The organism is Actinoplanes sp. NPDC048967, assembly GCF_040649415.1.
GTDB lineage: Bacteria > Actinomycetota > Actinomycetes > Mycobacteriales > Micromonosporaceae > Actinoplanes.
On sequence record NZ_JBEZFL010000006.1, the window covers coordinates 333,419 to 390,354 of the forward strand.

The window sequence follows — 56,936 nt, forward strand, 5'->3', positions numbered from 1 at the left end:
CGATGCTTGGTCCAGCATACCCTGGGGGGTATCTGTTCCTCGGTTGACAAAGCCCGCCGACCGCGCGCTATGGTGAAACCCAGGTACCCCCCGGGGTATACATTCGGAGGATCATCCATGCGTCCAGAGGTCGACCTGTCCACTTTCGCCGCCGCACATCGCGACGGCGTCGTTCTCATCGACGTCCGCGGACCCGTCGAGTACGCCCACGGCCACGTGCCGGGCGCCCTGTCCATCCCACTGGGAAACCTCGTCACCCGAGCCCGTGAGCTGCCCCGCGGCGGCGTACCGGTCCACGTGATCTGCGCAAGCGGAAATCGCAGCCTCGCCGCGGCCGAGTACCTGCTGCGCCTCGGTGTCGACGCCCGGTCGGTGGCCGGCGGCACCGCGGCCTGGCTACGCGCCGGCCATCCGGTCGTCTGCGGCACTCACGCCCGCGCCTGAACCCCACCTGCCCTCAAAGGAGTCCCCGTCATGCCGTCCGTCCTGCCCATCGACACCCCGTCACTCGGCGATCGCAGCTACCTGGTGCACGACGGCCGGGTCGCCTTCGTCGTCGACCCGCAGCGCGACATCGACCGTGTCCTCGGCCTCGCCGCCGCCCACGACGTGCGCATCACCCACGTCTTCGAGACGCACGTCCACAACGACTACGTCACCGGCGGATACGCCCTCGCGCGGCGCACCGGAGCCGCGTATCACCTCAACGCCGACGATCCCGTCACCTTCGACCGCGTGCCCACGTCCGACGGCGACGTCATCACCGTCGGCGACACCATGACCGTCAAGGTCATCGCCACCCCCGGCCACACCCACACCCACCTGTCGTACGCCCTCTCCGAGGCCGGCCGGCCGGTCGCCGTCTTCTCCGGCGGCTCCCTGCTTTACGGCTCCGTCGGCCGGCCCGACCTGCTCGGCCCCGCACACACCCAAGACCTGGTGCACCACCAGTACGCCTCCGCGCACAAACTGGCCTCCGTGCTGCCCGGCGACGCCGGGGTCTACCCCACCCACGGCTTCGGCAGCTTCTGCTCCGCCACCCAGAGCGCGGCGACCGCGTCGACCATCGCCCAGGAAAAGCTGGTCAACCCCGCCCTGACCCGCGACGAACAGACCTTCGTCGACGAGCTCCTCGCCGGCCTCGACGCCTGGCCGGCCTACTACGCCCACATGGCCCCGGCCAACAGCGCCGGCCCCACCGCGCCCGACCTCCGCGCACCTGAGCAGGCCGACGCCGAGCAGATCCGCAAACGCCTCGCCGACGGCGAATGGGTCGTCGACCTGCGCAACCGGGTGGCGTTCGCCGCCGGGCACGTCGCCGGCACCCTCAACTTCGGCCTCGACGGCAGCTTCGCCACCTACCTCGGCTGGCTCATCCCCTGGGGCACCCCGATCACCCTGCTCGCCGACACCGCCGACCAGATCGCCGAGGCCCAGCGGGAACTCGTCCGCATCGGCATCGACCGGCCCGCCGCCCAGGCCACCGGCGATCCGACCGGCTGGAGCGGCGACGGTGACCTCGCCACGTATCCCCGAGCCACCTTCGCGGACCTCGCGCGGGTCCGCCACCACCGTCCCGTCGTCATCCTCGACACCCGCCGCAACCTCGAGGCCGCCGAGGCCCGCATCGACGGTGCCGTCCACCTTCCCCTGCACGATCTGCCCCGCCGCCTCGACGAGATCCCGGACGGCGAGGTGTGGGTGCACTGCGCCGCCGGCTATCGCGCCTCCATCGCCGCGTCCCTGCTCGCCCGCGCCGGCCGCCAGGTCGTCGCGGTCGACGACGACTTCGGCCACGCCCGCGGCGCCGGACTGCCCGTCGTCTCCTGACCCCGATCGCGCCGGCCCGACTGACGAGACAACCAACGAGGAGCCATGAGCACTGCCGAACCGAACCGACCCGCCGTCATCGACGCGGCCCAGCTGCGCCGGCTGCTCGACTCCGGCCGCGCGCCCCGGATCCTGGATGTGCGCACGCCCGGCGAGTTCGAGACGAGCCACATCCCCGGCGCTTACAACGTCCCGTTGGACCTGCTCCGCGAACACCGGACCGAGCTGCTCGCCCACCTCGACGACGACGTCGTGCTGGTCTGCCGCTCGGGTGCCCGCGCCGCTCAGGCCGAGCAGACCCTCGCCCGGACCGGCCTGCCCAACCTGAAGGTTCTCGACGGCGGCATCCTCGCCTGGCAGGCCGCTGATTCCCCGGTCGAGCGGGGCAGGCCCCGCTGGGATCTCGAACGCCAGGTGCGCCTCGTCGCCGGATCCATCGTGTTCGCCGCCGTGCTGGTGTCGGTGGCCCTGCCGGGCGCGCAATGGGTCGCCGCGGCGATCGGTGCCGGCCTCGCCGTCGCCGCGCTGACGAACACCTGCGCGATGGGCACGGTGCTGTCCAGACTCCCCTACAACCGTGGTGCCGCCTGCGACCTGGACACCATCGTCGGGCAGCTGCGCGGCACCGCGCCCACCGGAGGCCGGCCATGAGTGCGCTGGTCCTGACCGTCGCGCTGGCCACGGTCATCGGGGTGAGCCTCGGGCTGCTCGGCGGCGGCGGATCCATCCTCGCGGTTCCGCTGCTGATCTACGTCGCCGGTATGCCGACGAAGGAAGCCATCGCCACCTCGCTGCTCGTCGTGGGGGCCACGAGTGCCGTGGCCGTCGTACCACACCTGCGCGCCGGGCGAGTGCGATGGCGTACCGGCCTCATCTTCGGGATCGCCGGCATGGCCGGCGCCTACAGCGGCGGCCGCCTGGCCGCATACGTCCCGGGCGGTGTCCTGCTCACCGCATTCGCCCTGATGATGCTTGCGACCGCCGCCGCCATGATCCGCGGTCGGCGCCGCGTCAGCACCGAGCCGGTGCCCCACGAGCTGCCAGTGCTCCGCGTGGTCCTGGACGGCGTCGCCGTCGGCCTGGTCACCGGCCTGGTCGGGGCCGGCGGTGGATTCCTGGTCGTGCCGGCCCTCGCCCTGCTCGGCGGGCTGCCCATGCCCGTCGCGGTGGGCACGTCGCTGGTCGTCATCGCGATGAAGTCCTTCGCCGGGTTTGCCGGCTACCTCTCCGAAGTCCCCATCAACTGGGGCCTGGCCGGAGCCGTCACGCTCGCCGCGGTCGCGGGGAGCCTTTTCGGTGCCAGGCTTGCCGGTCGCGTTCCGGCGGACATCCTGCGCAAGGGGTTCGGCTGGTTCGTCGTCGTCATGGGAGTTTTCGTCCTCGCCCAGCAGCTCCCGGCCGATTTGCGCGAAGGTCCCTGGCTGTGGAGCGCCTCCGCGGTGCTCGTCGCAGTCGCGACCGCCATCGCCGCACGCCGCCACCGGTCGCACCGGCTCCGCTCGGGCGCTGGTGAGACGGCCACGGCCTCGGGCACCGCTCAGCGCCGGGCGTGACCGGAACTTCCGTGAAGAAGCGGTCACCGGACACCACCGGGCCAGTTGCTGCGCGTCGCCGCGGTGCTCCGGTGACGACCTCAGCACGGTGATGGACGTCATGCGCTGGTCACGGACGGGCCGTCCAGGACGGCCGGAGTGCCGGCAGCCGTTGAATCAGCACGACCGATCCCTGACCCGCGCCACGGCGAAGGCCGGGCGTGGCCCGGCCTTCACGGCGCTCAGCTGACCTTGAGGCTCGTGACCGACGACCGCCCGTAGGAACGGATCACGATCTCGTACGCCCACACCCGGGCGCCCCACTCCGGGAAGTGCCAGCCCTGCGGCGGCCGGGTGATCCCCTGCACCGCACTCGACAACCGGCCCGTGGTGGTGATCGTGAGACGCCGTCCGGACGGGTGCGCGAACACCATCGTCGTGCTGTTGGGGGTGGCCGACACCATCGTCCATTCGGGGTCGAGGTGGAAGTACTGCCGCCACAGACTCTTGGACGGGAACGTGTCGGAGACCTTCATCGTCACGGTGTCGCGGTTGACGTTCACGCCGCGGGTGTGGCTGATCCCGAACATCGTGTCCTGCACCGTCCAGTTGTGCGCGGGCCCCTGGACGACGTTCGCGGTCACCTTGCCGCCGGCACTGGTCACCGTGCCGCCGTCGGGCAGTGCCACGTTGTGACTGTTCGGCGACACCTGATACGCGTGGTAGTTGTTGGTCGCGTCATAGGTGAACCGGCCTGGACCGACCAGCACCCGCACGCCCGCGGCGCTGAAGGTAACGCCACCGGCGCGGTCGTGCTGGCCGTGCGCCCGCCGGGCCGGTCCGGACCGGACGGTGTAGTAGATCGCGTTCGGATCGCTCCACGACCACCGGCCGATGTCCCAGCCGGTCTGATCGTCGCGAAGCACCCGCGGCGTGGTCAGGGTCGCCGCGGACCCGCCGATCTCGTCGGAGTCACCCACCTGCACGATGACGCCGTCGGGCTCGGTCAACCACTGGTTGGCGATGCGGGCCTTCGCCACTATCCGGTCGACCGAGGCGGCCGCCGTCTCGGATCCGGGCGTGTCGCGGAGCACCGCCACCGCGCTGGCCCAGAGGCTGGTGTTGACCCCGTGGTACATCGAGGACTGTTCATAGGAGAGGCCCTGGGTGGAGAAGGCCTGCGGCGCCTCGCTCGTCATCCGTCTGATGGCGGTGGACTTCCAGGACGGCACGCCGAGCTGCTCGCCGGCCCGGACGAGTTGCAGGTTCGCCATCAGCCCGTGGTTGTGCACCGGAAAGTTGGGCGGGCCGTAGTACCGGCCGGACAGCAGGACCTGAGCGTCGGCGGTCATACCGGGCCGCAGCTGCTCCGACGCCTGCAGCGCGTACAGACAGTTCTCGGTCTCCAGGCGGCGCAGCGCCGTACCCTCGTCCCAGCCGTAGTTGTTGTTGCCCGGGTCCGGGTTCTGGCGGTGGAAAGCGACCGCCTGGGCGACCAGGGCGGCGAAGGACTGCATCTGGCCGTCCATGACCGCTCGCCGGGCCAGCGGTTTCATCCACATCAGGCCCTCGTACTGCAGGCGCCACGTCACGTCCGTCACCGGAGGGTTCCGCCAGGAGGACGCGGGTATCGCGCCGACGGTGAAGGGCGACGCCGGAGGCATGCTGACCACGATCGGCTGTCCGTCGGGCACCGGGTCCGGAGACGCGGGGCCGCAGCGGGCAGTCGCGGTCGGATCCTCGGCTCTGCGCCCTGCGGGCCAGGGACCGTAGATCTGTTGCAAGGCGTCGATGTCGTCGACGGCGGCCGGATCCAGAGTGATCACGTGCGTGTCCGTCGGCTCGGCCCCGGCCGGGACCGCTCCGATCAGCAGTGCGGTGAGCGCGAGGACAGCGCCTGCCGCAGCGGATCTGTGCATCTCCTCGTCACCATCCCCTCAGGACTGCATTCGGCCGCGTCATGAAATGATCAGCCCAATACAGCGGAATAAGGTTTATGGCCTGCATTCAACAGCACCGCCGAATGTGGCGACACGGCCCAAGGGACGGACTGGGCGGGACATTCGGCCCGGGCCGACAATTACGATCTTCTACGGCCCTCGGGGAATTGATCGCCGCGGCCCCGGCGACCTTGTGCCGGGGCCGCGAAATTGATCACGGTACGGCGGGATGCGCATCTCAACGGCCGCGCGGTGGCGGTTCGACCCGCGAAAACACGAATTGCGAATGAGTTCGTCGCATCTCCGCGGACCGGCCTCCATGTGCTCGGCGAAGCACCGGCCACCGACGGGGTGCCGGTCTCGACAAATTCGATCTCGTTCTTGGCTGTCAGGAATTGGCTCCATGATTCCTGGAGTGCGGCCCCGGAAAGATCGTGGCCGACTCACCGCCCCGCGTCGAAGAAGCGGTCGGTGCCGGTGTCGTACGAGGCGAGAAGGAGTCACCGGGTCCGTCCTGCGGGGGCCTCCGCCGCCGAGCTCGCCCGGCGCGGACCGGGTAGGTGAACCGGCTCAACCGGCGTCGCAAGTGGTGCGAGCGATCGCGCAGCCGAGGCGTCGCGCGGCCACCGGAGAGCTTGGCGAAGAACACCTTCTTGGCGCCCTCGACGAGAGCCAGGTAGCCGACCACCATGGCCACGAGCGTGACGAAGAAGCTCAGCGGCAGCGCTGCGAAGCCCAGCGGCTCGGCCAGCGGTGAGAACGGCAGGACGGCACCGGTCAGCACCACGCCGCCGGCGGCGACCATCAACGGCAGGCTGGGCCGGCTGCGCAGGAAGGGGATCCGCCGGGTACGGATGGCGAAGACGACCAGGATCTGAGTGGCGAGCGACTCCACGAACCAGCCGGTCCGGAACAAGGCGGGCCCCGCGTGGAAGACGGCGAGCATCACCCAGAAGGTGAGCAGGTCGAACAGGGAGCTGAGCGGACCGAAGAACAGCATGAAACGGCGGATGAACGCGATGTCCCAGTGCGCCGGCGCGGCGAGCTGCTCGACGTCGACCCGGTCGGTGGGAATGGCGAGCTGGCTGGAGTCGTAGAGCAGGTTGTTGAGCAGGATCTGGCCGGGCAGCATCGGCAGGAAACTCAGCACCCCGGACGCGGCGGCGGCACTGAACATGTTGCCGAAATTGCTGGACGTCCCCATCAGCACGTACTTGATGGTGTTGGCGAAGATCCGTCGGCCTTCGGCCACACCGTCGGCCAGCACGCCGAGGTCCTTCTCCAGCAACACGACATCGGCGGCGTCCTTGGCGACGTCGGCGGCGGTGTCCACGGACAGTCCGACGTCCGCGGCGTGCAGCGCGAGGGCGTCGTTCACGCCGTCGCCGAGGAAGCCGACGACGTGGGACCGGCGCAACAGCCGTACGACCCTTGCCTTCTGCTCGGGCGACACCCGCGCGAAGATCGTCGCCGCGGAGGCGGCGGCGGTGAGCCGGCCGTCATCGAGCCCGTCGATGTCGGTGCCGGTCAGCGTGCCGGCGGAGGCCAGGCCGAGCTCGGCGCAGACCTTCTCGGCGACGCGCGCGTTGTCCCCGGTGGCGATCTTCACGGTGACGCCGAGCCCGGCCAGCCGGCGCAATGAGCCGGCGGCGCCGGCTTTCGGCGGGTCGAGGAAGATCAGGAAGCCCTCGAGGCGCAGGTCCCGCTCGTCCGCGGCGGTGAGGGCGACGGCCTGCGGCGCCGGCCGGCCGGCGACCGCGACGACCCGGCTGCCCGCCGCGAACTGCTCCTCCAGAACCACCCGCGCGGCTTCCGGTACATCCACGCAACGGGCGAGGATCGACTCGGGAGCGCCCTTGGCGACGATCAGCCGCGTGCCGTCCGGTGCGTCGACGAGGACCGAGGTCATTCGGCGCTCGTGGTCGAACGGCACCAGCGCCAGCGGGCGGTAGTCGTCGACGGTGATCCGCGGAGCCCGCCACAACGCCGTGTCCAGAGCGTTGCCTCCGGTGCGCTCCTCGGTGGCCAGCATTCCGTACCGGAGGACGCGCGACGACTCCCGGCCGTCGGGGCCGACAGCGGCTCGCAAGCTGACGCTGCCGTCCGTCAGGGTGCCGGTCTTGTCGGTGACCAGGACGTCCAGGTCGCCCAGATCCTCGATGCACACCAGCCGCTTCACCAGCACCTTGCGGCGGGCCAGTTGCCGCGATCCGGCGGCCAGGCTGGTGCTGACCACGGCGGGCAGCAGTTGCGGGGTGATACCGACGGCGATGGCCAGTGCGAACAGGGCCGCGTCGAGCATCGGCCGGTCAAGCAGCACGTTGGTCACGAAGATCGCCACGGTCAGGATTACGGCGACCTGGAGCAGCAGGACCGAGAAGCGCCGCAGCCCGACCCGGAACGCCGTCTCCGGAGGCCGCTCGCCCAGGCCCACCGCGATCCGCCCGACCTGGGTGTCAGCCGCGGTGCTCACCACGACGCCGACACCGGAACCGCTGTGCACAACAGTGCCCATGAAGGCGCAGGACGCCGCCTCCGCGAGAGCAGTGCCGGCGGGAACTGCGGCGACGGCCTTGTCGACCGGCAGCGACTCGCCGGTGAGGACAGCCTCGTCGCAGGTCAGGTCGGTCGCGTCGAGCAGCCGTACGTCGGCGGGCACGACGGCACCGAGCCGCAGGTGGACGATGTCACCCGGGACGAGGTCGAACACGTCGGTGTCGCTGAGGACGCCGTCGCGGAGCACCGCGACGGAATGCCGGATCTGCGCATGCAGGTTCAGTGCGGCCCGTTCGGCCCGGTACTCGTTGACGAAACCCAGCGCGACGCTGGCCGTGAGGATCAGGGCGATGACGACGGCGTCGGTGTGGTCGCCGAGGACGAACGCGGTCGTCGCAGTCCCCACCAGCAGCAGGAGCAGGGCGCTGCGGAACTGCCGGACCAGGACGCGCCAGGCGCGGACCCGATGAGCGGCGACGGCATTCGGCCCCAGCGCGGCGAGGCGGGCCCGCGCCCGGGCCGGGGACAGTCCGGTGGCGGCCGAGTCGAGTGCCTCCAGGACGGCGGCGGGCGTCAGCGTCGCGGCCTCGGCGACGGTCAGGACTTCTCGGCGCCGGCCCGGAACAGCAGCAGTACCGGCGGACTCGGAGATGCGGGTGGTCATCGGCTGCCATCGCATGTCATCCGGCTGCGTACGTGCGGCACGGCGAACTCCTGACCTGCGACGGATGATCACGTCCGCATCCCATCCTGGCGCGATCGACGCCGTCCGGGCAGGGCCGAAGGTCACTGCCGGGCCCCCGCGTCGGTCCCGCCGGATCGGGCCGTCGAGCCCGTACAGCGGCAACCAGAGGCACAGGTCACCGCAACCCGGGCAGCGCAGCGCCCTCGAGCTCGTGGTCCGGCCGTTCCCCGGTGTCGCGGGCCCGGCGCCGGGCCCGGACACCGGCGGTCGCCCAGCCGGCCAGCACCCCGCCGGCCACCGGGGCGATCAGATAGGCGGCGAGCAGCCGGAACTCCCCGGAGAACACGGCCGGACCGAGCTGCCGGGCCGGGTTGGCGGAGCCACCGGTGAGCGTCCCGAGCACCGCCCCCTGCAATCCGAACAGGCCGCCCACGATCCACACCAGCGGCCAGGCGGGCCGCCGGGCTGCCACCACGCACATCACCGCCACGATGACCGCCAGGGTCGCCGCCTCGGCGAGCGTGACCGACAGACCGCCCCAGCCCGGTCCGGGCTGCACGACCGCCCACCGGACGGGCCGCTCGGCCACCGCGGGTCCCCAGCAGAGCCTGGTCACCGCGGCGGCGGCGATCGAACCGGCGGTCTGGGCCGCCAGGTAGGGCAGGACCCGCCGGGCCGGCACGGAGCCGGACGCGAACAGGCCCACCGTGATCGCCGGGTTCATGTGGGCACCGCTGAAGCGTCCCGGCGGCGAGGCCGCGAAGCCGACGATGACCAGGCCGACCAGCACCGACACGACGATCACCCGGATCCGCAGTTCGGTGCCGGTGGCCCGCGCCCCCATCGTGCCGATGCCCCAGCGCACGAGGGTGAAGACCGTCGCCATGAAGGCCGTCGTCAGACCGAGTTCGACCAGGGCGGCACGGCCGTCCACCCTCGTCGGCCGCATCGTCGCCCGTGCTGTCACGTCCACGAGGACGAGGATCGTCGCGAGATCACCCTGCCGGCAGGGACCATGGTCCCGTTCAGCCCGGCCGGCCGGCCCCGGGCCGCAGCGGGTGCGATCAAGGAGGCACCGGTGTAGACCGGGAGGGTCCGGCGACGAGGAGGTCGAGATGACAGCGATCGTGCCCGCCCTGCCCGTGCTGCTGGTGGCCGCGCTGGGGCTCGCGCCGGGCGTCCCCGCGACCGGGTCGGCCCCAGGGGCACCCGGCGTCGATCAGCAGTATCTTCCGGCCGACAAGTCGGGGCTGCTCACCTCGCGGACGCGGGTGAGCAAGGTCTGGGCGACCGTGCAGCGCGAGGGCGGCCTGGGCGAGATCTTCTACCCGACCATCGGCGGGCCGAGCGCCCGCTCGCTGACCTTCGTGGTGACCGCCCGCGGCGGCATCGCCAAGGCCGCAGTCCGCACCGAGCAGCTCGACGGCCTGCGCTTCCGGCAGACGTACGACGGCTCCGGGTGGCGCCTCACCGCCGACTACACGACCGACCCCGCGCGGTCGGCTGTCCTGGTCGACCTGTCGTTCGCCGCGCCGCGTGGTCATCAGCTGTTCGCGGTCTACGACCCGGCGCTGGGCAACACCCGGGCGGGTGACTCGGGGCGTACCTCCGGCGGGGCGCTGCTCGCCACGGACGGTGCGGTGTCGAGCGCGCTGGTCGGCTCCTTCACCGCCACGTCCAGCGGCTTCGCCGGGGTCAGCGACGGGCTCACCGACCTGCGCGACGGGCGGATGGACTGGCGCTACTCGTCGGCCGCGGCCGGCAACCTGGTGCAGACGGCCGCGCTGCGCGGCCGGCACAGCACTCTCGCGCTCGGCTTCGCCGGCTCCGCCGCCGCGGCGCTGACCACTGCCCGGCGTTCTCTGCGGGACGGCTTCGGCAGCGTCGCACGCTCTTACGCGTACGGCTGGAAGCGTTATCTGGCCGGCTTGAGCGCCCCGCCGCGGGTGTTGCGCGGCCCCGCGCAGCGGCAGCTCTACCGCACCTCCGCGATGGTCCTCGCGGCCTCCGAGGACAAGACCCACCCGGGGGCGTACGTCGCGGCGCCGGCCTCACCGTGGGCGTTCGGCACGGATGACCCGTCCGGGCCCTACCACCTGGTGTGGTCACGCGACCTCTACCAGATCGCCACGGGACTCATCGCCGCCGGTGACCGCGCCGGCGCCGGGCGCGCCCTGGACTTCCTCTTCGATGTGCAGCAGAAGGAGGACGGCTCGTTCCCGCAGAACTCCCAGGTGGACGGCACTCCGGTGTGGGGCGGCCTGCAACTCGACGAGGTGGCGCTCCCGATCGTGCTGGCCTACCAGCTGGGTCGCGGGGACACCTGGCCGGGCGTCAAGCGGGCGGCCGACTTCCTGGCCGGGTATCCCGGCGCGCCGTTCACGCCGCAGGAACGCTGGGAGAACCAGTCGGGCTACTCGCCCAACACCATCGCCACGGCCGTCGCCGGCCTGGTGTGTGCCGCCGCGCTCGCGCGTTCCCACGGTGACCCGGCGGCGAGCCGGCGGTATCTCGCGACGGCCGACTCGTGGCGGGACCGGGTCAAGGCGTGGACGGTGACGAGCACCGGCCCGTACTCGGCCCGGCCGTACTTCCTGCGGCTGACCAAGGACGGCAACCCGGACGCCGGCACCACGTACAGCATCGGCGACAGCGGACCGGTCGATGTGGACCAGCGGCGGGTGGTCGATCCCGGTTTCCTCGACCTGGTCCGTCTCGGCATCCTGTCGCCGTCCGACCCCGACGTGGTGAACACCCTGGCCGTGGTGGACGCGCAGCTCGGTGTGGCCACCCCGCGGGGCTTCTTCTGGCACCGGGCCTCGTTCGACGGTTTCGGTGAGCAACTCGACGGCAGCCAGTGGGAGTACGACGAGCCGCCGGGCTCACTGGTCTCCCGCGGCCGGGCCTGGCCCCTGCTCAGCGGCGAACGCGGCGAGTACGAGATCGCCGCGGGTGACCTGCGGGCGGCGGCCTCCCGGCTCGCCGCGATGACCCGTACCACCGGACCCGGCGGCATGCTCCCCGAGCAGGTGTGGGACCACACTCCGCCGGCGGGACAGGGTCGCTTCGAGCCGGGCACGCCCACGTTCTCGGCGACGCCATTGGCGTGGACCCACGCGCAGTACCTGAGGCTGGCGCGCGACCTGGCCGAGGGCCGGGTCGTCGAACAGCCTGCCGTGGTCGCCGACCGCTACCTCGGGCACAATCGACCGGCCCGATGACCGCGGTCGCGAAGCCGCGAACGCCGCCCCACCCGCGGTGACGGCGAGCCTGTCGCCTACCGTTCACCCGGGGGTGGGTGCCGCATGACGCGTACCGGTGGGGCCGGGGCCCTGATCCTTCTGAGGCACGGGCAGAGCGTGAGCAACGCGGCCGACGTCTTCACCGGCTGGTCCGACGCCCCCTTGAGCGAGCTGGGCGTGGCGCAGGCCCGCGGGGCCGCGGCGACCCTGCGGGAGCTGGGCGTACGGCCGACGGGGGTGCACACGTCTCTGCTGCGGCGCTCGATCGCCACCGCGGAGATCGTCATGGACGGGCTGGGCCGCGGCTGGGCACCGGTGCATCGGTCCTGGCGGCTCAACGAACGCCACTACGGCGCGCTCACCGGCCGGGACAAGCGCGCGGTCGCCGCCGAGGTCGACGGCTCCGTCTTCCGTGCCTGGCGGCGGTCGTTCGGGGTCGCGCCGCCCGCCATGAGCGAGGAGGCCGCCGTCGTCATGTACGCCGACGAACGGTATGCGGACCTGCCGGCCGGCGCACGACCGCGGACCGAGAGCCTCGCCGATTGTCAGGCCCGCGTGCTGCCGTACTGGTCCGACGTGTTGTTCCCGCGGGTGCTCGCGGGTGAGACACCGTTGGTGGTGGGGCATGGCAACAGTCTGCGTGCGTTCGTGATGTACCTCGAGGGACTCGGGCCCGCCGAGGTGGAGCGTCTCGACATTCCGACCGGTGTGCCGATGCGGTACCGGCTCGACCGGTCGGGCATCCCTGTCGTGACGAACCATGGACGGTACCTCGATCCGGTCGGTGCCGGCGAGCAGGTGCGGATCGGCCCGGCAGCTGCCGGTCTCTGAACCTGCCGGGACGTCCGTCGTCGCATGCCGGCCGGCTACCGGAGCAGGTCGCGCCGGTGCACGGGACTGCGTCCCGGGGGCTGGACAGGATCACCGGCCACCGCGCTGACGGCGGGAATGGACCTGGTCACCTGAAGGCGTAGCCCTTCGTGACGGCGGATCGTCCGCCACGGAAACGCCGCGCCGGCCCAGCCCAGCGTGGCGGCCCGCTCCCGGGTCAGGTCGAGCGTCGCCTGGCGCCAGCGCAGGGCCTCGGCCGCCGCGCCCCTGGACCATGGCGAGACGGACCGCCTGCTGCACCTCCGCGTCGCCATCGACCTCGACGTCGGCGCCGCCCCAGAACGTGTCCAGGTACGCCCGCTGCGCGGCGAGCAGACCTGCCCAGCCCAGGAACCGGGCCCCTCGATCGACGCGGCGGCCTGATCCCGGAGCGCGGGCAGTGACCGCCGGCTCGACCAGCCGTAGGCGACGAATTTGACCAGGCGCGACCGCTGCCCCGGCTCGAGCCGGCAGACCACCGTGGTGCGGGCCAGGTCAGGTTCCGCCTCGGCGCCACCTCGTACTCGATCGCCGCTATGGACCGCTGGGTCATGGACACCAGGCACGTCGACCGCACCTGTACCGCGCGACCGGCCGTCGACTCCCACTCCACCTCGCGGCGCAGCACTCCGTCGCGCAGATCGAGCGCTCGCTCGTGCCGGCGCAGCCGGCCGTCCCGCAGGTCGAACGGCTCATCGTCGACCAGCAGGCGGATCACCTTGCCGTTGGTGACGTTGACCGCTGTCCGGATCACCAAGAGCGTCCGCGCGCCCGGAACACACCTTGCGCCCCGCCCTGCACCCGCCCGGTGGAAACGGCACCGGCCGGCGCCCGACGGGTTGATCCGCATCACGACGAAAGGGCAGTGGGGCCGGTGAGTTCGAGCCGGTAGGAGGCATCGGCCAGCCGGACCCACAGCTCTGCTCGGGCGCCGCCGGCTCGCCAGGCCATGCGCAACTCCCCGGCTGGGGCGGATGTCAGCGAAAAGGTGCCGAGGAAGGCCGGATGGGCGTTGCGGATGCGGATGAGCCGGCACAATTCCGTCACGACGGGCCGGCGGAGCGCCTCGACCACCTCGGCCTCGGAGTACGCCGGCCGGTTGATCTCACGCGGATCGCCGGCTCGAGCTGCCGGGATAACGTTGCGGCCGGCGAGCAGGCCGGCGTAGTACACCTGCGGAATCCCGGGCACGAACAGGTGCACCAGACGCGCCAGCAGATACCGCTGGTCGTCGCGGCCGAGAGCGTCGTAGGCGGTGCAGCTGACCTGATAGAAGCGCCCGCCGGGAACGACACCGGCGACGCTCGTACCGCCGCTGTTGCGGTCGATTGTCCGCACGAGTCCCTCCAGCTCAGCGGCCGACAGCGCGGTGTCCGCGGCATCCGCGCCGGGACCGGCGTCGATCAGGCCGATGCCGTCGTGCGTGTCGAGCACCGTGACACAGTTGCCGGGCCGGCGGGCCAGCCAGTCGTGCAAACGACGCCCGTCGCCGGTGAACAGGGCGTGCAGAATCAACGGGGCCAGCACGAAGTCGTAGACACGGTCGACCCTGGTGGCGACGTCGATCGCGACGTGGCCGGGAGCGTGCACCTCGGCGAGGACCTCGAGCCCGAGCAGCCGTGCCTCGCCGGCGATGTCGTCGATGAACTCCATCGTCTCAGGTGTCAGGAAGCAGGAGGTGCCGGCTGTCTTGACCGCGTAACCGACCGCGTCGAGGCGCACCATCGCCACGCCGTTGTCCGCCAGACGGTGCAGCACCTGACTGAGATACCGGCGCGCCGCGGGATGCCGGACGTCCAGGTCGACCTGCCGCGACGTGAACGTGGTCCACACCAGGCGGTGGTGGCCACCGAGGAGCGCCTGCGTGAACGGCAGGCCGGGTCGCGGGCGCACGTTGCCTACCAGGTCCTGCTCGGTGGCACCGTCGGGACGACGTCCACGCTCCGGCCGAGTCTCCGCAGATCGGTCCAGCTGCCCAGGCGGGGGTCCACCGTGAGGTGGTCGACCGGGTCGAAGCCGGCGTCGGCGCCGTCGATGGGCAGGAAGAACGGCAGCACGTGCACCCCGCCGAACAGGCCGGCGAGCGGGCCGTCCAGCAGGCGGTCCAAGGCCGGCAGCGAGCCACCCAGCCGGTCCGCGTACGCGATCAGCTGCACCAGGTCGCGAACCCGGCCGGCGGTGGACGGATCGCCCATGGCGGCTCCTCTCGTCGTCCTGACCTCAGCCGGGCGGGTCGCGTCGCAGGTGCCACACCACACTGGCCTGATCGCCGGGCGGTAACCCGAGGTCCAGTCCGGCATGCATCAGGACGGCGCCGTCGAGGACCACGCCGCGCTCTCCATCGCGGTACCGCGCCGAGGGGTCGAGCCCGCGCAGGCACACGATCGGCACATCGATCTCCCGTGGCCGGGTGAACAGCCGCCAGGCCAGCACGACCGTCTCGGCGGCGTCCGCGCTCACGTACTGCACCACGGTCATGCGATCAAGCGCCGCGGGTCTCAGCCGGTACAGGTCTCCGTGCTGGACGAGATGGCGGATCCGCCGGTACGTCGCCGTCAGGCGAGCGGCCTCGCGCCGATCGGGTTCCGGCCAGGCCCGCAGGTCGCCGCTGAGCCCGAGGGCACCGGCCATGGCGACATGGAATCGGAAGGTCAGTGCGGAGGCCCGCCCGGTCACCGGGCTGGGGCTGTCGCCGGCGCAGGCCCCCATGGTGATCGCCGGGTAGATCTGGCTGTACCCCTCCTGAATGGCCATCCGGTCGGCCGGGTCGGTGTTGTCGGACGGCCACGACTGGTCGGCGCGACGCAGCATGCCCAGGTCGACGCGGCCACCGCCGCTGGCACAGGTCTCGATGCGCACCCTCGGGTGGTCGGCGCGCAGCCGGTCGATGATGCGGTAGAGGTTGCGGGTGTGGTCGGTGAGCGTCCGGCCGGGATCGGCGGATTCCGGCCAGCCGGCCTCGGTGAAGGCGCGGTTCGAGTCCCATTTCAGGAAGTCGATCGCGTTGTCGGTGAGCAGCTTGTCGAGCCAGGTGTACGCCCACTCGGCCACCTCCGGCCGGGCGAAGTTCAGCACCAGCTGGTGGCGGATCTCGGTGCGGTGGCGGTGGGGCATGTGCAGCGTCCAGTCGGGATGATCGTGGTACAGCCGGCTGTCGGGGTTCACCATCTCCGGCTCGACCCACAACCCGAACCGCATGCCGAGCCGGTGGACCTCGGCGATGAGCGGGCCCAGCCCGTCAGGGAAACGGTCAGGGTGAGGCCACCAGTCCCCCAGCCCGGCCCGGTCGTCGGTCCGCGTGCTGAACCAGCCGTCGTCCAGCACGTACAACTCGGCACCGAGCTCGGCGGCCACCCGGGCCATCCTCCGCTGCCCCGCCTCGTCGACGTCGAAGCCACAGCCCTCCCACGAGTTGTAGAACACCGGCCGGACCTCGTCGGCGGCCGGCAGCACGTGCGCGCGGACGTAGGCGTGCCATTGCCGGCTGGTGGCGCCGAACCCGCCGGCGCTGTACAGGCCGGCACACATCGGGCTCTGCCAGGTCTCGCCCGGCTGCAGCCGCCAGGCCGGTTCGCCGGGTCCGGAACCGGCACTGATGGTCACGTGGCCGGCCAGCGTCCGGCGCGTCGTGATCCGCCAGTTGCCGCTCCAGGCGAGCGCCACCGACCACACCTGGCCGTGCTCCTCACTCGCATCCGCCCGGTCGACGATCAGCCACGGGTTGACCTCCTGCCGGGTGACGCCGCGGCGGCTGGTCAGCGTGAACTCGCCCGTGTCCAGGTTCATCCGCTGCAACTGGAACTCGACCTTGGTCTCGCCGCCGACGTAGCTGAGGCGATGGACCGGATGGGCGGGAACGGTCCAGCTGGCGGCGTCCACCGCGGATACCGAGACGGGCGCGCCGGCCCCGGTGTGGCGCAGCACGGTCCAGCGTTCGATGACGTCGCTGTCGGGACGTACGCGGTAGTGCAGCTCGACGTGCAGCGGATAGTGGCGGTCGGCCAGCGTGACCCGCAGGTGGCCGCCGTCGATGTGATGTCCGCCGGGCACCCATTCGACGGCGCGGGTGCCGTCGCCGAACGCCACCTGCAGGGAGGGCGGACCGAAGCGTTCCCCGCCCTCGCCGGGCAGTTCCTCGCCGAGGATGTCGTCGTGGTCGCGTGGCGGCAACGGCAGACCGGCCACCTGGTCGAGGGTCAGTGCCGGACCCCACCAGACGTGCCAGACGCTGCCGGCCGTCAGCCGGAGCCCGTACGCCGTCGTGCGGCCGTACAGCACCCACGTCCCCGTGCCGGCGTCATGCCGGACGGTACCCGGTCCGTGGTCGGCCATGGTCGTGATCGTATGCCCGGCGGATCCACGGCGGTACTCGTCGGCGGCCGCGTTGCCCGAGCAGGTCGGGACCTTCGGCCCTCGCCCGTTCCCGGTCCCGGGTGAGGTCATGGGGAGGTCGCGAATCGTCGAAGTGGGGCAGGACCCGAGATGAGCTTCTGGGCGAAGGCCAGGTGCAGGACAGGGCTGCACCCGGGGGAATGGTCCTCGCCCGGGCGCCGATGCGAAATCGTGAGAGTCTGCCCATCCTGTGGCAGGCGGGAAGAGAAACCGCGCCACTCCTGGGGGCAGTTCGCCTACCTCACGGCCGACGAGTGTGACCAGACCCGCCGATGCCGGCGATGTGGTGCGACGGAGAGCCGACTCGTGCACGCCTGGGGACCCTGGTTCTACGTCAACAACGAGATGAACTCGCCGCAGGTCCACACGTGCCGGCGGTGCCATGAGAAGGAAAGGACCGCCTACACGATGCGGTGAAACCGGCGACCGCATCACCGGCGATCGGCCGCGGGTCCCGTCGTGGCCGGGCGAGGAGTCGAACCTCGCATGTAGGCGCGGGGAATTCCCTCGGTCCGCCCCACCCTGTTCGGGTAGTTGCCGCATGTCTACCGGCCTTGATCCGGGCGTTCCCGCCCTTCCCTCTCATGGTGCACCGGCAGCACACGCCGGCAGCAGGGCCGAGCGGCCGCAGATGGAGAGCGCAACGGCCCGCTGGAACAGGACCGTCGTCCCACTGAGAGCGTCAGGAACGCAAGACGCTTCACCGTACGGCCCGGGACGGCTCGAGGAACTCATGTCGCACGGATACGTCGTGGTCGGCCTCGACCAGCCCGGCGTCGTGAAGGCCGGCCTGCACCAACCGACGATGTTCCTCACCCGCGACGCGGAACGATGCGTGCCGCCTACGCGAAACTGTCCGGCGGCCTGTTGCGGTCCGCCCCCGGAGTAGCCCTGTCCCGAAGATGACGGAATCGACTTCCCGGCCCGTGCCGTGCTCCTACAGTGATGCAGGGACCATCGGTGATCACTTGATCCCGCGGGCGGCAGCCAAGGAGAAGTCAGATGTCTTCCACACCGAGCCCTGCCGCCGGCCGGCACTTCATCGCCGATCTGGGTGTCAACGTCAAGATCCTCGCGACGATCGCGGTCGCGGTCGTCGTCGCCGTCACGGTCGGGATCGTCGGCCTGGTCGCGTTGAGCGCCGCCAGTGCGTCCGCGCATCTGCTGTACACCAGCAACGTGGCCGGGATCAAGGCGATGGGGCAGCTGGAAGCCACCGTACGACAGGCTCGATCGGATGTCGCCAACGTCGCGTTGTCCCAGGACGACGCGACCGCCGAGAAGTACGTCGCCGCGTTCGCCGCCGACAAGCCGGTCTTCGACACCGCGTCTGCCGAGTACAGCAGGAGTGGTCCTGCCGACCGAGCCGTCTTCGCCGATCTGCAGTCGAGATGGCAGGCGTACGTCCAGCTGGTGGAGACCACCTTGATCCCGCTGGGCAGAGCCAACGATCTGCCCGGGTATCAGAAAGTCCGCGACGGGGAGGTCGTACCGGTCATGGCGGCCATCAGCCAGGACGTCGACGTGCTGGTGGACAAGGAGGACACGGCCGCCGCCGAGGCAGCCGCGGGAGCCGACTCGGCCTATCGATCCAGCCGCATGCATTCGATTCTGCTGCTGGTCATCGGGGCATTGCTGGCACTCGGACTCGGGCTGCTGACCGCCCGTGGGATCGTGCGTTCCCTGTACCGGGTCAAAGACGTCTGCGACGCTCTGGCCGCGGGAGATCTCACGCGCACGAGCGGTCTGATGTCACGCGACGAACCCGGCCGGATGGGCCAGGCCCTCGATGCCGCCGTGGTCAACCTGCGGACGACGGTCGCGACCATCGACGGCTCGGCGTCCTCGCTGGCCAGCGCCTCGGAGCAGATGTCCAGCACCGCGACGCAGATCGCCGCCTCCGCCGAGGAGACATCCGCACAGGCGCAGACAGTGTCTGCCGCCGCCGAACAGATCTCCCGCAGCGTGGACACCGTCTCGGCCGGCAGTGAGGAGATGGGCGCGTCCATCCGGGAGATCTCACAGAACGCCACGGAAGCCGCCCAGGTCGCGTCCCAAGCGGTCTCCGTCACCGCGGCGACCTCGGCCACGATGACCAAACTCGGTGAGTCGTCCGCCGAGATCGGCAACGTCGTCAAGGTGATCACCGCCATCGCCGAACAGACCAACCTGCTCGCTCTCAACGCCACCATCGAAGCGGCCCGCGCCGGCGAGATGGGCAAGGGCTTCGCCGTCGTCGCCTCGGAGGTCAAGGATCTGGCTCAGGAGACGGCCCGGGCCACCGAGGACATCTCCCACCGCGTGGAGGCCATCCAGGCCGACACCACCGGCGCGGTGACCGCCATCGAGGAGATCACCCGGGTCATCGCCCGGATCAGTGACTTCCAGACCACCATCGCCTCGGCGGTCGAGGAGCAGACGGCCACCACCGCCGAGATGAACCGTAGCGTCACCGAAGCGGCCACCGGTACCTCCGACATCGCCCTCAACATCACCGGTGTGGCCGAGGCGGCCCGCCTCACCAGCGAGGGCGTCACCCAGTCGCAGCAGGCCACCTCGGAGCTCGCCCGCCTCTCCAGCGACCTCAAGGCCCTGGTCACGAACTTCCGCTACTGAGAACCCGCGGACTCATCGGTACAGGTACGCGCGGTCGCCGCGATCGGACAGCAGCGCGCCGCGCACGTCGAGATCCTCCCGCCGGGCCACAGGGTGGGCCGGCTCAGCCGGGGACCGGCCATCAGGGCCGAACGACCTGCTCGGCGGGCGCCGTACGGCGGTTCCATCGGTGTCCTTCGGCGGTAGAACCGCACGTCTCGGCACCGAAGACTGGGGGATGTCCGACGCGTTCCCCCGGGAGGTGACGATGAGTCCGACGATCATCGATCGCCCCTCGATCGTCCGTTCGCTGAACCGGGTCGGGGCCCGCCGGGCGTTGCAGCGGGTCGGCGCCCTCGACGAGCCCACGAGTCCGCTGTCCACGGACACCCCGGAGGTCGCGCAACTGCTGACCGACGCGGGTCTCGCGGCACGGCTCACCGAGCTCGCCCGATCTCTCGGCCGTGATCCGCGGGAGGTGCGCGTCGAGGCGGCCGGGTATCTGCGCGAGATGGGGGCCACGTACACGGGACGGGCCCCGAAGGACTGGGCGGCGTTCAGCCGGTGGCTGTCCCGGGCCCATGACCTGATCGTCGATCCCGAGCAGACGCGGCAGCTGCGCGCCCTCGATCGCAAGTATTCGCTGCTGTTCCCGTTCTCCCACCGCTCGTACCTCGACGGTGTCACGGTGCCCGCCGCGGTGTCGGGGAACGGCATCACGCCGGCCTTCGTGCTGACCGGCGCCAATCTCGACGTCTTCCCGTTCAACCATCTGCTGCGCCGGTCGGGGTTCGTGTACCTGCGGCGCTCGACGACCGAGATCCCGGTGTACCGGCTGGTGCTGCGGGCGTACGTCGCGCAGATGATCCGGAACCGGCGCAACCTGTGCTGGTCCATCGAGGGTGGCCGGACGCGGACCGGGAAGCTCCGCCCGCCGGCGTACGGCGTGCTGCGCTACATGATCGACGCGCTCGACACGGCGGATACCGCGCAGGCGCTGATCGTCCCGGTCTCAGTGGTGTACGAGCAACTGCACGAGGTCGCGATGATGACTGCCGAAGCGCGCGGCAGCAGCAAGCGCCCGGAGGACCTGCGCTGGTTGTGGAACTTCGGCCGGTCCCAACGGGAACGGTTCGGCCGGGTGTACCTGCAGTTCGGGGAGCCGTTCGCGCTGCGGGAGCGGATCGCCGAGCTGCGGTCCGACGACCGGAGCGGCTCGCGCGCGGTCGAGCGGATAGCCCTGGAGACCTGTCACCGCATCAATCGCGCCACACCGGTGACGACGACCGCTGTCGTGTGCCTCGCACTGCTGGCGGCCGACCGGGCCTTGACCCTGGACGAGGTGCTGGCCACCGTGGCGCCGCTCGCACGTTACCTCGGGCAACGCCGCCGGCCGGTGGCCGGCGCGGCCGACCTGGCCGACCGGGCAACCATCCGCCACACCCTTGACGATCTGGTCCGCTCCGGCGTGCTGAGCTGCTACGACGGTGGCACCGAGACGATCTGGCGGATCGGCCCGGGTCAGCATCTGGTCGCCGCGTTCTACCGGAACACGGCTGTGCACATGCTGGTGGACCGGGCGATCGGCGAGCTGGGCCTCGTGGCGGCGATGGAGGGCGGCCAGAACGGGCTGCGGACCGCCAACCGCGAGACTCTGCGGCTGCGTGACCTGCTCAAGTTCGACTTCTTCTTCCCACGCCGCCGCGAGTTCGCCGGCGAGATGGCGGCCGAGCTCGCGATCGTCGATCCCGGGCAGGCCGAAGGGTTACGTGAATTCACCCCGGCCGACGCCCGGCGTTGGCTGGCCGGCTCCGAACTGCTGGTCGCTCATCTGGTGCTGCGGCCCTTCCTCGACGCCTATCACGTCGTGGCCGACCGGCTGGTCGCATGGGAGTACGACGACGAACCGTTCGACGAGTCCCGCTTCCTCGACGAGTGCCTGCGGCTGGGCCGGCAGTGGGCGCTGCAGAGACGCCTGGCCAGCGAGGAATCGGTGTCGCTGGAGCTGTTCAAGCCCGCGTTGCGGCTGGCCGAGCACCGCGATCTGGTCGGGTCCGCCGGACCGCGCCTGGCCGGGCGCCGCGCCGAGTTCCTGCGGGAGGTGCGGGAGACACTCCGGAAGGTGGCCGCCATCGCGGACCTGGCCTACCGGGAGCGGCCATGAACGCCACGGTCGACGAGGTCGTCGAGGCGATCAGGAACGGACCCCCGGGGCCGCGGATCGGCGCGTTCTTCGACTTCGACGGAACGCTCGTACAGGGCTACACCGCGAACGCCTTCTTCCGGGAGCGGCTGCGCGAGGGCCGGATCGGCGCCCTGGAGCTGGCGCGCTTCATGATCGCCGCGGTCGACGGCACCGTGCTGGGCGGCGATCCGCACACCGCCGCCGCCCTGAGCTTCGCCACTCTGCGCGGCCGGACCGTCGATTCGATGGTCGAGGTCGGCGAACGGTTGTTCGTCCAGCGGATCGCCGGCACGATCCGGCCGGAGGCCCGCGACGTGGTCCAGGCCCACCTGCGGCAGGGACACACCGTCGTGGTGGCGTCCTCCGCCACCCGGATGCAGATCGAGCCGGTGGCCCGGGATCTCGGCATCGAGCACATCGTCTGCACAGAGCTGGCGGACGACGCCGGCGTCCTCACCGGCCAGAGCAGCACCGGCCTGCTGTGGGGCGGCCGAAAGGCCGCGGCGGTACGGGCGTTCGCCCGAGCTCGCGGCATCGATCTGAGGCGGAGCCACGGCTACGCCAACGGCTCGGAGGACATCGCCTTCCTGGCTACCGTCGGCCGGCCGTGTGCCCTGAACCCGCATCCCATCCTGCGCGATGCCGCCGAGGAGTACGGGTGGCCGGTGCTGACGCTGCGGGAACCGAGGTCGGCGGGGCTGTGCGCGTACCTCGGCACCGCCGGTGCGATGGTCGGCACGAATCTGGGGCTGGCCGCCGGGGTGGCCTACGGATGGCTCACCGGTGACCGCCGGCTCGGGATCAACACCGGCATCGCCTTGTCCGCGCGGGCCGGGCTCGCCCTCGCCGGGGTGCGACTCGACGTGGTCGGTGCGGAGAACCTCTGGAAGGCCCGGCCCGCCGTGTTCGTCGCCAACCACCAGAGCGCCCTCGACGTCCTGGTGCTCGGTGCGCTGCTGCGCCGCGACTTCACCGCCGTGGCCAAGAAGGAGGCCCGCCTCGACCCCCGGATGATGGTCATCGGTGCGGTGCTCGACCCGGCCTGGATCGACCGCGGCGACCTCACCAAGGCCAAGCAGACCCTGGACGGGGTCGTGCGCAAGCTGCAAGCCGGCGTCTCGATCCTCATCCTGCCCGAAGGCACCCGGATGCCGACGCCGCGGCTGGGCCGGTTCAAGAAGGGCGCATTCCACATCGCGCGGCAGGCCGGCGTGCCGATCGTGCCGATCGTGCTGCGCAACACCGGCGAGCTGGCCTGGCGCCGCTCGATGGTCGTCAACCCCGGCACGGTCGACGTGGCGGTGCTGGAACCCGTCGACACCGGCGACTGGACCGCCGGCGACGTGGACCAGCGGGTCGCCGAGGTGCGGCAGATCATCGCGAACACCCTGGCCGACTGGCCGCGACCGGTGAGCGCGCCATGAGCACCCGCCGAGCTCCGGCGCAGCCGGCAGGCGACCCGGGCCGGGCCGGCGCCGGGAATGCCGGCGACCGGATGAGCGAACTCGAGACCTTGATGTGGCGCGGCGAGCAGCACCCTCGACGGTCGTCGACCACGGCGGTGCTGATGATGCTGGACGCGGTGCCCGGCTGGGACCGGTTGTCCGCCACTCACGAGCGGCTCACCCGGCTGGTGCCGCGGACCAGGATGCGCGTGCTGGAGCCCGCCGTGCCGGTCGGGCCGCCGGCCTGGGTGCCCGATCCCACCTTCGCCCTGGACTACCACCTGCGCCGGGTGAGCCTTCCGGCGCCGGGAGGGATGGCTGAACTCCTGAGGTTCGCGCAGAGCGCCGCGATGGCACCCTTCGACCGCACGCGCCCGTTGTGGGAGGCCACTCTGATCGAAGGACTTCCGGGCGGCAGGGCCGCGTACCTGCTGAAGCTGCACCGTTCGATCACGGACGGCTCGGGCGGCCTGTCGCTGATGTCGCGGGTCCAGCGCCGGCGCGCGGGAGACAGCAGGCCGTCCGCATGGTGGCTGGCGGCCGACGAGTTCACCGACCAGCTGCTGGCCGTTCCGTGCGCGGCCGGGAAGATGATGACGGCCGGAGCCCAGGCGTTGTCCCACCCCGCGGCCGCTGCGGCGAGCGCAGTGCGGTTCGCCGGCTCGTTGCGGCGCATCGCGGCGCCGTCGTTGCTACCGGGCTCGCCGCTGTTGCGCGGCCGGACCGGCACATCGTGGCGGTTCCGCGTCATGGACTGCCCCCGCGCCGATCTGGAAGCTGCGGCGGAGACCGCCGGTGGTTCGGCCGACGACGCCTCCATCGCCGCGCTGCTCGGTGGGATGCGCCGCTACCACGAGCGGCACGGCATCGAGCTGGCCGAGATGACGATGACGATGCCGGTCAGCCGGCGGAAGCCGGACGTCCGGACGGCCGGCCACGAGGGGTCCGGAGTGACCTTCCGCGCGCCGGCCGGGACGGCAGATCCCGCGGAACGGATCGCCGCGATCCGCGGCATCACGCTGTCGCTGCGGGCGGAACCGGCCCTGAACGCCCGGTCGGCGCTGGTGCCGCTGCTGAATCGGGTTCCGGCCGCGGTCCGTGCCGCGACCGGTCGGCTGTCGATACCCGCCGACATGTCAGCGGCCCCCTTCCCGGGACTGCCGTCCGGCATCCACCTCGCGGGCACGACGGTGGAACGGATCTACCCGTTCGAGCCGTTGCCCGGGACCGCCGTCATGGCGGCGATGGTGCCGTACCTCGGCACCTGTCACGTGGGGATGACCATCGACGGGTCCGTCGTGCCTGACCCGGAGGTGCTGGTGGAGTGCATGCGCGAGGGCCTCGACGAGGTGCTGAGGCTGGCACGGTCCGGCTCGACGTCCGACGCCCGTCCGCTCGTTGGAGAGGAACAGACATGACCGTCCTTGTCGCATACGGAAGCACCGGCGGGTCCACCGCCGAGATCGCCGGCTGGATCGCCGAGGAGTTCCGCGCCGCGGGCCTCGACGTACGACTGCTGCCGGCCGACGAGGTGGACGACGTCGCCGGCTACGACGCCCTTGTCCTCGGCGCCGCGATGTACGCGGCCGGCTGGCACCCCGACGCCCGCAGGTTCGCCAAACGCTTCGCCGGCCCGTTCGCCGACCGGCCGGTCTGGTTGTTCAGCAGCGGCCCGCTCGACCACACCGCCGACGACACCGACCTGCCACCCGACCACCAGGCCGAGGCCGCGATGCACCTGCTCCAGGCGCGCGAGCATGTGACCTTCGGCGGGCGGCTGACCGCCGAGGCGCACGGCTGGCTCGGCTTCGTGGCCCGCCGGATGAAGCACGAGGGCCATACCGGGGACTTCCGCGACCCGCAGCGGATCCGGGCCTGGGCGCGCGGTGTCGCCGCCGAGATCACTTCGCCGCGCCGACAGGCGTGAGGTGCGGATCGCGGGTGAGGACCACCGGCCGGCGCTCCTCATGATCGCCGGCCGGCAGGCAGGGTCGGGTCACTCAGCGGTCACCGCGATCCGGCGGCCCTCCGGCTGCGGCGCGGTCAACGGCACCGTGATCTCCAGAATCCCCTTGCGGTAGCCGGCCTTGATCGCCGACTCGTCGGCGTTGACCGGCAGGCGCACCGAGCGCTGCAGCGCACCGTAGCGGAACTCCGTGCGCTTGAGATCCTTCTCCTCCTCACGGCGCTCGGCCTTGACCGTCAGCACCCCGTGCAGCGCCATGATCTGCACGTCCTTGTCCGGGTCCAGCCCGGGCAGCTCGGCGCGCAGCACGTACTCCTGGTCGGTGATCTTGTCCTCGAACCTGATCGCCGACAGCGGACGCGGGAAGTCGACCTCGAGCCAGTCGGTCATGTCACCGAACAGTCGTGGCAACAATCCACTCATCAGCTTCTCCTTCCGAATGTCGTTCCCCTCCCTATCCGACCTCGTCCGCGCCTGCGCGGTCAGAGCCGAAAGGCCGGTGTCGAGGCGGAATCGGCCGGGGCCGAACCGGCCCCGCGGCGGTGACCTTCGGTCCGGGCCGTTTCCCCGGCGTCAGTGATCGGGTCGGTGCCCCGGACCACGGCCGTGGGGCAGTCGGCGTGGAAGATGAGGTGCCGGCTGACCGAGCCGAGCACGAGCCGGGCGAGTCCACCGCGTCCGCGGTCGCCGACGACGACCAGCTGGGCGGTGTGCGACCAGTCGGTGAGCAGCGATCCGGCATTGCCGCGGACGACCTGGCGCCGGAGCAGGACGTCGGGATACCGGTCGCCGGCCCCGGCCAGCGTCTCCGCCAGCACGCGCTGCTCCTGCGCGGCACCGGACCACTGCTCGCGCTTCGCCGCCACGTCGCGGTCCAGTTCCGTGCTGTCGGTTCCGGCCCACGCGTGCAGGGCCACCAGCGGCGTACCGCGCAGCGACGCTTCCTCGAGGGCGAAGTCGAGTGCCCGCATCGACTGCGCGGAGCCGTCGACGCCCACGACCACCGCGCCGGTGGGGCGCGGCTCACCGCGCACGACGAGCAGCGGACAGGGCGCCTGCGAGGTCAGCTCCATCGCCACGGAACCGAGGAGCAGGCCGCTCATTCCGCGTTCGCCGATCACCATCAGGTCGGCGCGCCGGCTCTCCTCCCTCAGGACGGTCGCGGGCCGGCCGGTCACCAACGAGGTGCGCACCGCGACCTCGGGTGCGACCCGGCCGGCGATACCGGCCGCCTCGCTCAGATACCCTCTGGCCTGCTGCCGCAGCCCCGGCGCCGTCTCGGTGAGCCCGGGCGGCAGCGGCACGGGAAGTTTCGGCCAGCTCAGCGCGTGGACGATCCGCAGCGGACGGTGCCGGAGCGCCGCCTCGGCGACGGCCACCTCGACCGCGACCATGCTGCGCGCCGATCCGTCCACGCCGACCACCACGGCGGCCCCGGCGACACTCGCCATGACGTCACCTCCCGCTTCCCGGGTCCGATCCCGCCCCGTCGGATCGACGGGCAGTGGAGTCACCATCCGCCCGCGTGCATGCTCGCCGGCAGGGCCGATAGCCCTGTGCCGCGCGTCTGGTCGACCGCCCACCCGCGCCGAGCAGAAGGCAGACCGGGCCGTTGGACCCTGTCGGCCGCGCGCGGGACGCGGATAAAGTCGCTCACCGATGGCCGTTCGATGGGCGGGAGACCCCGATGTCGGTCGAGCACGAGGCGAGAACACCGCTGCTGCCGCCACGCTGGTTCATCCGGCTGGCCTGGTCGGTGCACCGCGGCCTGTACCGGATCGGTGGCCGCCGCGCCGGACTGTGGCGGCCACGCGCCGGCGGCTGGGGCGCGCTGCGGCTGACCACCATCGGCCGCCGGTCCCAGATCGACGAACACCTGGACGCCTGTGCAACACGACGCCCGCGCGAGACCGCGGTGGTGGTCCTGGCGCCGCGGGAGAGCGCCTCCCCGGCGGCGGGATAACGGCGTGTACGGCGGGTCGGGACGGTCGCGGTGAAGGAATTCGCCGACTTCCTCGGTGGTCAGCCGCCGTTCGACGCCCTCGACGCGGAGGACCTGGCTCGCCTGGTGGCACGGGTGGAGGTCGAGTACTTCGCCGCCGGTGCCGTGGTGGTCGCCGAGGACGAGGAGCGGCTCGAGCACCTGTGGGTCGTCCGGACCGGTGCTCTTGAAGTCCTGGATCGTGGACGGGTCGTCGATCTGCTCGGCCCGGGTGACACGTTCGGGCATCTCTGGCTGTTGTCGGACCTGCCGCCCAGGCTGCTGGTACGCGCCCAGGAAGAGAGCCTCTGCCTGCGCATCCCCGATCCCCGGACCTTCCTGGCCCACCCGGAACGGTTGCGTTTCGCCACGATGGACCCTGTGTTCCGGCGTCGACGCCTCACCGCCGGCGCGATGGTCCGGGGCGAGCGGCGGCTCGCGAGCCTGATGCGGCCGGTCGTCTGGTGTGACGAGACGGACCGGGTCCGTGACGTCGCGGACCGGATCGGTGTGGCCGGAACGTCCTGCGCGCTGGTACGGACCGACGCCGGGGTGGGCATCGTCACCGACCACGACTTCCGGCGCCGAGTGGCGACAGGTCGGATCGGCGCCGACGCGCCCGTCGGGGAACTGGCGACGGTGCCCGCTCTCACCGTCGACGAGCACGCCACCCAGGCGACCGGGCTGCTGTGCATGGTGGAGCACGGGGTTCACCACCTGGTGGTGACCGATCAGTCCGGGCGCCCGGCCGGCGTGGTCCGGGTGGTGGATCTCGCCCAGGCCGAGGTCCGTGACCCGCTGCTGATCCGCGCGGCGATCGAGGACGCCACCTCGCTCGACCAGCTGGCCGAGGCAGCCCGGCTGCTCCCGACCACGATCGTCGAGTTGTCCGACAACGGGGTGGCCGCCGGGCACATCGGCGCGGTGCACACCGCCGTCGTCGACGCCGTCGTCCGGCGGGTGCTGGAGCTGCACCCCAGCCCGGCGCTGGCCGCCGTGCGGCACTCCTGGGTGCTGCTCGGTTCGCTGGGCCGCGGCGAACCGCTGCCGCTGTCGGACGTCGACACCGCCCTGGTCTGGGTCGATCCACCCGAGTCGGCTCCGGACCCGGCGCAGGGTATCCGGGCGGCCGCCCGGGAAGTGCTCCGCGACCTGCAACACTGCGGGTTCACGTTGTGCGCGAACGGCGCGAACGCCCACAATCCGGTGTTCAGCCGCTCCCGGTCCGGCTGGGTGGCGGCCGCCCGTGGCTGGCAACACGACCCCACGCAGGCAAACGCCCTGCTGCTGTCGGCGATGGTCGCCGACAGCCGGCCGGTGACCGACCTGCCGCTCGGGCGCGCCCTGACCGAGCAGATCCGTTCCCACACCCGCACCACCCAGTTCCTGCGGGCGCTGCTCGACGAGGCGCTGGGCTGGCGGCCGCCGACCGGGTTCGTCCGGGACTTCGTCGTCGCGCACAGCGGCGACCATCGCGGCCAGCTGGAGCTCAAGAGCGGCGGGTTGGTGCCGGTGGTGGCGCTGGCGCGCTGGATCGCCGTCGTCAGTGGCGACGCCCGGGGGACGACACCCGACCGGTTACGCCGGGGTGCCCGGGCCGGTCTGCTCAGTGCGGACGAGGCCGACACGTTGGCCGGTGGGTTCGACGACGTCTACTCGCTGTTGCTGCGGCACGAGGTGAACGCCGTCCGCAGCGGTGAGACGCCGACGACGTACCTGGCCCCGGCGGATCTCGACTCCCTGACCCGCCGGCACCTGCGCGAGACGTTCAAGGCGATCGCCCTCGTGCAGGCCCGGGTGGACCGCGACTGGATGAGGCGGCTCGAGCGATGACTCCGTCGTGATGAGACTCCGCCGGCGGGCGCCGCTGCCCGTACCGCACCCGGACACCCCGTGGCGGGAGGCGGAGTTCTGCGTCATGGATCTCGAGACCACCGGCCTGGACCTGCGCCACGACGAGATCGTCGCCTACGGGGCAGCGATCGTGGCCCGAGCCCGGATCCCGTGCGGCCGCACCGCCTACAGTCTGGTGCGGCCGACGCGGGCGGTGTCGGTTCCGGCCATGACCGTGCATGGTCTGCGCGCCGCCGACCTGGCCGGTGCGCCCACCCTCGACGAGGTCGTGGACGACCTCGCCGGCCTGCTGACCGGCCGGATCCTGGTGGCGCACGCGGCGTGGGTCGAACGCGCGTTCCTCAACCGGGCGCTGGCGCTGCGGCGACGCACCCTGCCGCGAGCCGTGGTGGACACCGCTGCTCTGCTGCGGGCCTGCCGCCTGGCCGACCGCGATCCGGTCGCCGAACCGAACCTGGAGAACGCCGCCCACGAGCTGGGTCTGCCCGTCCACACCCCGCACCAGGCCCTGGGCGACGCGTTCACCACCGCGCAGCTGTTTCTGGCGCTGGCCACCCGCCTGGACCGGGTGCCCACCGGCAGCAACCCGCGTCCGCTGACAGTGCGGCAGCTGTGCGCGATCTCCCGGCATCATCGCCTGCACTGACCGGTTCCGATGGTCCGTCACGCGGGGGCACGCCGGCCCGGCCGGACACGGGTCGTCCAGCTCTGCCGGCGTTAGCTGGAAATGGCTAACCTGCTAACTGAAGGATCGAGTCGCAGAAAGAAGGCGAAAGTCATGACAGCCGCGACCACGAAGGCCGTTCACCCGGCCGGACCTGCCAAGAAGACGACGATGCAGCCCGGGACGAGCCGCGATCGCACCCGCCGTCTCGGCCGCGAGACCGGCAACCTGGCGATCAACGCCTATGAGCGCGGGGTGGCCGACGTCGTGGCGTTCGAGAAGGACGCCGCGCGGATCGCTCCGTACCCGTGGATGAGGGCCGCGCTCACCCTGAGCGCCGGCCTGATCGAAGATGTCGGCGCCGCGTACGTCAAGACAGCACGCTCGGCTCTGCGGTGACGGCAAGCGCATCGGCCCGGGTCAATCCCCGGGCCGATCGTCGTGCCCGCCCGTTGCCACGAAGGCCTGGTAGACCTCGGTCAGCGCCTGCCGCTGCCGGGCACTGAGCCGGGGATCGGCGGCGATCGCGGACAGCACCCCCGGGATCGCGTCGCCCGGCCCGGCCTCGCCACGCAGCGCGTCCGCCGTGGTCCGCAGGGCGCCGGCGATGCCCCGGAGCACCCGTTCCGAGGGTGCTCGCAGGTCCCGCTCGATCTGTGACAGGTACGGCCCCGAGATGCCCACCATCGACGCCAGCCGGCGCATCGGCAGTTCGGCCTGCTCCCGCCGGCGCCGGATGATCTCGCCGAGGCTCGGCGGAACGCCCACGTTCCCGCTCATCGGTCCATTGTCCGTCGTCCGGCCTCGGGCACCTCGCCGGTCAGCACGATCTCGGCAGCCACCTCGCGAACCTTACGGCGCTGCCGGTACGCGCACCGGCGCAACACGTCGAAAGCCTCCGACGAGCTCACCCGGAGCCGCACCATGACGATGCCCAGGGCGATACCGATCGACCGGCTCGACTGCAGGGCCTCCTCCAGCTCGGCGCAGCGTCTTCGGCAGGCAGCCGCCGCGAGAGCCAGGGCGGAGTGGGCGGCGAGCGGTTCGGCCCGGGCCGCCGCAGCAGCGCCCAGCGCGTACGGCATGCTCGCGTACAGGTTGAGTGCGCCGAGCACGTGGTCCCCGGCACTGAGCCGGACCGCCATCATGCTGCGGACGCCTGCCTGACGAGCGGCACGCCGGCTGAACTCCGGCCACTCCCCCGCCAGCAGCAGGTCACCCACCCGGCAGAGCGTGGTGACACGGATGGCGTCGACACCGGGCCCGGAGCCGACCTCCTGCTGGATCTCGCCGGCCCGGGCAGCGGCCGGTCCTGTCGCCGCGACCGTGACGATGCCACCGTGGCGGTCCAGCAGGGACAGCGCCGCCTGTTCACAACCGGGCACCAGGACCGGCGCCGCCGCGGCGATCCGCTCACGCAGTTCGGCGCCGTCCGGCAGGACGAGGGAGACGGCGAGCCGCGCGAAGTTCTGAGCGAGTTCCTCATCCGTGTTCACGTTGCGCGCCTTCCCCGTACCGCCCCGCACACTGAGGATCAGGCTCGGCCCGGCACGGCGGCAGAGGCGGACGGCCCGTCAGTCGGGGACGGGTGGGAAGAGCGGACGCAGCAAACCCGGGGGTCGGAACGGCTGCCAGTCCTCCGGCGCCTGAGCCAGGCGGTCGGCGATCGCCCACAGCACGGCGGGATGCTGTCCCAGTCCGAAGTGGCTGCTGACGGTGGCGATGTTCTCGTGCCGCTCCCGCGGCGGATGCAGCGAGGCCCGGTAGGACACGATGCCGTCCCAGCGCGACAGGATGGACGTCGCCGGTACCGGCAGCGGAGTCTGGGCCAGTTCCGACGGCGGCAGCTGGTGCTCGGGTACGTGGCGGTGCACATGCCGGTTGTAGTACGCCATCGCGTGGGTCTGGGCGGGGTGCGACATGCGGATCGGACTGCCCAGCGTGATCACCTGACGGACCCGGCCGGGATGCACGCGCGCCGCGGCGTGGGCGTAGATGCCGCCCAGGCTCCAGCCGACGACACTGACGCGCTCACCGTGCCGGTCCGCGAGCTCGGCGACGAGGCGCGGCACGTGCTCGATCACCTCGGGAGTGGGACCGCGGTTACGACCGAGGCTCCACCCGTGCACCCGGTAACCGAGCCGGCGCAGCGTGCGGCGCAGCACGATCGTGGAGGCGTCCCCCGCACCGAGACCGGGCAGGACCAGCACGGGGTGCCCGTCTCCGCGTGGCGCCGCCCGCAGGACCGTGCGACCCATGGCACTCAGTCCCGCGCCGCCGAGGGCGCGTCCGACGTCCGTGCACAACAACAGCCAGTGCGGCGGGTGTTCGTGGGGCTCCGGCGCCCGCCCCGGGTGAGCGGAACCCGGCGTCCACGGCCCCGCGCCGGGCCCGGAAGCACCACCACCCTGTGACTCCGGGCCGGGAAGGGAACGGTCGGGCACCTGTGATGACACCATGTTGGCGCCTCCCGCGGCGCGCCGGCGTGCGCAGTCGGCTCTGGCGTACCGGATGGCCCGAGATTAGCTCACGATCACCGCACCGGCGAGAACCGGTGACCGGACCGTTCGGACATCTCACGACAGCGACGCACGAGCTGTCGCACCCGCGCGTCGGCGCGGAGACCTGGGCCGCTTCGGCCGGCAGGCGTCCCGCAGAACCGCCACCTCCGCGGAGAGCAGTCCGGCGAACACGTCGGCCTCCGGCACCGACGCGAAGTCGGTGGTGACGCCGAAGGCGGCCTGACCTCGGTAGGTGAAGACCGCGACGCCGATGCGGATCCGCTCGGCGATCGGGACATAGGGCAGGATCTCGCGGATCGGCCGCCCGAGGATGTACAGCTGCCGGTCCGGGCCGGGCACGTTGGTGGTCACCGTGGTGATGGCGTGCTGGGGCAGCCGCAGGGCGGTGCGGATGATCAGGGAGACGGGCGTGAACGGTTCGTGGTCGGCCAGCGCCACCAGGGCCGCCGCCGCCTCCACCTCGCCGCTGGCGCGCAGCTCGGCGACCCGTTCGTGCACCGCCTGGAGCCGCTGCACCGGATCCTCGAGCTCCACCGGCAGGAGCACCAGCATGGATGCCAGCCGATTGTCGAGCACGCTTTCCTGGTCGAACCCGCGCACGTTCACCGGCACGAGCGTGCGGATGGCACCGGGCGCGGGCTCCTCGCCGCGGTCCAGCATGAGCCGCCGGAACGCCCCGGCCACGGCGGCCAGGTAGACGTCGTTGATCGTGACCGACCAGGCGTTGGCCACGGCGGCGATGTCGGCCAAGGGGGTACGGGCCACGGCGTACCGGCGGGCCCGGCCGAGTCTGCCGGCCAGCGACGTCGGTACCGTCGGGGTCAGACCGGCGGCCAGCGTGACCAGGCCGCGGGTCGCCTCCCGCAGCCGATGGACCGCAGTGGCCGGCGAACGCACTGCCCACGCCATCAGGCGGGCCTGGTCGAACGGGACCCGGGCCAGCTGGCCCAGCGCGTCGAGGGACAGGTCGAGTGGTCCGGCGCCCGCAACAGGCTGCCGGTCCTCCTCCACCGGCCGGTGCGGGCGGGGTTCGGGATCACAGATGAGGCGGTAGAGCTGATTGCCCGCCATCCCGTCGAGCAGGCAGTGGTGCACCTTGGACAGCAGGGCCCAGCGTCCCGCCGGCAGCCCCTCGATGAGCCAGTCCTCCCACAGCGGCCGTTCCCGGTCCAGGCGGTGGGTCATCACCCGCCCGACCAGCCGTTGCAGCGCCGCGTCGTCACCGGGCTCGGCCAGGGCGGTCCGGCGCAGATGAAAGTCCAGGTCGAAGTCCGGATCGTCCACCCAGACCGGCCGTCCCAGGTTGAACGGGACCCGGCGTACCTTCTGCCGGTAGCGCGGGACCAGCGGGAGGCGGGCACGGATCGCCGCGGTGAAGTCGGCCTGGCTCGGGGCCGGACCGTCCAGCACGGCTATCGACGCGATCGCCAGCGAGGCGTTCGGATCCTCGTCCTCGGCGTCCAGGAAGGACGCGTCCAACGGACTCAGGTACTCCACGACATCCTCCTCGGTCAGCACCGGTCGGCCACCATCACCGTGCGCTGCGCGACGCCTGGGGAGCCAGGGCCGGACGGCCCGCACACGGGACGTCCGGCCCTCGCTGCCCGGCCGGGACGCGCCCAGGCTCAAGGGCATGACCGAGGGCTTCGCGCGGCACGGCGCGGTGCGGATCGCTTACGACGTCGAAGGTCCGCCCGGCGGCGAGCCGCTGTTGCTGATCATGGGCCTGGGCCTGCAGCTGCTGTTCTGGCCGGATTCGCTGCGGGCCCTGCTCACCGGCGCGGGCTTCCGGGTCGCCCGATACGACAACCGCGACGTCGGGCTGTCCACCCATCTCGTCGGGCTGGGTTCACCGACCCTGCTGTCGCTCGCCCGGCGCCGCCCGCCCGGCTACGACCTGGCCGACATGGCCGGCGATGCGCTGGCCGTCCTGGACGCGTTGGGCTGGCGCAGCGCCCACGTGGCGGGGGTGTCGCTGGGTGGCATGATCGCGCAGACCATGGCCGGTCTGCGGCCCGGCCGGGTCCGGTCGCTGACGTCCATCTCCGCCACGCCGTCGCCTCGCATCGGGCGTCCGGGTCCGCGCGCCGTCGCGGCGCTGCTGCGCCGGCCGGCGCCCGGTCGGGAAGCCGCGGCCCAGCAGGTCGTCGACATCTTCCGGGTGATCGGCTCACCCGGCCATCCGCACGACGAAGAGTGGCTGCGCGAGGTCGCCCGGCGTTGTCACGACCGAGCACACGATCCGGCCGGCATCCGCCGGCAACTCGCCGCGATCCTGTCCGCCGAGGATCGGCGGCCGAAACTGCGGACGCTGCGGCTGCCGGCGCTGGTGATCCACGGGGAGGCCGACCCGCTGGTGCGGCTGCCGGGCGGTCTCGCGACTGCTCGCGCGCTGCGCGGCGCGAAACTCGTCGTCTACTCCGGCATGGGACACGACCTGCCCGCGGCGTTGCAGCCGGACATCGCCGCGGAGATCACCGCCGTGGCGGATCGAGGCGCCAACGACGCGGAGTGTCCGTCGGGCATCCGGGCGTGAGCAGCTTGGCATCGTGGCTGGAGCTCGCGGACAGGCTGGGTTCCATCGTGGGCGCGGCCGCGGCGGTACTCTCTCTGCTTCTCGCCCGCCGTTCGAGGAGCGGTGCGCCTCCGTACGGCCCCGGGTGGCGAGCCGCCCTGGCCGCGATCGTCATTCTTGGGTTGCTGGCGCTCGGCGCCCGCTTCCGGCCCGGCCTTCCCGGCCCTGCGAACGCCATGGCGACGTGGGCGCTGCCGGTGCTCGGCATCGCCGCGGTGATCATCGTGCTGCGGCCGCGCCCGATCACCCGGCCCGTGGAGCCGGACCGGTCGCCTTGGCTCGACGAGCTGCTGAGGGCCCAGCAGGCAGACGTGACCCACCGCTACCGGTTCTTCGGCCTGCACGTCCCGGCGCTGTCCGAGATCTACGTCCGCCGCCGGGTCTCGGTCGTGGGCGCCCGCAGCGATGATCGGCAGGTGCTCACCGGCGTCGATGAACTGCTGGAACTGCCGGCCCACACGCTGATCCTCGGCGGTGCCGGATCGGGCAAGTCGGCCATGGTCGCCACGATGGTCGCCGAAGCCGCCCGGCGGGCCTCGGCCGGGCGTACGCCGCAGGTGGCCATCGCCTGCCCGGCGTCCGACCTCAGCGACCACGACCTGCCGGAAGCCCTCGCGCTCGCGGCGTCGCGGGACCTCGGCGTGCCGGCCGACGCGGCCCTGTTCCGGCGGCCACCCCACCCGGCCGCCACCTGGCGAGTGATCGTCGACGGTGTGGACGAGGTGATCGGGACCGGGGCCCGGTCGCGACTGCTGTGGCGCCTGCGCCGGCTCCTGGACCAGCAGGCCTCGCCCTGGCGGATCATCGTCACGTCCCGCCCCCTGCCCGCCGTGGAACTCGCGGAGCTGCGCCGGCCCGGCGTCGAGGAGTTCGAGCTGCGCCCGTTCGACCGCGCCGATCTCGGCGAATTCGCCGGGCGCTGGTTCACCGCCCGGCTGCCCGGCGACCCGCGGGCCGCGGCCGGCAAGGCCGCGTTCTTCCTGGCCCGCCTCTCGGGAGCGAGACTGGGTCCGGTCGCCCGGGTACCGCTGCTGGCCACGATCGCCGCCATGGTGTTCGAACAGACCGGCAGCCAGGCCCTGCCCACCAGCCGCACAATGCTGTACGAGCGCTTCATCGACCACCTGATGGACGGACGCCGCGACCTGTCCTCGGTGCGTGACGCCTTCCTTCCGGCGCTGCGGGCGCGGGGTCGGCCCGGCATCGACGTCGCGCGATGGTTCGACGACGACTTCTACGCGATCATCGCCGGGTTGCTCGACGCCGTGGGCACGGCCCGGTTCACCGACCCGACAGCAGATCTCGTAGCGGCCGGGCTGGACTGGCTGGACCGCAACGCGCCGCATCCGCTGACCGCGGTTCTGCCGGGAGCCCGGCAGACGGTCGACGACATCCTGCGGGCGACCGCTCTGCTGGTCCCCCGGCAGGGCCGGCTGGCTTTCGCTCACCAGAGCTTCGCCGAGTTCCTCGCCGCCCGCGCTACCGCCGCCACCTTCGACGCCGGCGCGTGGTACGCCCTCGCCGCCGATCCCGGTGCGCGCAGCCGAGCTGCCTTCGCCGCCGCCCGGCAGCCGGAGTCCGATCACCTGGTGCGGACCCTGGTGGAGGACTTCGGCGATGTCGTCGCGGCCGGGGACATGGTGGCCGACGGGGTACCGGTCACTGACAGCACCCGGCGGCAGGTCCTGACCGCGCTGTTCGACCAGCTCGTCCGGGATGCTCCTGCGGCCGCCGAATGCCTGCGGGTCCTGCGGGAGCTGAGCGCGGACCTGGACGTGCTGACCCGGATGGCCGCGCTGGTCGACGACGCCGGGATCGAACCGTGGGTGCGCGCGGTCCTGGCCGACGCGATCGCCGACGTCGACCAGGCCGCCGGCGTCCGGGCGTCACGCCAGGTCATGCGGACGGCGCCGCGGGACGTCCGCAACTGGGTGGCCGCCGCGCTCGACGCCCGCGGGCTTGCGGCCGAGCCCGTCCGGGAGGCGATGGACGCGCCGGACGCCTGGGCGGAGCGCCCGCTGGGCCGCATCGGCCGGCTCGTGCTCTCCCGGCGGGCGGGCGATCCTGCGGTGAGTGATCGGCAGCGGCTGGAGGCCGCGACCGTGCTCGGTGACGACGGCGACACACGTCCGCTGCGAGCGCTGCTCGACGAGCCGCAGGCCGACCCCGTGGTCCGATTCCGCGCCGCGGTGCTCATCGCCGAACGCGGTGACACCGGTCCCCTGCGGGGACTGGCCCGCGGCGACGGCCTGCTCAACGGCGTTCGCTCGGTCACCTGGCTGCGCTTCCTCGCGGCTCGCGAGCTCGCCTGCCGGGACCCGCTGGGAATGGGCGACCTCCTCCGCACGCTGGTCGCCGAATCCGGTTCGGTGCCGCTCACGTACGGATCGGCCGCCCTGCTCGCCCGGGCGGGCGACCCCACGATCCTGGAGCGGATGACGTCCGGGCCGGTCGCCGCGTCATCCTGGCCGCAGTCCCCCGCCGTCCCGGGCGCCCTCAGCATCGCCGCCGCCGACGCGCTGGTCCGCCGCGGCGAACCGGGCAGCCTCCACCGGGCGCTCGCCGGGCGGCCTGTGCCCGACGTGCGGGCGGTGCTGCTGGCCGGGTTGGTCGGGCTCGGCGACCGCCGGGCGGGCGCAGAGCTACGCGACCTGCTGCGACCGCACCGGCGCTCCTGGCCACGGCGGGTCCATCCCTGGCCACGGCGGACGGAGATGCACCGGCTGCTCGCCCAGCACGGCGACGGAGAGTCTTTGCGGTGGCTGCGGCGCCACGTACACCCACTCATGCCGCCGCTGCGGCGCCTGGCCGTCGCCGTCGCCCTGCGCCGCGTCGACGAGCCGGCCGGAACCGAGGCGCTGCGCCGGATCGCCGTCAGCCGGTGGCAGCCGGCCCGCCTTCGCGTCCTGGCCGCCGAACGCCGCTGCTCCGGGCCGGGAATGGCCCGGCAGGCTCTCGCCGTCCTGCCCGGCTCGCCGCGGACCGAGTTCGCCGCCGCGATCCGGCTGGCCCGGGTCCACCGGGACGAGGAGCTCGTACGCCGGATGCTCGACGATCCGGTGACCTCCACCCGTCGTCGTGAGTATCTCGTCCTCCTGCTCACCGACGGCCTCAACGAGTCGTGGCAGGACAAAGAGGCGGAGCTGCTCGACCACGGCGAATGGCACAGATTCGGCGATCCCGGCTCTCTGGCCCCGGGCTCGCCGTTCTCGGCCCCGCCCCGGCATCCGCCCGCCCGTTTCGCCCGGTTCCAGCGCCTCGCCGCCGACCCGGCCACCCCGGCCCGCCTGCGCGTCACCGCCGCCGCGGCGCTGCTGCCCGCCGCCGCCGGCATCGACGCGCTGGCCGGCCTGGCCCGCGACCCCGGCATACGCGGGCAGCACCGCCGCAGAGCGCTGATCGCCGTGGCCGAATGGGACCCCGGCGCCGCACGGCTCCTGCTTGCCGAGGCGGTACGCGACCGTTGGTTGCCTCGGGCACGGACCTGGCAGCTGCAGCTGGCTTTCTTCGGCCTTCCTCGAGGGCAGTGGACCGGTGCGACGGACTGGCCCGAGTTCGGCACCATCCGCCGCCGGACGGAAGCCGTCCTCGACGGAGCCCGGTTCACCGTGCCGCTCCGGCTGGCCCGCCTGTTGCTCAGCCGGCCACGTCTGGACCCGGTGCGCCCCGCCGGACTGCCGGAATCCTGAACGCGGGGCCGGGGGCGCCCTCCGCGCCGGCCCCGCGTACGGCGGCTCAGCCGGCGCTGTACTCGACGGCGACGTCCAGCACCCAGGTGACCCCGAAACGGTCCGTGAGCATGCCGTAGAGCGGGCTCCAGCCGGCCGGGCCCAGGTCCTGGACGACGGTCGCGCCGTCGGACAGAGCTTTCCAGTACGTGGTGAGCTCGGCCTCGTCCGTGCCGCGGACCGAGACGAAGACCGGCTTGTCGCCCGGGCTGTAGGTCTGGTGGCCGGGTACGTCGTAGGCCATGACGTGGAAGCCGTTCGGGGCCTGGACCTGCCCCCACATGATCTGGTCGGCCTCGGCCGGGTCGGTGACGTTGTGGGCGTCGGCGTAGGTCAGCAGGACCGTCTGGCCGCCGAACACCGACTGGTAGAAGGTCAGCGCCTTCCGGGCGTCGCCGCGGAAGTTCAGGTGGGTCGTGGTGGTGACGCTCATGATGACTCCTGTCTCGGTTGGTCGACTCGAGAATCGCAGCCGTAGGTGACAGGATGTGTCCTCTTCTTCGGGCAGAATCGCCGTCATGCCGAAGACCTCCGCCCGACTGCTGGCCCTGCTGTCCTTGCTGCAGACCCGCCGGGACTGGCCGGGCACGTTGCTGGCCGACCGGCTGGAGATCAGCCTGCGGACGGTGCGCCGGGACGTCGACCGGCTCCGGGAGCTCGGCTATCCGATCGCCGCGGCCAAGGGGCCCGACGGCGGCTACCGGTTGCGCGCCGGCACCGAACTGCCGCCACTGCTGTTCGACGACGACCAGGCCGTCGCCCTCACCGTCGCCCTGCAGCTCGCCGCGACCACCGAGGGCAGCGGTCTGGCCGAGGCGGCCGCGCGCGCACTGACCACGATCCGGCAGGTCCTGCCGGCCCGGCTGCGGCACCGGGTCAGCGCTCTGCGGGTCACGGCCGTCGAGCGGCCTTCCGCTCGCCCCGCCGCGCCGGTCGACGGCGACGTGCTCCTGGCGATCAGCGCCGCCGTCCACGCCCGGGAGGTCCTGCGCTTCGACTACGGCGCCGAGCAGGCCGACGCGCCTCCGCGCCGGGCCGAGCCGCACCACCTCGTCACCTGGGACGGGCGCTGGTATCTCGTCGCCTGGGACCTCGACCGTACGGACTGGCGTACCTTCCGCGCCGACCGGATGGCTGTGCGCACCCCCAACGGTCCCCGGTTCACCCCCCGCGAGCTGCCCGGCGGGGACGTCGCCGGCTTTGTCATCAGCAAGTTCCGTGGTTCCAGGGACAGCTCAGGCGACTGGCCCTGCCAGGGCACAGTGCTCCTCGACCGGCCGGCTGCCGACGTTGCGCTCTACAGCCGCGACGGCGTCGTCGAGGAGGCCGGTCCCGGCCGCTGCCGGCTCACCCTCGGTGCATGGTCCTGGCCGGCCCTGGCCGCCGCCATCGCCAGGTTCGACGCGGACATCGAGGTCGTCGGTCCCGATGAGCTGGCCGACGCCTTCGGTCTTCTCGCCCGCCGGCTGGCCCGGACCGCGGCCGGGGCGAGCGCTCGGGGACGCTGACCCGCTGATCGAGTGGGATCGGTCAGCTGCTCCCCGCGGGAAGACGGATGGTGAAGGCGGCGCCGCTCCCCGGTGCACCCCAGGCCTCGATCGTGCCCCCGTGCCCGGTGACGACTTCCCGGGCCAGCGCGAGCCCCAGCCCGAAGCGGCGGTGATCGCCCTGGCCGCCCCGGGCGAAACGGGCGAACAGCCGTTCGGTGTCGGCCGGGTCGAAGCCGGTGCCGTCGTCGCGGACGACGACGGTGACCACGGCGGCGTCCCGGCCGAGTTCGACGCGGACGTGTCCACCGCCCGGGGTGTGGCTCAGCGCGTTGTCGACCAGGGCGGTGAGCACGCGCCGCAGGGCGACCTCATGACCGGGCACGACCGACGGCCCGTCGGCGTCGGGCAGCAACGTCAGCTCCACGTGCTGTGCCGCCGCCCGCGGGGCCTGATCGGCGACGACGGCCGCGGCGACGACACCCAGATCGACGGGTACGCGAGCGTCGTCGCGCCGGCTGAGCTGAGTGGAGAGCAACAGGTCCTCGACGACCTCACCCAGGTGCCGGGTACCGGTGACCAGTTCGTCGACGTCCGCGCTGACTTGGGTACGGTCCACACCGGCGCGCACGTCCATCTGCAACAGCTGGGCCCGGGTGTGCAGCTGCGTCAGCGGGGTGCGCAGCTCGTGGCTGGCGTCGGCGACGAACTGCCGTTGCCGGGTCAGCGCGTCGGCCAGCGGGGCGGTGGCGCGACGGGCGAGCAGCGCCGCCGACAGCACCGCCACGAGCAGGCCGACCACCTCCCCGGCGAGCAGGGCACCGAGCAGCCGCTCACGTTCCTCGTGCTGCTCGTGCCGGCTCAGCACGACCTGCACCGTCCGCGTTCCCCGTTGCCTGGTCAGCGCCAGGTATCCGCCCTCCCGTCCACTGATCGTGGTCGACTCGCCGGCGCCGCCGGCGTGGACCCGGCCGAGCGCGCCGCGGTCGGGCAAGCCGGCGGGAGCGTCCTCGGTGGCCCTGATCCGGCCGCCGGCGTCCTGAACGAAGATCCACACGTCCGGCGGCGGGTCGTCCACGTCCTCCGCGGTCGCCGCGGTCTGCCGGAGCAGTGCCGCGGCGGCGGCGTCCTGGCTGTGGGTGACGACGACCAGGGCGAGCAGCCCGGCGATGAGCAGGCTCACGGTGATCGCGGCCGCCGTCTGCACGGCGATGACACGACGGGCCCGCAACAACAGGGCCTGATCCGGACCGGGCCGTGCCCGCCTTCCCCGCATCAGGCGCGTCCGAGCCGGTAGCCCACGCCCCGGACGGTGGCCACCGCCGTGGCTCCGAGTTTGCGCCGCAGATAGTGCACGTAGGTGTCGACCAGGGCGACACCGGAGGCGTCGGGAAAGACCCGCGCGACGATCTCCTCGCGGGTGAACGCACGCGCCGGATGGCGGGCCAGCAGGCGTAGCAGGTCGCTCTCGCGGCCCGACAACGCCACGACCGCACCGTCGGAGCGGGTCACTGTCCGGGTGATCAGGTCGAACGCGGCTCCACCGACCGTCAGCCGTTCCGCCGTCGCGACGCGCGTACGCAGCAGCACACGGACGCGGGCCAGCAGCTCCTCGACCTCGAACGGCTTGACCACGTAGTCCTCGGCACCACTGTCCAGGCCGGTCACCCGGTCGGACACCGTGCCGAGCGCGGTCAGCACCAGGGCCGGAACGGTGACCCCGGACCGGCGGAGCCGGCCCAGCAGGTCGAGGCCGTCGATCGCCGGCAGGCCGCGATCGAGGATCATCACGTCGTACCGGTGGGTCAGTGCCAGGTGCAGGCCGGCCTGACCGTCCGGGGCCAGATCGGGCTCGTAGCCGGCGCTCCGGAACAACCGCAGCAGCAGCGGACCCAGCTCGCGGTCGTCCTCGACCACCAGCACCCTCGCCGGGGGCAGAACCGTGTCCGTCATGGTGTCACTCTCGCAGGCCGGCACGCTCACCAGCGTCTCCGGCGAAAATGGGAGGATTCGAAGATTCACTCCCTAGCCTTCCGCAGAGAGCCCGGGCCACGCCACCGGTCCGGGCCGGCCTTTTCCGCCTCTCCGGAAGGACTTCCATGGGCACCATCAACGGGCTGCCGGCGCACATCCTGCTCGTGCACGCCGTCGTGGTCCTGCTCCCCCTGGCCGCGGTGCTGCTCGTCCTCACCGCCGTCCGGCCCGCGTTCCGCCGGCGCTTCGCCGGCCCGAACGCCCTGCTGTCCGTGTTCGTCGTGATCCTCGTGCCCATCACGACCAGCGCCGGCGAATGGCTGGAACAGCGCGTCACCGAGACAGCTCTGCTGCACACCCACACCGAGCTCGGCGACACCGCCATCTGGGCCGCCGTCCCGGTCGCGGTCCTGGCGCTGGTGATCTGGTGGCGGCACCGTGAGGCACCGGCCGCGCCGTCGGCGGGCGGCTCGGAGCGTACCGTCGCGACCGCACGGCGCACCTACCTGGCGCCGCTGTCGATGACGGTGACCAGGATCATCGCCGTGCTGGCGGTCGGCTTCGCCGTCGCCGCCGTCTACGACGTCTACCGCATCGGGGACTCCGGCGCGAAAGCCACCTGGACGGGGACCGTGAGTTCGGCCGCCACGCCGCAGGGGTCCGACGGCGACTGAGGGCACGGGCCGATCGGCTCTTCCCGGCCCGTCCGGGGCGGTGCACGCTGGCGAGCAGGCAGACCCGACACCGAGGAGGTGGGACGTGACCCATCCGGGCGAACCGCACACCACGGCGATCGCCGGACGGCTGAACTGGCTTCGGGCCGGGGTCCTGGGGGCCAACGACGGCATCGTCTCGACCGCCGGTCTGGTGGTCGGCGTGGCCGGTGCGACCCTGGCCGGTGGCCCGATCGCCACCGCCGGAGTCGCCGGCCTCGTGGCCGGCGCGGTGTCGATGGCCCTGGGCGAATACGTCTCGGTGAGCAGCCAGCGCGACTCCGAACGGGCCCTGCTGGCCAAGGAACGCCGGGAGCTCGCCGACTTCCCCGAGCAGGAGCTGGACGAACTGACCGCGTTGTACGCGGCCAAGGGCCTGAGCGAGGACACCGCCCGGCGGGTGGCGCGGGAGCTCACCGCCAAGGACGCCTTCGCCGCCCACGCCGAGATCGAGCTGCGGATCGACCCCGACGCGCTGACCAGCCCCTGGCACGCGGCCGCGGCCTCGGCGCTCGCCTTCACCGTCGGATCGCTGCTTCCGCTGGTCGCGATCCTGCTGCCGCCGCCGCACCTGCGGGTGGCGGTCACGTTCGTGGTGGTGATCCTGGCGCTCGCGACGACCGGTGCGCTCAGCGCGCGACTGGGTTCGGCCGGCGTCGGACGGGCGGTCGCCCGTCTGGTCGTCGGCGGAGCCCTGGCCATGGCCGTGACCTTCGGCATCGGTCAACTGGTCGGCGCGGGCGTGGGCTGAGACCCGCGGCTGCCTCCGCCCCCGCTGGGGGTCCGGTGATCGCTACGCTGACGGGCGGCGAGAGGGGGGCGGATGCGCCTGCGCGTGGTGACGATCAACGTGCAGAACGAGCAGGGCGACCCACGCCGGACCCGCCTGCTCAATCAGGAGATCCGGCGCCTGGCGCCGGATCTGGTGGCGTTCCAGGAGGTCTGCTACCCCGCCCGGCGTGACCAGCTCGCCGAGCTGGTCGCCGGCACCGGTCTGCACACCACCCACCAGGCCGGCCTGCTCGACCGGCTGCCGCCGGAGGGCGACCGGTACGGCGGGACCGCGATCGCCACCCGCCGGCCCCACCGGATCCGCGAGGTCCTGGAGAACCGGACCGGTGACGTCCACTGGTGGACGCTGGCCGCGACGGTTCCGGTGCCGTCGCTGGGCGAGCAGTTGTTCATCGTGCCCACCACGCCGTGGCGGCTGGACGCCGAGGCCGCCCGCGAGCGTCAGGCCACCGAGATCACCGAGCTCGACGCCCGGCACCGGGCAGTGCTGCCGACGATCATCGCCGGTGACCTCAACGCCGGCCCGGACGCGTCGAGCATCCGCTACCTGAGCGGGCTGCAGGCCCTGCACGGGCGCAGCGCGCACTATCACGACGCCTGGGCCGCGGCCGGTGACGGGCCCGGTCACACCTGGACGGTGGACAATCCGCTGGCCGCCGCCGAGATCGAAAGGGTGATCGGCCAGCCCGGTCACCGCCGGCGGATCGACTACGTGTTCGTCGGCAGCGCGCACGCCCATCCGCAGGCCCGCGCCCGGATCGTGACAGCGCGGCTGATCGCCGACCGCCCGGTGGACGGGGTGTGGCTCAGCGACCACGCCGGCGTCGTGGCCGACCTCGACGTGGCGGCCAGCCCTTCATCGTGACGGTCCCACGCTGCCCCGGCGGGACCATCGGCCCTGGTCCAGGGGTCCGGCGCGATGCCATGCTCCACATCGACCGGCGGTGGCGGGGCCACCGCCCCGTTCGAGCCGGGAGGCATCCATGATCGCCCAGGTCGGTGACCGGATCGTCGTCAAGGGAACGCACGTGGGTGACCGGATCCGCGTCGGCGTCATCATGGCACTCCGGCACGCCGACGGCACCCCGCCGTACGAGGTACGGTGGCTCGACGACGGGCATGTCGGCCTGATCTTCCCGGGCCCGGAGACCCACATCGAGCACCCGACCCGGCCGGCATGAACAGCGAGCGCGCGCGTCCGGATGCTCGGTGCCCGGTCCGTCCCGGAGAGCCCTGCACGTTGTGTGAGATGGGCGCCACCGGGCCGCGGGACTGCCCGCTGGTGTGGCTGGTGATGACCGACGACGAGTTGCGGGCCGGCGTGCACACCGCCGCGGTACGCCACCGCGCCGCCACGAGCCACCCGGTGGCGCGGTAGATCGACCGGACCCGTCGGGCCGCACGGCCGCTGGGCGAAGCGCGAGGATGCGGAGGCCGACGATGACGCCGCGCGACAGCCATGCCGCGACCGGCTCCGGTCAGGAAGCCGCGGGCGCATTGCGCCGGATCCTGGCCCCGCGATCGATCGCGGTCGTCGGCGCGGGACGACGCCGCGGCGGTCCCGGCCACGAGACGATCCGCGCACTCCGCGACTACGGCTTCCCGGGCCGGCTCCACGCGGTCAACGGTTCCGGCCGCCCGGTGTGCGGGGTGCTCGCCCACCGCGCCGTCACCGACCTGCCCGGCCCCGTCGACCTGCTGGTGGTCGCCGTGGACACCGGCGACATCGCGGACGTCCTGAGCGACGCCGGCGGGCTCGGCGTCCGCGGCGCCGTCCTGCTGGGCACCGGGCCGCCCGGCGGCGATCCGTGGGGCGACGGGCGGCGCCGGGAGATCCTCCGGATCGCCCGCCGGCACCACATCCGGCTGCTCGGCCCGGGCTGCCTCGGCGTCCTCAACACGGATCCACGGGTACGGCTGAACGCGAGCCTGTCACCGCTGCGCCCGCCCAGCGGCGGCCTCGCCCTGGCGGTGCGCTCCGGCGCCGTCGGCATCACGCTGCTGGCCGACGCGGTACGCGAGCACTGCGGCATCTCGAGCCTCGTCTCGCTCGGCGACGCGATCGACCTCTCGGGCGGCGACCTGCTCGACTACTGGCTCGACGACCCGGCCACCCGCGCGGTCGCCCTGTCCCCCGACGCGTTCAGCGACCCGGCCGGCTTCGCGCGTGCGGCCTGGTTCCTCGGCCGGCGCAAGCCCGTGCTGGCGATCACCGGCGCCGCTGATCCCGTACGGGAGAAGCTGCTCGCCGAAGCCGGCGTCATCCGCACGGCGAGCGTCGGTGAAACGCTCGACACCGCCCGGATCCTGGTCGACCAGCCGCTGCCCGGCAGCAACCGGATGGCGATCGTCGGCAACGCCGGCGGCCTCACGGCGCTGGCGGCCGACCGGGCCCGGACGTACGGGTTCGACGTCGTGCCGCTGAGCTGTGCGACCCGGGCCCAGCTCCCGGCGTCCGCCGGCCCGGCCGGATCCGGCAATCCGGTCGACCTCGGCATCGACGCGCTGCCCGCACGGATCGCCGACGCCGTCGAAACCGTCGCGGTCAGCGGCGAGACCGACGTCCTGCTGCTGGTCCTGGTCGGCACCCGCGCGACCGTGCTCGCCGCCCAGCTGGCGGCGCTGACGCCGATCCTCGACGGCCATCCGCGTCTCACGATCGCCGCGATCAGCACCGGCGGCACCGCGGACGTGCACCGGTTCGGCCGGACCACCGTCCCGATCTTCCGCGAGCCGGAGCAGGCCCTCCGGGCGCTGGCCCACGCCCGCGACTACGCCGCCTGGCGGCGGTTCCCGCCGGCCCGCCGCCCCGACCCGGAACGCGGCGCGATCCGCCGGACGGTCACGACCTGGTCCGGCCCCGCTGATCCCGAGTACGCGCCGCGAGCCGGGAGAGGAGCGTCCATCCAGCGCTGATGACCTGATCGATCCGTACGGTCGCCGCCCACGACGGCCACCGCATCCCGTCGATGCACCCGGCCGCCGACTACAGAACGGCTCGCCACTCGATCCTGCTCGGCGACGAATTTTTGCCGGCGACGTTCATTCGCCAGTGAGACCACGCGCCGCGGGCTGAAGGATCAGACTCGTCCGGACGAGAGCGCCTCGGCGATCATGCGATGGCCTTGGGCTTCGAACGACTCGTCACCCACCCGGTAGGCCCACGCCGCGGTGCCGATCGCCTCGCGGACCCGGTTGCGGTACCACGCGGCCGGCTCGCGGGGGTCGGTCCCGTACCCGTCGAGGAAGGCCGTCTCGAGCTCGGCGTCGCGGCGGAAGTCCTGGACCGCCAGCCGGGCGAAGTCCGTGAGGGCCGGACGCGACGCCGCCCGGCCGAAGTCGATGACGCTCACGACGCCGTCACAGATGAGCCAGTTCCGAGGCTGCCAGTCGCCATGGGTGGGTACCAGAGTCGCGGGCGGCGTCGGCCAGGCCGTGATCTCGGCTCGTAGCCGCTCCACCGTGGACGCGGCGATCCGGTGTGGCCGGCTGAGCCATGCCAGTGACTTCTCGTTCTCCCGGCTCTCGTAGTCGTCGTCCGTGACGACGCTCTGGCCGTGCAGCAGAGCCAGCAGCTCGCCGGCCTGCCGATAGGTGGCGGGCTCGTCGGCGTGCTCGCTGCCGAGCACCAGTTCACCGGGCAGATAGCGGGTGACGAGCAGCTTGGCGGCCGCGCTGCCGTGCACCAGAGCCGGTGCGCGGCCCCGGCTGGTCCATGGGTCCAGCCAGTGCAGATGGGCGTGCAGCTCCCGCTGGATGTGATGGTCATCCTCGCCGCCGGCTTTGACGATGAATCGTGATCCGGCGTGGGTGACTTCGAGGACAGTGGTTGCCACCAGGCCCCAGCTGTGGTCCTTCTCGACGGTCGCCGCGGGTAGCCACTGGTCCACCAGTTCCCGCTGCCGCGGAGAGAGATTTCCGAGCGCAGAGGTCACAACGGGACATCATACGGGGCGACCACCGCCGAACGTTCGGGCTTGTCAGTGGCTCGCCCGGCGCTGATGCGACGCCAGGAGCACCAGCCACAGCCAGCCGACAGATACGCAGAGCCGCTGCCACAGTCCCGCGGCGGACGCCCATGGGTCGACACCGTCGAAACCGATTGTCGCGAAGGAGAACAGTACGGCGAATGCCACCCCGCTCAGCGCCGAACACACCGCGAACCAGCCCGATCGACGGCGCGCGAACGCGACGGCGGCGGTCACCATGGCGAGGGCCAGCGCAGCGAAGCCGGGCAGAGAAAAGACCAGGTCGTGCACTTGACCGTGCCAGGTGACCGGACTTGCGGCCGTCGGATAGCCGCCGACGGGATCGGTGACGAAAACACCCGCGCCGATCAGTCCGATGCCCCACACCGCCACCAGCAGCGGCAGCGCCAGCGCGCCGGGACCGGGGCGCAGGGCGCGGCGCAGACCGATCGAGAACAGCACCACCAGCAGTCCGCAAACGACGAAGGTGACGATCTGCTGCCAGCCTTGCGGCCCGAGAGCGAGCGAGCTGACCGGATGACGCAGCTGGGAGTATCCGCGGCCACGGAAAATGCCCTCGGCGAGGTATGCCGCCGTGAAAAGAGGACCAACCAGCAGACCGGCCACGAGAAGCCGACTACGGCGAAAAGGCGGCCGGGCCGGGCTGGCAGCGGCAAGGGAAGTCAGCAGGGTCATGCTGTCAACCGTAGTTGACAGCACCGAGGGCGTCAACCGTGGTTGACAGGCTTGGTCTGATCCGTGGGCGCCCTGTCGCCGTCCCTAGTCATGCAGCATGCCCAGGAAGCCGGCGAAGGTCGGCGCCAGCGGTACCACCCCCCAGTCCACGCTCCAGAAGACGACCGACGGGTGATCGTTGTCAGCGCGGTAGTCGAAGCATAAGAAGTCGCCGCCCGCATCGGCGGCGAACGGGATGATGCCCTCGTCCAGCACATCGAGCAGCGGAAATATCGCGGCGACGATGTTGCTGACGAACGGCGAGTCCTCGAAATGGAGGAGATGATCCACCGCGGTGCTGAAGCCGTCCGGCAGGTCGATCCGGGCGGGGACCGGAGCGGCGCCCTGATGGATCCGTGCGACAGCCAGGAATTCCGAGGGCAGGATGACCTCCAGCTCGTCCTGCGCCTCTCGCACCGCGGTGTCCGACGCCGGCCGCGGGTCATCGATCGCCCCGTCCACCCAGGTCACCATGGTCTCACTCCTTCTGTTCGCCGGCCCCGGATCTGAGCCGCAGCTGCAGCATCGCCGCGAACCGCTCGTCGGGGTCACCCAGGTCGATCCCGCCGACCTCGGCCAGGCGGCGCAACCGGTAGCGGAACGTGTTCGGGTGCACGAACGACGACTGGGCGGCGGCCACGACGTCGCCGTAGTGGTCCAGCCACGCGGTCAGGGTCGCGACCAGGTGGCTGCCGTGCCTGCGGTCGTACTCGATGAGCCGGCGGATCCCGCCGGTCGGCCGGTCGCCCCGCAGGGCGGCCAGGTCCCGCAGCTCCAGCAGCAGCGACTCGACGTAGACGTCGTCGATGCCGGCCGTGCGCCGGTCCCCGCGGGCCTGCGCCAGCACCCGCAGGGTGCGGTCGACGCCGGCCCGGGCCTGCACCAGCTCGCTGATGTCCCGGGCCACCGGCCCGATGCCGACCACCGGCCGGTGCCGGTCACCGACCCGGTCGAGGAAGTCGGCCGCCAGGCGACGGCCGCGGGCGTCGGCCTCGTCGGCCCCGGCGACGGTCGGCAGCAGCCCGTACGCGGTCCCGCCCACCAGCGCCGTCGTGCTGCGCGGCTGGACCGCGTGCAGGTAGACCGCGAAGGCGTCGCTGAGGCGCTGGCGCTCCTGGATGAAGGCGGGGTCGTCGGGGCGCTGCGCGCCACTCTGCGACAGCGTGGCGCCGAGCAGCAGCACCGGCTGTCCGGCCAGGCCCAGCCGTTCCATCGCGGCCCGGGCGCCCGCGCCACCCTCCAGCGCGGAGCTCAGCAGGTCGATCCGCAGCCGGCGCTGGACGTCGGTGCCCGCGCGCAGCCGCAGCAGGTGCAGCGCCACCAGTTTGGCGGCGTCGCGGAAGGCCTCGGTGCGTTCCTCGGTGAGCCCGTGCGGGGTCACCGCCCAGATGGAACCGAGCACCTCGTCGCCGGCCCGGACCGCGATCGCCAGCCGGGGCAGCGAGAAGCCGTGCCGGCCGTCGCCGATGGGGTCGATGCGCACCGGCTGGTCCGTGCGCAGCAGGTCGCGGAACACCCCGCGGTCGGTGAGCTCCTGCTCGATGCGTTCGGGCACGTGCCGGCCGAGGATCGTCTCGACCCGCGACGGGTCCGCCTCCTCCTGCCGGCCGGAGAAGGCCAGGATGCGGGAGCTGAGGTCCTCGATGGTGATCGGCGCGTCGATGAGCGCGGCGATCGCGTTGGCCACCGCGAACAGGTCGCCGGAGGGCAGCCCCAGCAGCGATTCCTGCTGGGCCACACCGACCTCGTCCTCGGCGAGCAGGGAACGCAGCATCGCGGCCAGGTGCACCCATGGGGCTCCGCGGCGCAGTCCGAGCAGGACCACCCCGGCCTGGTCGGCGGCCGCCCGCACCGCCGGCGGGGCCGGAACCGACGAGCGCAGGACCAGCGCGACGGCGTCCTGGGCGCCGATCCCGGCGAGGAGCTCGGTGATCGCGGCCGGGTCGCTGACCCCGACGCCCAGCACGAGGGCGTGCGGCGGCAGCACCGGGCTGTCCTCCGGATCGTGGATGACCACCGCACCGACCGGCTCGGCGCGTTCCGGGTCGCCGTGCACGAGCTCCAGCAGCATGGAGCCGAGGTCGTCGAGCACGCGGCCGAGGCTCGCTCGGGGGCGTGCCGAGGGGACGGGATTCACGGCGATGGGCACTCCCTGAGCCTTGGACGTCGCTCTCACGATAGGGGCCCCGGGCTACGCGCTGCCCCCGTTCACATCGAGATCCACTCGACGCGGGTGGTCACCTCGGCCAGCCGGGCCGGATCCGGGGTCACGCCCAGGCCGGGACCGGTCGGCACGGGCAGATGTCCCTGGTCGAGGACGAACGGCTCGGTGATGTCGGCCGCGTAGTAGCGGCCGGAGGCCGACGTGTCGCCGGGCAGCGTGAAGCCGGGCAGCGCGGCCAGGGCCACGTTGGCGGCCCGGCCGAGGCCGGTCTCCAGCATGCCGCCGCACCAGACCGGTACGCCGTGCGCGGCACAAACGTCGTGGATGCGCCTGGCCTCGAGGTAGCCGCCGACCCGGCCCGGCTTGACGTTCACGATCCGGCAGGCCCCGAGCCGGATCGCGGCCGCGGCGGAGGCGGCCGAGGTGATCGACTCGTCGAGGCAGACCGGGGTACGGATCAGCCGGGCGAGGTCGGCGTGGCCCAGCACGTCCTCCTCGTCCAGCGGCTGCTCGATGAGCACCAGGTCGAACGGGTCGAGGCGGGCCAGGTGCCGGGCGTCGGACAGCGAGTAGGCGGTGTTCGCGTCGGCCTGCAGCAGTACCTGGTCACCGAAGCGCTCCCGGACGGCGCGTACCGGCTCGACGTCCCAGCCGGGCTCGATCTTGAGTTTGATGCGGACGTACCCCTCGCTCAGGTAGCCGTCGACGGCGTCGAGCAGCGCCGGGATGCTGTCCATGATCCCGACCGAGACGCCGCACGGCACCCGGTCGCGGACGGCGCCCAGCTCCCGGCCGAACGAGCGGCCCTCGGCCCGCAGCTCGGCGTCGAGCACGGCCGTCTCCAGGGCCGCCTTGGCCATCCGATGACCCTTGATCGGGGCGAGAGCCGGGGCGACGGCCAGGGCGTTCGCCGGTGCGGCGGCGGCCAGGGCCGGCACGAGATGGTCGCGGAGCACCCCGGCGGCCGCCTCGGTGTATTCCGAGGAGTACGCCGGCGCGGCCATCGCCACGCACTCGCCCCAGCCCTCGGCGTCCTCGGTGACCGCGCGCACGAGCAGGATCTCGCGGCTGGTCACCGTGCCGAACGAGGTACGGAACGGGCCGACGAGCGGCATGGTGAGCCACCGCAGTTCACAGCCGGTCAGTTTCATGGTTCCCTCCGCAGTACGTATCCCCGGGCCCGGTCGAAGCCGACCACAGCGGCGCCCTGGGCCAGCAGGCCCGTCATCGCGTCGCGCACCGCACGCCGCCAGTGCGCCGCCAGGGCCGGATCCGAGGCCCGCAGCGCGGTGATGTCCCGCGGGACGGCCACCAGGCTGATCGCGCCGTCGAGACGGCCGGGCGCGGGCGAACCGTCCGCCGCCGTCCCCACGGCCACGACCGCGCCGGCGACCGGCACCGGATCCGGCCGGTGCTCCCCCGATCGGCCGCACGCGTCGGCGACGGCCGGATCCCGCAAGGACCACCGGACGAGCAGCCGGTCGGAGTCACCGTCACCGTTGAGGGTGTCGAGCATGAGCCCGTAGAAGTTCGGCATGTACTCGATCGGGCGGGCGGCCAGCTTCACGACGTTGAAGTGGGCATTGCGGGCCACCAGCGGATCGAACGTCCAGGCGACCCGGTCGACGCCGCGGCTCATCGCCCACGCCCGCTGGTGCAGCTTGAGGGCGAAGCCGACCGCGCGCCCGGTCATCTCGGGTGACACCCCGGCGATGTGGCTGTGCAGGGCGTCCTCCGACGGGGCGTGGAAGAAGCCGACGCACGCCCCGACCAGTCGCTCGCCCACGAAGGCACCGCTGACATAGTTGCCCGCTTTCCCGAACGCCCGCAGCAGTTCCAGGTTCATCGGCGGGTTGGCGTCGCGGCCCCAGATCCGGGCCAGCAGCCGGACCGCCTGGTCGAGGTCGCCGAAGTCGGTCAGGGCGCGCACGTCCACCCCGGCGGCCGCGGCGGCGGCCTGGGCCTGTCCGACGGCCTCGTCGACGGCGGCGTCGAGGTGGTTCGGCTCGGGCCCGGTCTGCAGGCCGGTGAGGTTCTCGGGCCTGCTCATCCTGGTCACCAGGCCCCGGTCAGCTCGGCCAGCAACGCGCCGAGCAGCGCCGTACGGCCGGGGAGGAACTCCAGCAGGACGTGCTCGTCGTCGGCGTGGGCACCGCCGCCGACCGCGCCGAGACCGTCCAGGGTGGGCGTGCCCGTACCGGCGGTCAGGTTGCCGTCGGAGGCGCCGCCGACCGCGGTGGCGGTCAACGCCGGCAGGCCAAGCGAGTGGGCCAGGGTCGTCGCCCGCGCGAACAGTGCCGCGGACGAGGCAGCCTCCAGCGGCGCGCGATTGGGGCCACCGGTCACCTCGAGGACGGCACCGGGCCGGACGGGCGTCAGGGCCCGCATCGCGTCGTCGACCCGGCGTTGCTCGTCCAGGGACCGGATCCGGACGTCCACCGCGACGCGGGCGCCGGCCGGCACGGTGTTGGTCGTCGTGCCCGCGCGGGCCAGGGTCGGTGTCACGGTGGTGCCTGCTTCCGGGTCCGCCAGGGCCGCGATCCGCAGCACCTGGTGGGCCAGTTCGACGGTGGCGTTGACGCCCTGCTCCGGGGCCAGCCCGGCGTGGGCGGCGCGCCCGGCGACGATCAGCTCGTAGATCGAGACGCCCTTGCGTTCGGTCTTCAGCCCTCCCCCGTCGGCCGCCGCCTCCAGCACCAGCGCCGCGCCGGTGGCCCGCGCCTCGGCCTCGATGAGCGGACGCGAGCTGGGCGAACCCAGCTCCTCGTCGCCGGTCACGAGCAGGGTGATGCCGTCGCGGCGGGGCTGCGCGGCGATCGCGTGGAAGGCCATCGCGAGCCCGGTCTTCATGTCCAGGCAGCCGGGTCCGCGCAGCACTCCGGCTGATACGCCGTACGGGATGGAGGCGAGCGTCCCGATCGGCCAGACCGTGTCGTGATGGCCGACCACGAGCACCCGCGACGGTCCGGCGCCGAACCGCCAGCGCAGGTGGGTACGCCCGTCGAGCACGATGCGCTCCGGCTGCGCACCCAGGCGCGCGGCGCCGACGCGGGCGACCACCTCGGCGCAGCGGGCGACGGCGTCGAGGTCGGTCGACGGTGACTCGCACTCGACGAGCGCCCGGGTGTCGGCCAGCAGGGAATCCAGCATCTCAGTCCACCCGCGGCGTGGCTCGGGCGCCGAAGTGGACGTACCGCTCGCCCGAGTCCAGCTCGTAGAAGGTCACCGGATACCAGCTCGTGCGCTGCGCGGGCGCGGTCAGGAACAGAGCGGGACCGACCGGGACCAGCGGCTGCACCTCGACCGGATCCGGTACGAGCGCGGCCAGCGGCCCGGTCAGCGTCGTCCGCATCCGTGGCCCCTCGTCACCGTCACCGGCCAGCACCTCGATACGCACCGACGCCCGCTCGTACGTGCCGACGTACGGGGCGATGTCGACCTCCACGGGCTCCTCGGGCGGGGTGATCGAGGGTGGCATCGCCACTCCGGCGAGTTCGGCGAACACCTCGGTGAACAGGTCCTGGTACAGGTCGCGGGCGCTCTCCTTGTTGGTCAGCAGCGTGACCGCCAGCCCCTGCTCGGGCAGCAGGCGCAGGAAGGCGGCCTGGCCGACGGTGTTGCCGTCGTGCCCGATGAGCCGGTGGCCGTCCCAGCCGAAGCGGATCCAGCCGAGTCCCCAGGAGTCGCCGAGCGAGAGTTTGTCCGGCAGGTCGGCCTGGTGCTCGGCCATGGCCGTCACCGATTCCGCGGCGAGCAACTGCTCGTCACCGGTGGTCCGGCCGCCGGTCAGGTGCAGCCGGGCGAAGGCCAGTACGTCGGCGGCGTTGGCGCTGATCAGGCCGGCCGGTCCGATCGAGCGGGGCAGGTGCCAGACGGGCGCGGCGGCGATCTGTCCCTCGTGCTCGACGTGACCGCCGGCGACCGGGTGCAGCAGCACGTCCTCGGGCAGGGTGGCCGTCGCGGTCAGGCCGAGCGGGGTGACCAGCCGCTCCCGCATCACCTGGTCCCAGCTCTGGCCGGTGACCTCCTCCAGGATGCGGCCGAGCACGCTGTAGCCGGCGTTGCAGTAGGACCAGGTGACGCCGAGCGGGTGGTTCTGGGTCTGGTCGGCCAGCAGCTCCACGTAGCGCTGGAGGCAGTCGTCACCGCGGCCGGTGTCGGTGAAGACGTCGCCGTCGATGCCGCTGGTGTGGGTGAGCAGGTGGCGGACGGTCACCCGGGCCGCGACGTCCGGGTCGGCGAGCCGGAAGCCGGGCAGCAGCTCGCCCACCGGGGTGTCCAGGCTGAGCCGGCCCTCGTCGGCGAGCTGCATGATCGCGGTGGCGGTCCACACCTTGGTGACCGAGCCGATCTGGAACAGGGCGTCGGGCGTCACCGGGTGGCCGCTACGGGTGTCGAGCACCCCGGCGCAGACCTCGATGTGCTCGTCCGGGGACCGCGGGTCGGTGGCCAGCCGCAGGATGCCGAGCTGAGCACCGGGTACGCCGTGGCGCTCGGCCAGTGCGGCGAGGCGCCGCTGCCAGTGGGCGGCGTCGAGGGCCGGCCGGCCGCCGCGGCGGGTGTGCTGCTCCAGCCAGTCCACGACGCGGTGGTTGTAGTCGACCCGTTGTGACGGCGGCCCGGCCAGGCTGAACGCGTGCGAGGCGCCCGGGTAGAGCACCAGCCGGGTCGGCACGCCCCGCTGCCGCAGCGCCGTGTGCCACTGCTGGGCCTGGCCGGCGGGGCAGGTGAGGTCGTCGGCGCCGTGCAGCAGCAGCGTCGGGGTACGCACGTCGGCGACGCGGGACAGTGGCGACATGTCGGCGTACCGCTTCGGGTCCTGCCAGGGCGGGCCGCCCAGCTCGTACGCGCTCAGGAACTGCCCGTCGTCGCAGGTGCCGGCCATGCTGACCAGGTCGGCCACCGTCCCACCGGCGACCGCGGCTGCGAACCGGTCGTCGTGCCCGGTCAGCCAGCAGGTCAGGTACCCGCCGTAGCTGTAGCCGGTGACGGCCAGCCGTGCCGGGTCGGCGATGCCCTCGGCGACCAGCGCGTCGATCGGCTCCAGCAGGTCGGCCGCGTCGGCGACGCCCCAGGCGCCGTTGACCCCGTCGTAGAACGCCTCGCCGTAGCCGTCGCTGCCCCGCGGATTGACCAGCAGCACCACCCAGCCACGGCGGGCGAGCTCCTGGTGGTAGAGGTGGACCTCGTCGGCCGCGCCGTTCCACGCGTTGTGCGGTCCGCCGTGGATGTCGAGCAGCAGCGGCCGCGGTCCCGGTGCGTCGCCGTCGCGGATCAGCCACGCCTGCACGCTGCGGCCGTCCGAGATCGTGAAGGAGCGCTCCTCGCGCGGGACGAGAGCGACGTCGACGCCGTGCCGGGTCAGCACCCGCTCGCCGCCGCCGGACAGGTCCACCACCGCGATCTCGCCGAACGAGTCCGCCGTGGACAGGACGAACGCGGCGAGGTCCCGACCGACGGAAAGGCCGTCGACGACGCGGCCGGCGCCGTCGACCACCGCCCGCGGGTCCGTGCCGTCGGACGCCACCGACCACAGGTGCGTGCAGCCCCGGTCGCGGACGCAGAACAGCACCCGTCCGTCGTGTTCCTGGGGCAGGCCGCCCGGATAGGCCAGGCCGCCCGGCATGACGTTGCGGTCCAGGGTGCTCGCGAGGTCGACGGGCTCCGAGCCGTCGAGCGGCGCCCGCAGCAGCCGGGCGTGGCCGACCGGGTCGGCCGGCCAGCCGACCACGAGCAGGTCGCTGCCGTCGGCGGTGAAACCGGCGGTACGGGCGACGCCGGAGGCCGGTCCGGCCACCCGCGCCGTGGCCTGGCGGTCGTCGACCGCGAGCAGGTGCACGGCCGAACGGAACCGCAGGTCGCTGTCGTCGCCTCGGGCGCGGACGAAGGCCACGTCGGTGCCGTCGGGCGACCAGACGGGTACGCCGGCGTCGTGCGGCCCGTCGGTCAGCACCCGGCATTCGCCGGTGTCGAGGTCGACGACGTGCACCTGCCGGCGGGCGGCGCCGATCAGCCCGGCACCGTCGGCTTGATAGTCCAGGCGGTCGGCCACCAGCGGCGCGTGCACCGGGGCTTGAAGTCGCACCACGGCGGTGAACGCGATCCGGGCCCCGTCGGGACTCCACGCGGGCGGGCCCGACAGCCGCGGCAGGTCGCCGGGCACCTGGACCTCACCGCCGGCCATCGGCAGGACCGCGAGCCGGCCGTCACGCAGGAAGGCGAGCCGGTTGCCGTCCGGGCTCCACACCGGCGTGGTGTCGGCCGGGCCGGCGGTCAGGCGGCGGGCCGGCCCACCTGCGGTGGGCACGATCCACAGCTCATTGACGGTACGGTCGCCCGCCGCGTCCTGGGTCCGCAGCACGTACGCGACGTGCGCGCCGTCCGGGGCGAGGGCCGGCTCGGCGGGCACCGCCAGCGCGAGGAGGTCGTCGATGCGCATCGGTCGGGTCACGGGATGCTCCTTGCGGTGAGGCGGTGGCCGGGTACGGCGTCGAGCAGCGCCCGGGTGTAGTCGTGGCGGGGTTCGGCCAGCACCCGGGTCGCCGGGCCCTGCTCGACCACGCGGCCGCGGAGCATGATCGCCACGTGGTCCGCGACGTAC

48 protein-coding genes and 1 pseudogene (1 of these 49 cut by a window edge) are annotated in these 56,936 nt (G+C 72.6%); 24 read left to right on the forward strand and 25 right to left on the reverse strand.

Translation table 11 applies throughout. The features are described from left to right. The first annotated feature begins 117 nt into the window (after positions 1-117). From AB0C12_RS27145 to AB0C12_RS27160, 4 genes are read left to right on the forward strand one after another with little or no spacing between them, the layout of a single operon-like run. Complete coding sequence (locus AB0C12_RS27145; protein WP_360552625.1) at positions 118-444, forward strand: rhodanese-like domain-containing protein; 327 nt, start codon at positions 118-120, stop codon at positions 442-444. Between the two features lie 30 nt (positions 445-474). Next, entirely contained in the window at positions 475-1,830 is a 1,356-nt protein-coding gene (locus tag AB0C12_RS27150; RefSeq protein ID WP_360552627.1) for an MBL fold metallo-hydrolase, read from the forward strand. 45 nt (positions 1,831-1,875) lie between these two features. Continuing rightward, positions 1,876-2,481 (forward strand): rhodanese-like domain-containing protein, encoded by a 606-nt coding sequence (locus AB0C12_RS27155; RefSeq protein ID WP_360552629.1) that lies wholly within the window; start codon positions 1,876-1,878, stop codon positions 2,479-2,481. Next, complete coding sequence (locus AB0C12_RS27160) at positions 2,478-3,383, forward strand: sulfite exporter TauE/SafE family protein (protein WP_360552631.1); 906 nt, start codon at positions 2,478-2,480, stop codon at positions 3,381-3,383. The genes AB0C12_RS27155 and AB0C12_RS27160 overlap by 4 nt, the downstream gene beginning before the upstream one ends. Positions 3,384-3,604: 221 nt before the next feature. On the opposite strand, the gene AB0C12_RS27165 is transcribed toward AB0C12_RS27160, so the two are convergent. From AB0C12_RS27165 to AB0C12_RS27175, 3 genes are all read right to left on the reverse strand, one after another. Further along, entirely contained in the window at positions 3,605-5,281 is a 1,677-nt protein-coding gene (locus AB0C12_RS27165) for a heparinase II/III family protein (protein WP_360552633.1), read from the reverse strand. Positions 5,282-5,690: 409 nt separating this feature from the next. Next, a complete protein-coding gene (gene mgtA / locus AB0C12_RS27170) occupies positions 5,691-8,462 on the reverse strand; it encodes a magnesium-translocating P-type ATPase (RefSeq protein WP_360552635.1) in 2,772 nt (923 codons plus the stop codon). Between the two features lie 196 nt (positions 8,463-8,658). Next, positions 8,659-9,456 (reverse strand): aquaporin, encoded by a 798-nt coding sequence (locus tag AB0C12_RS27175; protein WP_360552637.1) that lies wholly within the window; start codon positions 9,454-9,456, stop codon positions 8,659-8,661. Positions 9,457-9,598: 142 nt separating this feature from the next. On the opposite strand from AB0C12_RS27175, the gene AB0C12_RS27180 reads away from it, so the two are divergent. Continuing rightward, the gene (locus AB0C12_RS27180) at positions 9,599-11,704 is read left to right on the forward strand and encodes a glycoside hydrolase family 15 protein (protein ID WP_360552639.1); all 2,106 of its coding nucleotides are present in this window, start codon (positions 9,599-9,601) and stop codon (positions 11,702-11,704) included. An 84-nt stretch (positions 11,705-11,788) separates the two neighbouring features. Beyond that, positions 11,789-12,556: a 2,3-bisphosphoglycerate-dependent phosphoglycerate mutase gene (locus AB0C12_RS27185; RefSeq protein WP_360552641.1), complete on the forward strand. Its 768-nt coding sequence runs from the start codon at positions 11,789-11,791 to the stop codon at positions 12,554-12,556. 158 nt (positions 12,557-12,714) lie between these two features. Here the strand turns inward: AB0C12_RS27185 and AB0C12_RS27190 are convergent. From AB0C12_RS27190 to AB0C12_RS27205, 4 genes and pseudogenes are all read right to left on the reverse strand, one after another. After that, positions 12,715-13,343: pseudogene (locus AB0C12_RS27190) on the reverse strand (family 65 glycosyl hydrolase); the annotation flags it as partial. Between the two features lie 101 nt (positions 13,344-13,444). Beyond that, entirely contained in the window at positions 13,445-14,488 is a 1,044-nt protein-coding gene (locus tag AB0C12_RS27195; RefSeq protein WP_360552642.1) for a hypothetical protein, read from the reverse strand. Positions 14,489-14,493: 5 nt separating this feature from the next. Further along, entirely contained in the window at positions 14,494-14,790 is a 297-nt protein-coding gene (locus tag AB0C12_RS27200) for a hypothetical protein (protein WP_360552643.1), read from the reverse strand. Positions 14,791-14,815: 25 nt separating this feature from the next. Further along, a complete protein-coding gene (locus AB0C12_RS27205; protein ID WP_360552644.1) occupies positions 14,816-16,927 on the reverse strand; it encodes an alpha-galactosidase in 2,112 nt (703 codons plus the stop codon). Between the two features lie 1,062 nt (positions 16,928-17,989). On the opposite strand from AB0C12_RS27205, the gene AB0C12_RS27210 reads away from it, so the two are divergent. The 5 genes from AB0C12_RS27210 (at position 17,990) to AB0C12_RS27230 (ending at position 25,139) form a co-directional block, all read left to right on the forward strand. Beyond that, positions 17,990-19,603 carry a methyl-accepting chemotaxis protein gene (locus AB0C12_RS27210; protein ID WP_360552645.1) on the forward strand — a complete coding sequence of 538 codons (1,614 nt, stop codon included), beginning with the start codon at positions 17,990-17,992 and terminating at the stop codon, positions 19,601-19,603. 247 nt (positions 19,604-19,850) lie between these two features. After that, positions 19,851-21,746 (forward strand): lysophospholipid acyltransferase, encoded by a 1,896-nt coding sequence (locus tag AB0C12_RS27215; RefSeq protein WP_360552646.1) that lies wholly within the window; start codon positions 19,851-19,853, stop codon positions 21,744-21,746. Beyond that, positions 21,743-23,191 (forward strand): HAD-IB family hydrolase, encoded by a 1,449-nt coding sequence (locus AB0C12_RS27220; RefSeq protein ID WP_360552647.1) that lies wholly within the window; start codon positions 21,743-21,745, stop codon positions 23,189-23,191. The genes AB0C12_RS27215 and AB0C12_RS27220 overlap by 4 nt, the downstream gene beginning before the upstream one ends. Beyond that, positions 23,188-24,630: a wax ester/triacylglycerol synthase domain-containing protein gene (locus AB0C12_RS27225; protein WP_360552648.1), complete on the forward strand. Its 1,443-nt coding sequence runs from the start codon at positions 23,188-23,190 to the stop codon at positions 24,628-24,630. The genes AB0C12_RS27220 and AB0C12_RS27225 overlap by 4 nt, the downstream gene beginning before the upstream one ends. Further along, positions 24,627-25,139, forward strand: coding sequence for a flavodoxin domain-containing protein (locus AB0C12_RS27230; RefSeq protein WP_360552649.1), 513 nt, complete (start codon positions 24,627-24,629; stop codon positions 25,137-25,139). The genes AB0C12_RS27225 and AB0C12_RS27230 overlap by 4 nt, the downstream gene beginning before the upstream one ends. A 69-nt stretch (positions 25,140-25,208) precedes the next feature. Here AB0C12_RS27230 and AB0C12_RS27235 read toward each other — a convergent pair whose 3' ends face one another. Both AB0C12_RS27235 and AB0C12_RS27240 read right to left on the reverse strand, forming a co-directional pair. Continuing rightward, on the reverse strand, positions 25,209-25,601 hold the full coding sequence (locus tag AB0C12_RS27235) for an Hsp20/alpha crystallin family protein (protein ID WP_360552650.1): 393 nt from the start codon (positions 25,599-25,601) through the stop codon (positions 25,209-25,211). Between the two features lie 59 nt (positions 25,602-25,660). Next, positions 25,661-26,629: a universal stress protein gene (locus AB0C12_RS27240; RefSeq protein WP_360552651.1), complete on the reverse strand. Its 969-nt coding sequence runs from the start codon at positions 26,627-26,629 to the stop codon at positions 25,661-25,663. Between the two features lie 236 nt (positions 26,630-26,865). On the opposite strand from AB0C12_RS27240, the gene AB0C12_RS27245 reads away from it, so the two are divergent. The 4 genes from AB0C12_RS27245 (at position 26,866) to AB0C12_RS27260 (ending at position 30,076) form a co-directional block, all read left to right on the forward strand. Beyond that, a complete protein-coding gene (locus tag AB0C12_RS27245; protein ID WP_360552652.1) occupies positions 26,866-27,141 on the forward strand; it encodes a hypothetical protein in 276 nt (91 codons plus the stop codon). A 30-nt stretch (positions 27,142-27,171) separates the two neighbouring features. Next, positions 27,172-28,992: a putative nucleotidyltransferase substrate binding domain-containing protein gene (locus AB0C12_RS27250; protein ID WP_360552653.1), complete on the forward strand. Its 1,821-nt coding sequence runs from the start codon at positions 27,172-27,174 to the stop codon at positions 28,990-28,992. Positions 28,993-29,002: 10 nt separating this feature from the next. Beyond that, a complete protein-coding gene (locus tag AB0C12_RS27255) occupies positions 29,003-29,659 on the forward strand; it encodes a 3'-5' exonuclease (protein WP_360552654.1) in 657 nt (218 codons plus the stop codon). 132 nt (positions 29,660-29,791) lie between these two features. Then, positions 29,792-30,076: a hypothetical protein gene (locus AB0C12_RS27260; protein WP_360552655.1), complete on the forward strand. Its 285-nt coding sequence runs from the start codon at positions 29,792-29,794 to the stop codon at positions 30,074-30,076. Between the two features lie 21 nt (positions 30,077-30,097). Here the strand turns inward: AB0C12_RS27260 and AB0C12_RS27265 are convergent, their stop codons facing one another. The 4 genes from AB0C12_RS27265 to AB0C12_RS27280 form a co-directional block, all read right to left on the reverse strand. Further along, positions 30,098-30,457, reverse strand: a complete 360-nt coding sequence (locus AB0C12_RS27265) for a helix-turn-helix transcriptional regulator (protein ID WP_360552656.1) — start codon at positions 30,455-30,457, stop codon at positions 30,098-30,100. After that, positions 30,454-31,173 (reverse strand): ANTAR domain-containing protein, encoded by a 720-nt coding sequence (locus AB0C12_RS27270; protein ID WP_360552657.1) that lies wholly within the window; start codon positions 31,171-31,173, stop codon positions 30,454-30,456. Before AB0C12_RS27270 ends, AB0C12_RS27265 begins: the two co-directional genes overlap by 4 nt. A gap of 78 nt (positions 31,174-31,251) precedes the next feature. Then, positions 31,252-31,935, reverse strand: coding sequence for an alpha/beta fold hydrolase (locus tag AB0C12_RS27275; protein WP_360552658.1), 684 nt, complete (start codon positions 31,933-31,935; stop codon positions 31,252-31,254). A gap of 318 nt (positions 31,936-32,253) precedes the next feature. After that, positions 32,254-33,717, reverse strand: coding sequence for a wax ester/triacylglycerol synthase family O-acyltransferase (locus AB0C12_RS27280; RefSeq protein ID WP_360552659.1), 1,464 nt, complete (start codon positions 33,715-33,717; stop codon positions 32,254-32,256). Positions 33,718-33,832: 115 nt separating this feature from the next. On the opposite strand from AB0C12_RS27280, the gene AB0C12_RS27285 reads away from it, so the two are divergent. Together AB0C12_RS27285 and AB0C12_RS27290 are read left to right on the forward strand one after the other, a co-directional pair. Further along, the gene (locus tag AB0C12_RS27285; protein ID WP_360552660.1) at positions 33,833-34,735 is read left to right on the forward strand and encodes an alpha/beta hydrolase; all 903 of its coding nucleotides are present in this window, start codon (positions 33,833-33,835) and stop codon (positions 34,733-34,735) included. Then, on the forward strand, positions 34,732-38,463 hold the full coding sequence (locus AB0C12_RS27290; RefSeq protein WP_360552661.1) for an NACHT domain-containing protein: 3,732 nt from the start codon (positions 34,732-34,734) through the stop codon (positions 38,461-38,463). Before AB0C12_RS27285 ends, AB0C12_RS27290 begins: the two co-directional genes overlap by 4 nt. A 46-nt stretch (positions 38,464-38,509) precedes the next feature. On the opposite strand, the gene AB0C12_RS27295 is transcribed toward AB0C12_RS27290, so the two are convergent. Beyond that, a complete protein-coding gene (locus AB0C12_RS27295; protein ID WP_360552662.1) occupies positions 38,510-38,935 on the reverse strand; it encodes a VOC family protein in 426 nt (141 codons plus the stop codon). Between the two features lie 85 nt (positions 38,936-39,020). On the opposite strand from AB0C12_RS27295, the gene AB0C12_RS27300 reads away from it, so the two are divergent. After that, a complete protein-coding gene (locus tag AB0C12_RS27300; RefSeq protein ID WP_360552663.1) occupies positions 39,021-40,010 on the forward strand; it encodes a YafY family protein in 990 nt (329 codons plus the stop codon). A 22-nt stretch (positions 40,011-40,032) separates the two neighbouring features. Here AB0C12_RS27300 and AB0C12_RS27305 read toward each other — a convergent pair whose 3' ends face one another. Further along, positions 40,033-41,220 carry a HAMP domain-containing sensor histidine kinase gene (locus AB0C12_RS27305; protein WP_360552664.1) on the reverse strand — a complete coding sequence of 396 codons (1,188 nt, stop codon included), beginning with the start codon at positions 41,218-41,220 and terminating at the stop codon, positions 40,033-40,035. A 44-nt stretch (positions 41,221-41,264) separates the two neighbouring features. Further along, positions 41,265-41,942 carry a response regulator transcription factor gene (locus AB0C12_RS27310; RefSeq protein WP_360552665.1) on the reverse strand — a complete coding sequence of 226 codons (678 nt, stop codon included), beginning with the start codon at positions 41,940-41,942 and terminating at the stop codon, positions 41,265-41,267. Between the two features lie 146 nt (positions 41,943-42,088). On the opposite strand from AB0C12_RS27310, the gene AB0C12_RS27315 reads away from it, so the two are divergent. From AB0C12_RS27315 to AB0C12_RS27340, 6 genes are all read left to right on the forward strand, one after another. Then, complete coding sequence (locus tag AB0C12_RS27315; protein WP_360552666.1) at positions 42,089-42,637, forward strand: DUF2231 domain-containing protein; 549 nt, start codon at positions 42,089-42,091, stop codon at positions 42,635-42,637. A gap of 85 nt (positions 42,638-42,722) precedes the next feature. Beyond that, positions 42,723-43,427, forward strand: coding sequence for a VIT family protein (locus tag AB0C12_RS27320; RefSeq protein WP_360552667.1), 705 nt, complete (start codon positions 42,723-42,725; stop codon positions 43,425-43,427). A 72-nt stretch (positions 43,428-43,499) separates the two neighbouring features. Further along, positions 43,500-44,333 (forward strand): endonuclease/exonuclease/phosphatase family protein, encoded by an 834-nt coding sequence (locus AB0C12_RS27325; RefSeq protein WP_360552668.1) that lies wholly within the window; start codon positions 43,500-43,502, stop codon positions 44,331-44,333. Positions 44,334-44,451: 118 nt separating this feature from the next. Continuing rightward, the gene (locus AB0C12_RS27330; RefSeq protein ID WP_360552669.1) at positions 44,452-44,649 is read left to right on the forward strand and encodes a DUF1918 domain-containing protein; all 198 of its coding nucleotides are present in this window, start codon (positions 44,452-44,454) and stop codon (positions 44,647-44,649) included. Then, positions 44,646-44,846, forward strand: coding sequence for a DUF6767 domain-containing protein (locus tag AB0C12_RS27335; protein WP_360552670.1), 201 nt, complete (start codon positions 44,646-44,648; stop codon positions 44,844-44,846). The genes AB0C12_RS27330 and AB0C12_RS27335 overlap by 4 nt, the downstream gene beginning before the upstream one ends. A gap of 62 nt (positions 44,847-44,908) precedes the next feature. Continuing rightward, positions 44,909-46,384 (forward strand): CoA-binding protein, encoded by a 1,476-nt coding sequence (locus AB0C12_RS27340; RefSeq protein WP_360552671.1) that lies wholly within the window; start codon positions 44,909-44,911, stop codon positions 46,382-46,384. 164 nt (positions 46,385-46,548) lie between these two features. On the opposite strand, the gene AB0C12_RS27345 is transcribed toward AB0C12_RS27340, so the two are convergent. The 9 genes from AB0C12_RS27345 to AB0C12_RS27385 all read right to left on the reverse strand — a co-directional run. Continuing rightward, positions 46,549-47,403: a phosphotransferase gene (locus AB0C12_RS27345; RefSeq protein ID WP_360552672.1), complete on the reverse strand. Its 855-nt coding sequence runs from the start codon at positions 47,401-47,403 to the stop codon at positions 46,549-46,551. A 45-nt stretch (positions 47,404-47,448) separates the two neighbouring features. Then, positions 47,449-48,132, reverse strand: coding sequence for a DUF998 domain-containing protein (locus AB0C12_RS27350; RefSeq protein WP_360552673.1), 684 nt, complete (start codon positions 48,130-48,132; stop codon positions 47,449-47,451). 84 nt (positions 48,133-48,216) lie between these two features. Next, positions 48,217-48,645, reverse strand: a complete 429-nt coding sequence (locus AB0C12_RS27355; RefSeq protein ID WP_360552674.1) for an SMI1/KNR4 family protein — start codon at positions 48,643-48,645, stop codon at positions 48,217-48,219. Positions 48,646-48,649: 4 nt separating this feature from the next. Beyond that, the gene (locus AB0C12_RS27360) at positions 48,650-50,263 is read right to left on the reverse strand and encodes a helix-turn-helix domain-containing protein (protein WP_360552675.1); all 1,614 of its coding nucleotides are present in this window, start codon (positions 50,261-50,263) and stop codon (positions 48,650-48,652) included. Between the two features lie 116 nt (positions 50,264-50,379). Beyond that, positions 50,380-51,486: an o-succinylbenzoate synthase gene (menC, locus tag AB0C12_RS27365; protein ID WP_360552676.1), complete on the reverse strand. Its 1,107-nt coding sequence runs from the start codon at positions 51,484-51,486 to the stop codon at positions 50,380-50,382. Further along, positions 51,483-52,385: a GNAT family N-acetyltransferase gene (locus tag AB0C12_RS27370; protein ID WP_360552677.1), complete on the reverse strand. Its 903-nt coding sequence runs from the start codon at positions 52,383-52,385 to the stop codon at positions 51,483-51,485. The genes menC and AB0C12_RS27370 overlap by 4 nt, the downstream gene beginning before the upstream one ends. 5 nt (positions 52,386-52,390) lie before the next feature. Further along, positions 52,391-53,485: a M20 family metallopeptidase gene (locus tag AB0C12_RS27375; RefSeq protein WP_360552678.1), complete on the reverse strand. Its 1,095-nt coding sequence runs from the start codon at positions 53,483-53,485 to the stop codon at positions 52,391-52,393. A 1-nt stretch (position 53,486) separates the two neighbouring features. Next, positions 53,487-56,786, reverse strand: coding sequence for a serine hydrolase (locus tag AB0C12_RS27380; protein ID WP_360552679.1), 3,300 nt, complete (start codon positions 56,784-56,786; stop codon positions 53,487-53,489). After that, positions 56,783-56,936, reverse strand: partial view of an ATP-binding cassette domain-containing protein gene (locus AB0C12_RS27385; RefSeq protein WP_360552680.1) — the final stretch only. Its footprint extends 596 nt past the window's final position; the window shows 154 of its 750 coding nt (coding positions 597-750); the start codon falls outside the window, past its right edge — the gene reads right to left on this strand; its stop codon occupies positions 56,783-56,785. Before AB0C12_RS27385 ends, AB0C12_RS27380 begins: the two co-directional genes overlap by 4 nt.

Excerpts from the sequence above, each read along its gene's own strand:
- AB0C12_RS27145 (WP_360552625.1), top strand. The coding sequence starts at position 118 with ATGCGTCCAGAGGTCGACCTGTCCACTTTCGCCGCCGCACATCGCGAC.
- AB0C12_RS27150 (WP_360552627.1), top strand. The coding sequence starts at position 475 with ATGCCGTCCGTCCTGCCCATCGACACCCCGTCACTCGGCGATCGCAGC.
- AB0C12_RS27155 (WP_360552629.1), top strand. The coding sequence starts at position 1,876 with ATGAGCACTGCCGAACCGAACCGACCCGCCGTCATCGACGCGGCCCAG.
- AB0C12_RS27160 (WP_360552631.1), top strand. The coding sequence starts at position 2,478 with ATGAGTGCGCTGGTCCTGACCGTCGCGCTGGCCACGGTCATCGGGGTG.
- AB0C12_RS27165 (WP_360552633.1), bottom strand. The coding sequence starts at position 5,281 with ATGCACAGATCCGCTGCGGCAGGCGCTGTCCTCGCGCTCACCGCACTG.
- mgtA (WP_360552635.1), bottom strand. The coding sequence starts at position 8,462 with ATGACCACCCGCATCTCCGAGTCCGCCGGTACTGCTGCTGTTCCGGGC.
- AB0C12_RS27180 (WP_360552639.1), top strand. The coding sequence starts at position 9,599 with ATGACAGCGATCGTGCCCGCCCTGCCCGTGCTGCTGGTGGCCGCGCTG.
- AB0C12_RS27185 (WP_360552641.1), top strand. The coding sequence starts at position 11,789 with ATGACGCGTACCGGTGGGGCCGGGGCCCTGATCCTTCTGAGGCACGGG.
- AB0C12_RS27200 (WP_360552643.1), bottom strand. The coding sequence starts at position 14,790 with ATGGGCGATCCGTCCACCGCCGGCCGGGTTCGCGACCTGGTGCAGCTG.
- AB0C12_RS27205 (WP_360552644.1), bottom strand. The coding sequence starts at position 16,927 with ATGGCCGACCACGGACCGGGTACCGTCCGGCATGACGCCGGCACGGGG.
- AB0C12_RS27210 (WP_360552645.1), top strand. The coding sequence starts at position 17,990 with ATGTCTTCCACACCGAGCCCTGCCGCCGGCCGGCACTTCATCGCCGAT.
- AB0C12_RS27215 (WP_360552646.1), top strand. The coding sequence starts at position 19,851 with ATGAGTCCGACGATCATCGATCGCCCCTCGATCGTCCGTTCGCTGAAC.
- AB0C12_RS27220 (WP_360552647.1), top strand. The coding sequence starts at position 21,743 with ATGAACGCCACGGTCGACGAGGTCGTCGAGGCGATCAGGAACGGACCC.
- AB0C12_RS27225 (WP_360552648.1), top strand. The coding sequence starts at position 23,188 with ATGAGCACCCGCCGAGCTCCGGCGCAGCCGGCAGGCGACCCGGGCCGG.
- AB0C12_RS27230 (WP_360552649.1), top strand. The coding sequence starts at position 24,627 with ATGACCGTCCTTGTCGCATACGGAAGCACCGGCGGGTCCACCGCCGAG.
- AB0C12_RS27235 (WP_360552650.1), bottom strand. The coding sequence starts at position 25,601 with ATGAGTGGATTGTTGCCACGACTGTTCGGTGACATGACCGACTGGCTC.
- AB0C12_RS27240 (WP_360552651.1), bottom strand. The coding sequence starts at position 26,629 with ATGGCGAGTGTCGCCGGGGCCGCCGTGGTGGTCGGCGTGGACGGATCG.
- AB0C12_RS27245 (WP_360552652.1), top strand. The coding sequence starts at position 26,866 with ATGTCGGTCGAGCACGAGGCGAGAACACCGCTGCTGCCGCCACGCTGG.
- AB0C12_RS27255 (WP_360552654.1), top strand. The coding sequence starts at position 29,003 with ATGAGACTCCGCCGGCGGGCGCCGCTGCCCGTACCGCACCCGGACACC.
- AB0C12_RS27260 (WP_360552655.1), top strand. The coding sequence starts at position 29,792 with ATGACAGCCGCGACCACGAAGGCCGTTCACCCGGCCGGACCTGCCAAG.
- AB0C12_RS27265 (WP_360552656.1), bottom strand. The coding sequence starts at position 30,457 with ATGAGCGGGAACGTGGGCGTTCCGCCGAGCCTCGGCGAGATCATCCGG.
- AB0C12_RS27275 (WP_360552658.1), bottom strand. The coding sequence starts at position 31,935 with ATGGGTCGCACGGTCCTGCGGGCGGCGCCACGCGGAGACGGGCACCCC.
- AB0C12_RS27285 (WP_360552660.1), top strand. The coding sequence starts at position 33,833 with ATGACCGAGGGCTTCGCGCGGCACGGCGCGGTGCGGATCGCTTACGAC.
- AB0C12_RS27295 (WP_360552662.1), bottom strand. The coding sequence starts at position 38,935 with ATGAGCGTCACCACCACGACCCACCTGAACTTCCGCGGCGACGCCCGG.
- AB0C12_RS27300 (WP_360552663.1), top strand. The coding sequence starts at position 39,021 with ATGCCGAAGACCTCCGCCCGACTGCTGGCCCTGCTGTCCTTGCTGCAG.
- AB0C12_RS27310 (WP_360552665.1), bottom strand. The coding sequence starts at position 41,942 with ATGACGGACACGGTTCTGCCCCCGGCGAGGGTGCTGGTGGTCGAGGAC.
- AB0C12_RS27315 (WP_360552666.1), top strand. The coding sequence starts at position 42,089 with ATGGGCACCATCAACGGGCTGCCGGCGCACATCCTGCTCGTGCACGCC.
- AB0C12_RS27325 (WP_360552668.1), top strand. The coding sequence starts at position 43,500 with ATGCGCCTGCGCGTGGTGACGATCAACGTGCAGAACGAGCAGGGCGAC.
- AB0C12_RS27330 (WP_360552669.1), top strand. The coding sequence starts at position 44,452 with ATGATCGCCCAGGTCGGTGACCGGATCGTCGTCAAGGGAACGCACGTG.
- AB0C12_RS27335 (WP_360552670.1), top strand. The coding sequence starts at position 44,646 with ATGAACAGCGAGCGCGCGCGTCCGGATGCTCGGTGCCCGGTCCGTCCC.
- AB0C12_RS27340 (WP_360552671.1), top strand. The coding sequence starts at position 44,909 with ATGACGCCGCGCGACAGCCATGCCGCGACCGGCTCCGGTCAGGAAGCC.
- AB0C12_RS27350 (WP_360552673.1), bottom strand. The coding sequence starts at position 48,132 with ATGACCCTGCTGACTTCCCTTGCCGCTGCCAGCCCGGCCCGGCCGCCT.
- AB0C12_RS27355 (WP_360552674.1), bottom strand. The coding sequence starts at position 48,645 with ATGGTGACCTGGGTGGACGGGGCGATCGATGACCCGCGGCCGGCGTCG.
- menC (WP_360552676.1), bottom strand. The coding sequence starts at position 51,486 with ATGAAACTGACCGGCTGTGAACTGCGGTGGCTCACCATGCCGCTCGTC.
- AB0C12_RS27370 (WP_360552677.1), bottom strand. The coding sequence starts at position 52,385 with ATGAGCAGGCCCGAGAACCTCACCGGCCTGCAGACCGGGCCCGAGCCG.
- AB0C12_RS27375 (WP_360552678.1), bottom strand. The coding sequence starts at position 53,485 with ATGCTGGATTCCCTGCTGGCCGACACCCGGGCGCTCGTCGAGTGCGAG.